49 protein-coding genes, 1 tRNA gene and 3 pseudogenes (1 of these 53 only partly in view) are annotated in these 53,056 nt (G+C 68.2%); 29 read left to right on the top strand and 24 right to left on the bottom strand.

Annotated elements, in window-relative coordinates:
- Window positions 1-177, bottom strand: a pseudogene (locus tag O6P37_RS20855) (hypothetical protein); the annotation flags it as partial.
- Window positions 178-263: 86 nt separating this feature from the next.
- Window positions 264-1,559: a serine/threonine-protein kinase gene (locus O6P37_RS20850; protein ID WP_269895864.1), complete on the bottom strand. Its 1,296-nt coding sequence runs from the start codon at window positions 1,557-1,559 to the stop codon at window positions 264-266.
- Window positions 1,560-1,733: 174 nt separating this feature from the next.
- Here O6P37_RS20850 and O6P37_RS28495 point away from each other — a divergent pair.
- Window positions 1,734-2,255: pseudogene (locus O6P37_RS28495) on the top strand (peroxiredoxin); the annotation flags it as partial.
- Window positions 2,241-2,612 (top strand): DUF742 domain-containing protein, encoded by a 372-nt coding sequence (locus O6P37_RS28490; protein ID WP_332909808.1) that lies wholly within the window; start codon window positions 2,241-2,243, stop codon window positions 2,610-2,612. The pseudogene O6P37_RS28495 and the gene O6P37_RS28490, both read left to right, overlap by 15 nt.
- Before the next feature lie 117 nt (window positions 2,613-2,729).
- Here O6P37_RS28490 and O6P37_RS20840 read toward each other — a convergent pair whose 3' ends face one another.
- The 4 genes from O6P37_RS20840 to pgm form a co-directional block, all read right to left on the bottom strand.
- Window positions 2,730-3,425, bottom strand: coding sequence for a hypothetical protein (locus O6P37_RS20840; RefSeq protein ID WP_269895885.1), 696 nt, complete (start codon window positions 3,423-3,425; stop codon window positions 2,730-2,732).
- Window positions 3,426-3,804: 379 nt separating this feature from the next.
- Window positions 3,805-3,877: transfer RNA gene (locus tag O6P37_RS20835), tRNA-Ala, on the bottom strand.
- Between the two features lie 55 nt (window positions 3,878-3,932).
- Entirely contained in the window at window positions 3,933-5,201 is a 1,269-nt protein-coding gene (locus O6P37_RS20830; RefSeq protein ID WP_269895862.1) for an MFS transporter, read from the bottom strand.
- Entirely contained in the window at window positions 5,198-6,844 is a 1,647-nt protein-coding gene (pgm, locus tag O6P37_RS20825) for a phosphoglucomutase (alpha-D-glucose-1,6-bisphosphate-dependent) (RefSeq protein WP_269895861.1), read from the bottom strand. Before pgm ends, O6P37_RS20830 begins: the two co-directional genes overlap by 4 nt.
- 70 nt (window positions 6,845-6,914) lie before the next feature.
- Here pgm and crcB (O6P37_RS20820) point away from each other — a divergent pair, with 70 nt between their 5' ends.
- Genes crcB (O6P37_RS20820) through mbtN form a run of 6 tightly spaced genes read left to right on the top strand, consistent with a single transcriptional unit; the run spans window position 6,915 to window position 11,774 of the window.
- The gene (gene crcB, locus O6P37_RS20820; protein WP_264012132.1) at window positions 6,915-7,310 is read left to right on the top strand and encodes a fluoride efflux transporter CrcB; all 396 of its coding nucleotides are present in this window, start codon (window positions 6,915-6,917) and stop codon (window positions 7,308-7,310) included.
- Complete coding sequence (gene crcB / locus O6P37_RS20815; protein ID WP_269895860.1) at window positions 7,307-7,675, top strand: fluoride efflux transporter CrcB; 369 nt, start codon at window positions 7,307-7,309, stop codon at window positions 7,673-7,675. Before crcB (O6P37_RS20820) ends, crcB (O6P37_RS20815) begins: the two co-directional genes overlap by 4 nt.
- Window positions 7,672-8,718, top strand: coding sequence for a DUF190 domain-containing protein (locus O6P37_RS20810; protein ID WP_269895859.1), 1,047 nt, complete (start codon window positions 7,672-7,674; stop codon window positions 8,716-8,718). Before crcB (O6P37_RS20815) ends, O6P37_RS20810 begins: the two co-directional genes overlap by 4 nt.
- Before the next feature lie 40 nt (window positions 8,719-8,758).
- Window positions 8,759-9,028, top strand: a complete 270-nt coding sequence (locus tag O6P37_RS20805) for an acyl carrier protein (protein ID WP_269895858.1) — start codon at window positions 8,759-8,761, stop codon at window positions 9,026-9,028.
- Window positions 9,029-9,033: 5 nt separating this feature from the next.
- Window positions 9,034-10,608 carry a long-chain-fatty acid--ACP ligase MbtM gene (gene mbtM / locus O6P37_RS20800; protein ID WP_269895884.1) on the top strand — a complete coding sequence of 525 codons (1,575 nt, stop codon included), beginning with the start codon at window positions 9,034-9,036 and terminating at the stop codon, window positions 10,606-10,608.
- Window positions 10,605-11,774, top strand: a complete 1,170-nt coding sequence (mbtN, locus tag O6P37_RS20795; protein ID WP_269895857.1) for a mycobactin biosynthesis acyl-ACP dehydrogenase MbtN — start codon at window positions 10,605-10,607, stop codon at window positions 11,772-11,774. Before mbtM ends, mbtN begins: the two co-directional genes overlap by 4 nt.
- Here the strand turns inward: mbtN and O6P37_RS20790 are convergent.
- Together O6P37_RS20790 and O6P37_RS20785 are read right to left on the bottom strand one after the other, a co-directional pair.
- On the bottom strand, window positions 11,768-12,397 hold the full coding sequence (locus O6P37_RS20790) for a GNAT family N-acetyltransferase (RefSeq protein ID WP_269895856.1): 630 nt from the start codon (window positions 12,395-12,397) through the stop codon (window positions 11,768-11,770). The genes mbtN and O6P37_RS20790 overlap by 7 nt on opposite strands.
- Window positions 12,398-12,458: 61 nt before the next feature.
- Entirely contained in the window at window positions 12,459-12,830 is a 372-nt protein-coding gene (locus O6P37_RS20785; RefSeq protein WP_408633218.1) for a hypothetical protein, read from the bottom strand.
- Window positions 12,831-12,916: 86 nt separating this feature from the next.
- Here O6P37_RS20785 and O6P37_RS20780 point away from each other — a divergent pair, with 86 nt between their 5' ends.
- Window positions 12,917-13,132: a hypothetical protein gene (locus O6P37_RS20780; RefSeq protein WP_269895854.1), complete on the top strand. Its 216-nt coding sequence runs from the start codon at window positions 12,917-12,919 to the stop codon at window positions 13,130-13,132.
- A gap of 3 nt (window positions 13,133-13,135) precedes the next feature.
- Here O6P37_RS20780 and O6P37_RS20775 read toward each other — a convergent pair whose 3' ends face one another.
- From O6P37_RS20775 to O6P37_RS20760, 4 genes are all read right to left on the bottom strand, one after another.
- Window positions 13,136-13,831, bottom strand: coding sequence for an Ntn hydrolase family protein (locus tag O6P37_RS20775; RefSeq protein WP_269895853.1), 696 nt, complete (start codon window positions 13,829-13,831; stop codon window positions 13,136-13,138).
- A gap of 17 nt (window positions 13,832-13,848) precedes the next feature.
- Entirely contained in the window at window positions 13,849-14,514 is a 666-nt protein-coding gene (locus O6P37_RS20770) for a TetR family transcriptional regulator (RefSeq protein WP_269895852.1), read from the bottom strand.
- 45 nt (window positions 14,515-14,559) lie between these two features.
- Window positions 14,560-16,074, bottom strand: a complete 1,515-nt coding sequence (locus O6P37_RS20765; protein WP_332909805.1) for an FAD-dependent oxidoreductase — start codon at window positions 16,072-16,074, stop codon at window positions 14,560-14,562.
- Between the two features lie 109 nt (window positions 16,075-16,183).
- A complete protein-coding gene (locus O6P37_RS20760; RefSeq protein WP_269895850.1) occupies window positions 16,184-17,161 on the bottom strand; it encodes a LacI family DNA-binding transcriptional regulator in 978 nt (325 codons plus the stop codon).
- Window positions 17,162-17,268: 107 nt separating this feature from the next.
- On the opposite strand from O6P37_RS20760, the pseudogene O6P37_RS20755 reads away from it, so the two are divergent.
- A pseudogene (locus O6P37_RS20755) lies at window positions 17,269-17,832 on the top strand (TIM barrel protein); the annotation flags it as partial.
- A gap of 17 nt (window positions 17,833-17,849) precedes the next feature.
- On the opposite strand, the gene O6P37_RS20750 reads toward O6P37_RS20755, so the two are convergent.
- From O6P37_RS20750 to O6P37_RS20740, 3 genes are all read right to left on the bottom strand, one after another.
- Complete coding sequence (locus tag O6P37_RS20750) at window positions 17,850-20,684, bottom strand: MMPL/RND family transporter (RefSeq protein ID WP_269895849.1); 2,835 nt, start codon at window positions 20,682-20,684, stop codon at window positions 17,850-17,852.
- A gap of 143 nt (window positions 20,685-20,827) precedes the next feature.
- Window positions 20,828-22,066, bottom strand: a complete 1,239-nt coding sequence (locus tag O6P37_RS20745; RefSeq protein WP_269895848.1) for a M23 family metallopeptidase — start codon at window positions 22,064-22,066, stop codon at window positions 20,828-20,830.
- A 71-nt stretch (window positions 22,067-22,137) separates the two neighbouring features.
- Window positions 22,138-23,319 (bottom strand): acyl-CoA dehydrogenase family protein, encoded by a 1,182-nt coding sequence (locus O6P37_RS20740; protein WP_269895847.1) that lies wholly within the window; start codon window positions 23,317-23,319, stop codon window positions 22,138-22,140.
- 91 nt (window positions 23,320-23,410) lie between these two features.
- Between O6P37_RS20740 and O6P37_RS20735 the strand changes: the two genes are divergently transcribed.
- Window positions 23,411-24,217, top strand: coding sequence for an SDR family NAD(P)-dependent oxidoreductase (locus O6P37_RS20735; RefSeq protein ID WP_269895846.1), 807 nt, complete (start codon window positions 23,411-23,413; stop codon window positions 24,215-24,217).
- A gap of 13 nt (window positions 24,218-24,230) precedes the next feature.
- On the opposite strand, the gene O6P37_RS20730 is transcribed toward O6P37_RS20735, so the two are convergent.
- Both O6P37_RS20730 and O6P37_RS20725 read right to left on the bottom strand, forming a co-directional pair.
- A complete protein-coding gene (locus O6P37_RS20730) occupies window positions 24,231-25,013 on the bottom strand; it encodes an SDR family oxidoreductase (RefSeq protein WP_269895845.1) in 783 nt (260 codons plus the stop codon).
- Window positions 25,014-25,040: 27 nt separating this feature from the next.
- Entirely contained in the window at window positions 25,041-26,801 is a 1,761-nt protein-coding gene (locus O6P37_RS20725; RefSeq protein WP_269895844.1) for an N-acyl-D-amino-acid deacylase family protein, read from the bottom strand.
- Window positions 26,802-26,877: 76 nt separating this feature from the next.
- Between O6P37_RS20725 and O6P37_RS20720 the strand changes: the two genes are divergently transcribed.
- Complete coding sequence (locus tag O6P37_RS20720; RefSeq protein WP_269895843.1) at window positions 26,878-27,516, top strand: TetR/AcrR family transcriptional regulator; 639 nt, start codon at window positions 26,878-26,880, stop codon at window positions 27,514-27,516.
- Between the two features lie 6 nt (window positions 27,517-27,522).
- Here the strand turns inward: O6P37_RS20720 and O6P37_RS20715 are convergent, their stop codons facing one another.
- Window positions 27,523-28,281, bottom strand: a complete 759-nt coding sequence (locus O6P37_RS20715) for an alpha/beta fold hydrolase (protein ID WP_269895842.1) — start codon at window positions 28,279-28,281, stop codon at window positions 27,523-27,525.
- Between the two features lie 204 nt (window positions 28,282-28,485).
- Here O6P37_RS20715 and O6P37_RS20710 point away from each other — a divergent pair, with 204 nt between their 5' ends.
- From O6P37_RS20710 to O6P37_RS20665, 10 genes are all read left to right on the top strand, one after another.
- Window positions 28,486-29,946 carry a DUF4185 domain-containing protein gene (locus tag O6P37_RS20710; RefSeq protein ID WP_269895841.1) on the top strand — a complete coding sequence of 487 codons (1,461 nt, stop codon included), beginning with the start codon at window positions 28,486-28,488 and terminating at the stop codon, window positions 29,944-29,946.
- Between the two features lie 217 nt (window positions 29,947-30,163).
- Window positions 30,164-31,135, top strand: coding sequence for a GGDEF domain-containing protein (locus tag O6P37_RS20705; RefSeq protein ID WP_269895840.1), 972 nt, complete (start codon window positions 30,164-30,166; stop codon window positions 31,133-31,135).
- Window positions 31,136-31,157: 22 nt separating this feature from the next.
- Window positions 31,158-31,607: a universal stress protein gene (locus O6P37_RS20700; RefSeq protein WP_269895839.1), complete on the top strand. Its 450-nt coding sequence runs from the start codon at window positions 31,158-31,160 to the stop codon at window positions 31,605-31,607.
- A 203-nt stretch (window positions 31,608-31,810) separates the two neighbouring features.
- Window positions 31,811-32,251 (top strand): hypothetical protein, encoded by a 441-nt coding sequence (locus O6P37_RS20695; RefSeq protein WP_269895838.1) that lies wholly within the window; start codon window positions 31,811-31,813, stop codon window positions 32,249-32,251.
- Between the two features lie 162 nt (window positions 32,252-32,413).
- Window positions 32,414-33,163, top strand: coding sequence for a CDP-alcohol phosphatidyltransferase family protein (locus tag O6P37_RS20690; RefSeq protein ID WP_269895837.1), 750 nt, complete (start codon window positions 32,414-32,416; stop codon window positions 33,161-33,163).
- A 135-nt stretch (window positions 33,164-33,298) separates the two neighbouring features.
- The gene (locus O6P37_RS20685; protein ID WP_269895836.1) at window positions 33,299-33,973 is read left to right on the top strand and encodes a lysophospholipid acyltransferase family protein; all 675 of its coding nucleotides are present in this window, start codon (window positions 33,299-33,301) and stop codon (window positions 33,971-33,973) included.
- Window positions 33,974-33,986: 13 nt separating this feature from the next.
- The gene (locus O6P37_RS20680; RefSeq protein ID WP_269895835.1) at window positions 33,987-34,895 is read left to right on the top strand and encodes a phosphatidate cytidylyltransferase; all 909 of its coding nucleotides are present in this window, start codon (window positions 33,987-33,989) and stop codon (window positions 34,893-34,895) included.
- 8 nt (window positions 34,896-34,903) lie between these two features.
- On the top strand, window positions 34,904-37,201 hold the full coding sequence (locus tag O6P37_RS20675; RefSeq protein ID WP_408633216.1) for an ATP-binding cassette domain-containing protein: 2,298 nt from the start codon (window positions 34,904-34,906) through the stop codon (window positions 37,199-37,201).
- 168 nt (window positions 37,202-37,369) lie between these two features.
- The gene (locus O6P37_RS20670; RefSeq protein ID WP_269895834.1) at window positions 37,370-38,725 is read left to right on the top strand and encodes an NAD-dependent epimerase/dehydratase family protein; all 1,356 of its coding nucleotides are present in this window, start codon (window positions 37,370-37,372) and stop codon (window positions 38,723-38,725) included.
- Complete coding sequence (locus O6P37_RS20665) at window positions 38,722-39,555, top strand: SDR family NAD(P)-dependent oxidoreductase (RefSeq protein ID WP_269895833.1); 834 nt, start codon at window positions 38,722-38,724, stop codon at window positions 39,553-39,555. Before O6P37_RS20670 ends, O6P37_RS20665 begins: the two co-directional genes overlap by 4 nt.
- A gap of 45 nt (window positions 39,556-39,600) precedes the next feature.
- Here O6P37_RS20665 and O6P37_RS20660 read toward each other — a convergent pair whose 3' ends face one another.
- From O6P37_RS20660 to O6P37_RS20640, 5 genes are all read right to left on the bottom strand, one after another.
- Window positions 39,601-41,133, bottom strand: a complete 1,533-nt coding sequence (locus O6P37_RS20660; RefSeq protein WP_269895832.1) for an adenylate/guanylate cyclase domain-containing protein — start codon at window positions 41,131-41,133, stop codon at window positions 39,601-39,603.
- Window positions 41,134-41,239: 106 nt separating this feature from the next.
- Entirely contained in the window at window positions 41,240-41,959 is a 720-nt protein-coding gene (locus tag O6P37_RS20655) for a DUF4189 domain-containing protein (RefSeq protein WP_269895831.1), read from the bottom strand.
- Between the two features lie 154 nt (window positions 41,960-42,113).
- The gene (locus O6P37_RS20650) at window positions 42,114-42,947 is read right to left on the bottom strand and encodes an SDR family oxidoreductase (RefSeq protein WP_269895830.1); all 834 of its coding nucleotides are present in this window, start codon (window positions 42,945-42,947) and stop codon (window positions 42,114-42,116) included.
- Window positions 42,944-44,449, bottom strand: a complete 1,506-nt coding sequence (locus tag O6P37_RS20645) for an AMP-binding protein (RefSeq protein ID WP_269895829.1) — start codon at window positions 44,447-44,449, stop codon at window positions 42,944-42,946. Before O6P37_RS20645 ends, O6P37_RS20650 begins: the two co-directional genes overlap by 4 nt.
- A gap of 111 nt (window positions 44,450-44,560) precedes the next feature.
- Window positions 44,561-45,571 carry an AraC family transcriptional regulator gene (locus O6P37_RS20640; protein WP_269895828.1) on the bottom strand — a complete coding sequence of 337 codons (1,011 nt, stop codon included), beginning with the start codon at window positions 45,569-45,571 and terminating at the stop codon, window positions 44,561-44,563.
- A gap of 149 nt (window positions 45,572-45,720) precedes the next feature.
- Here O6P37_RS20640 and O6P37_RS20635 point away from each other — a divergent pair, with 149 nt between their 5' ends.
- Genes O6P37_RS20635 through O6P37_RS20605 form a run of 7 tightly spaced genes read left to right on the top strand, consistent with a single transcriptional unit; the run spans window position 45,721 to window position 52,341 of the window.
- The gene (locus tag O6P37_RS20635) at window positions 45,721-46,572 is read left to right on the top strand and encodes a MaoC/PaaZ C-terminal domain-containing protein (RefSeq protein WP_269895827.1); all 852 of its coding nucleotides are present in this window, start codon (window positions 45,721-45,723) and stop codon (window positions 46,570-46,572) included.
- Window positions 46,573-46,574: 2 nt separating this feature from the next.
- On the top strand, window positions 46,575-47,789 hold the full coding sequence (locus O6P37_RS20630; protein WP_269895826.1) for a lipid-transfer protein: 1,215 nt from the start codon (window positions 46,575-46,577) through the stop codon (window positions 47,787-47,789).
- 21 nt (window positions 47,790-47,810) lie between these two features.
- Complete coding sequence (locus tag O6P37_RS20625) at window positions 47,811-48,242, top strand: type II toxin-antitoxin system Rv0910 family toxin (protein WP_269895825.1); 432 nt, start codon at window positions 47,811-47,813, stop codon at window positions 48,240-48,242.
- Window positions 48,243-48,282: 40 nt separating this feature from the next.
- Complete coding sequence (locus O6P37_RS20620) at window positions 48,283-49,161, top strand: SDR family oxidoreductase (RefSeq protein WP_269895824.1); 879 nt, start codon at window positions 48,283-48,285, stop codon at window positions 49,159-49,161.
- Window positions 49,161-50,030 carry an alpha/beta fold hydrolase gene (locus O6P37_RS20615; RefSeq protein WP_269895823.1) on the top strand — a complete coding sequence of 290 codons (870 nt, stop codon included), beginning with the start codon at window positions 49,161-49,163 and terminating at the stop codon, window positions 50,028-50,030. Before O6P37_RS20620 ends, O6P37_RS20615 begins: the two co-directional genes overlap by 1 nt.
- Complete coding sequence (locus O6P37_RS20610) at window positions 50,027-51,175, top strand: acyl-CoA dehydrogenase family protein (RefSeq protein WP_269895822.1); 1,149 nt, start codon at window positions 50,027-50,029, stop codon at window positions 51,173-51,175. Before O6P37_RS20615 ends, O6P37_RS20610 begins: the two co-directional genes overlap by 4 nt.
- Before the next feature lie 35 nt (window positions 51,176-51,210).
- Window positions 51,211-52,341: a CaiB/BaiF CoA transferase family protein gene (locus O6P37_RS20605; RefSeq protein WP_269895821.1), complete on the top strand. Its 1,131-nt coding sequence runs from the start codon at window positions 51,211-51,213 to the stop codon at window positions 52,339-52,341.
- A 28-nt stretch (window positions 52,342-52,369) separates the two neighbouring features.
- Here the strand turns inward: O6P37_RS20605 and O6P37_RS20600 are convergent, their stop codons facing one another.
- Window positions 52,370-53,056, bottom strand: the 3' portion of a protein-coding gene (locus O6P37_RS20600; RefSeq protein WP_269895820.1) for an SDR family NAD(P)-dependent oxidoreductase. Its footprint extends 732 nt past the window's final position; 687 of the gene's 1,419 nt are visible here — the last part of the coding sequence; its start codon lies off the right edge, out of view; its stop codon occupies window positions 52,370-52,372.

Raw genomic sequence — 53,056 nt, 5'->3', positions numbered from 1 at the left:
CGACCGCGCGCCCGTCATGCCCCACAACCCGTCGCGGTCGATCTCGGCGACGATCTCCACCAGGCGCCCGTCGATCGCATTGCGCTGACCGCACAACTCCGCGATCTCATCGAACAACACCGCCAGCCGGTCCTTCGGCCTCACCGAAGGAGCGAAAGACGATGCCGTCGAGGACATGACCCCATCATTGCAGAGGGGTCCGACATGTCTGGACTGCTCGGAACGGGTCTACGTGCTCAAGCCATTGCCGGCGCCGCCACAGCTCATTTCGGCTTCTTGTTGCCGTTCCCGTTGCCTCGGCCGTTGCCATTACCCTTGGGGCGCTGCTGTTCCTGCGTCGCCTGCTCGATCACCGGCGCCGGTGCCGGCTCGGGTACGACGATCGGCGCCTGCTCGATCACCGGCGCCTGCTCGACCACGGGGATCTGCTCGGCCACCGGGGCCGGCTGGATCACCGGGGACGGTGCGACCGTCGCGCTGATCGGGGCGATGTTCGGCGTGCTGATGCTCACCGGATCGGGCTGGGCCGGCACCGGCGTGGACGGCGAATCCAAGGTGAACACCACCGCGATCGCCAGTGCCCCCATCGCAGCTGCAGCACCGACCGCCTGCCGAGACCGGTTGTGGGAACGGCGATGTCCGGTTGACGCTAGGACCACGGTGTCCAGCGATGGGTCGGGGCGGGCGACCGGCGGTTCGATGGGCGGGATCACGCGCGCTCGATGCGGGATGGTGGTGACGGGCAGCGGCACTGCCCTGCCGCTCAACGCGTCCAGCATCGCTTCCGCGCTGGCGAAGCGCTGCCCGGGGTCCCGCGACATCGCGCGCTCGACCACCTGAGCCAGCCCCGGATCGAGATCGGGGCGCAGGTGCGCCAGAGGCGTCGGCTGCTCCTCGACGATCGCGCGCGCCAACGGCGCGATGTCCTCCTGGTCGAAGGGCTTGCGACCGGCCAACGCCTCGTAGCCGACCACTCCGGCCGCATAGAGGTCGTCGGCGACCGACGCGGGCTCGCCGGCCAGCCGTTCGGGGCTGAGGTAAGCCAGCGTCCCGACCAACTGACCCGTCGTCGTGTGCGCGGCGCCCGGTGTCTTCGCGATCCCGAAATCCGCGACCTTCACCGCGCCCGACTCGGTCAGCAGGATGTTGCTCGGCTTGATGTCCCGATGCAGCACGCCCTCGCCGTGGGCGGCCGACAGCGCGGAGAGCACACTGCGCATCACCGTCGACACCTGGCTCTGAGGCAACGGACCGCACTCGATCTGATCACCGAGGGTGTCTCCGGGCAGTCGCTCCATCACGATGAACGGCGTCTCGTCCCCGTCGCCGAAGTCGTACACCCCGACGATGTGAGGATGGTTGAGTGCCGCAGCGGCGCACGCTTCGATCTTGAATCGCTCGCGAATCTCCGCCTGCGAGCTCAGGTAGGAGTGCAGGATCTTGACCGCGACCTGTCGGTTCAGGCGGGTATCCCAGCCGTCACGCACTTCGGCCATCCCGCCGTATCCGAGGACGCCTCTCAGTTCGTAGCGGTCGCCCAGAAGCCCACGACCCTCCATGCCGAGCCGATTTCCCGCGCTGACGCCTGAGTAAACCCTCAGAGAAAACTTAGAAGTCGGCCATTGGTGCGACAATGCCGTCGCTCGGCCCTTCAGGCCCGGCCGGCAGCCGTTCGGCGACCCAGATTGCTGAGTCGCAAGTCATGGGGCGCATCCCCGCGTTAGTCTCTGCCGATGATTGCGGGCGAGAAGGCGCCTGACTTCACTCTCTATGACCACACCGGCCGGGCGGGGTCACTGTCCGCGTTCCTTCAGGACGGCCCGGTCGTGCTGTTCTTCTTCCCGATCGCGTCCTCGCCGATCTGCACAGCTCAGGCCTGTCATTTCCGCGATCTGAGCGACGAGTTCGCCGCGGTCGGCGCCCAGCGGGTGGGCATCAGCACCGACACCGTCGACCGGCAGGCTCACTTCGCCCAGCAGCGCTCGTTCGACTACCCGCTGCTCTCCGACGTGGACGGCGTGGTGTCCGAGCTGTTCGGGGTGCGTCGCGGCAGGCTCGCCAGGCTGCGTGGTTCCGTCATGCCGCGTGAGACGGTGTGGCGTGGCCGCCACACCCGCCGTCGTGGCCTACTGGGCCGATTCATGCCGGTCAGACGGACCACGTTCGTCATCGACACCGACCGCACCGTGCTCAAGGTCATCTCCAACGAGGTGCGCGCATCGGTGCACGCCGACCACGCCTTGCGTTTCCTGCAGAACCACGACGTACTCCAGCGGCGCGAGGTCCCGCCGTCCACGCTCACGCCAGACCTTGCCGACGCTGGCCTCGAACTGCCGCTCGAAGCTTTCGTCGGAGCGGCCACCACGACGGAGCCGCCGGGCTGGCCGAGACATGACGTGCGGGGGCAGGTCTTGATGTGTTGCGGGCAGAGCCGCTCGGTCGCAGAGATCGCCGCCCACCTGTCCCTACCGCTCGGCGCGACGCGGTACCTGGTGGGTGAGCTGGTGACGCAGGGTTATCTGCGGGTGCAGGCCGTCCCTGGTGACTCGATGACGATCGCTGAACGACGTGAACTGATCGAGAGGACGCTGCAGGGTCTGAGGGCGCTCTGAGACCATGCCTGCACGCTGAATTGCACAGGCGGGTGTCCCCCGCCGCACGAGTACGGCGCTGATGACTGCGGCTTGGGCGATGCGCCGCCGGTCGTCAGCCGAGACTGCCGTGGTACATCAAGTGCCGGCGTATCCCAGCGCCTGTCGGACGCGCTGGATGTGGTCGAGGCTCGGCTGCTCGGGTGTTCCCGGGACCCGGATGTAATGGCCGCCGTCGGCCGCGGCGACGTCGATCTCGTCGCCGAGGGCACTCGTGTTCAACGGCGTGCCGCCCCGAATATAGGTAAGACGCCCAACCACGACCTCAGGCGGCCGATGCCCTTGCTCCCTCTTCACGCGGCGGCTGACGGCACCAAGGTTGTCGGGGTTCCACGATTGCACGAGCGCGCTCATGTAACCCATCAGCGTTCTCTCGTCAGTCTCACTTCGGAGGTCCGCGAAGATGTGATTGTAGGGCCGCGGCATGTCGGTGAAACCAGCGCGAACCGTGTACTTGAACGTTGTCGCGCTCGTCTCGGAAGCCGGCGACACACTGTCTCGCACCAGATCGATGTAGTGACCGGGGCCCGTTCGCGGTCCGGCACTGCCTGCTTCCGTGGTCGACACGATGATCCGCTCGAGGGCAGCGATGTCATCGACGTCGATGGGAACGATTCTGAGATCTTCGCCGGTTCGGGAGTCGGGTTGTTGCGGCTGCAGCACTCCCCAGTGCCCGTAGAGGTCCGGCTCTGAGGGGGCCAGCCGAATCGATCGTTGCAAGCGCAAAGCGCACGACTGCAGCTCGTCCTGGCGGTTGCCCCAGCCACCCATCATCCGGATCACTGGCGTCCTCTCTTAAGCAGGCGGAACCACCGTAACGGTGATCATGTCGTCGTAGCTGTTCTGCTCGATGATCGCTTCGATTGCGCTTGCGGTCTTCGCGTCAGCGACCCGCCACTCGACGGGGACGGAAGTAAACACGGCTGCCCTCGACCGTCGACGCCGACGGCGTCTGGACGGGCTGAGGCGCTGCTCGACGACGGACACCGGGGCGTCGGCCGGGACCAGGCAGGAGGGAGACCGCCGGACAATGCCGTAGAAGGCGTGGCCGACGGCGACGGACGGGGACCGATATGGCGGCGCCGAATGCGAACCGTTCGACGTGACGGGGTCGAACGCCGGACACCTAGGTCCGCGACCTACTCGTTCTGGGTGGAGCTAAGGGGATTCGAACCCCTGACCCCCACACTGCCAGTGTGGTGCGCTACCAACTGCGCCATAGCCCCTGAAGTTGTGCCCACCGAAGTTACACCACGCTCGGCAGCCGCTCAAAATCGCAGGTCACGGCACCTCGCCGCCGGCTTCCGGGCCGAGCGGCCTTGCCGGTCCGTGTTCCCTCGCCGGCCGTGGCCGGGTCTCCGGGGCGAACGTCCAACTCACTGCCGCCACCACCAGGATCGCGCCCGACACCACGAATGCCCAGCCGAACGAGAAATACTGCGCGATCAGTCCCACCAGCAGCGACCCGCCGATCGAACCCACGTCGGCCATCATCTGGAACGTCGCCACCGCCGTCCCGCCACGCGCTTTGTTGCCGATGATGTCGGCCACCGCGGCCTGCTGCGGCGACGTGAAGATGCCGGTGGCGAAGCCCGCCACGACCGCGCTGACCAGGAACAGCGGCAGCCCGTCGGTGAAACCGACGAGCGCGGTCGCGACCCCCGCCGCCGCGAGGCCGACGATCAGCAGCATCTTGCGGCCCACCCGGTCGGACAGGTAGCCGCTCGGGATCACGGCAGCGACGTTGCCGATCGCGAAGGTCGCCAGCGCCAGCCCGGCGACACCCGCCCCGCGGTGCAGCACGTCGGTGACGAACAGCGGCACCAGCGCGATACGCAGCCCGAATGCTGACCACCCGGTGGCGAAGTTGGACAGCAGCGCGGCGCGGTAGGCGCGATTGCGCCAGGCGATCCGGACCGTCACCGTCTCCGTCGCCTCGGCTTCGGGGGCGGCCAGCGAGGAGTTGCGCAGGCTGATGAACACGACCGCCGCGGCGATAAGGAGCGCGCCGCCGTAGATGAGAAAGGGTGCGCTCAGCCCCAGGCCTGCGGTCAGGCTGCCCAGCACCGGCCCGCCGACCGAACCGACGAGGAACGCCGAGGAGAACATGCCCGCCACCCGGCCGCGGGCGTTCTCCGGGCTGATCCGAATCATCAGGCCCAGCGCGGAGACGAAGAACATCGTGGACCCGATGCCGCCGAGCGACCGGAAGATCAACAGCTGCCAGTACGTCTGGGCGAACGCGCACGCAGCGGTGCTGAGCGCGACGATCACCAGGCCGCTGGTGTAGATCCGCCGCTCCCCCAGCCGCTGGATCAGCAGCCCGGCCGGCCACGCGAAGGCCAACCGCATCAACGCGAAGGCGGTGATGACGAACGTCGCGGCGCTGATGCTCACCCCGAAGTGGCGGGCGTAGGCCGGCAGCACCGGTGCGACGACGCCGTAACCCAGTGCGATCACCGCGTTCGAGACGATGAGCACCCAGACTTCGCCCGGCAATTTCTCCTTGGCGACGGCTTGCGAACAGTCGCCCTCCGCAGAGGCACTCACGAGATGACTGTATTCACCACCTCGCGCGCGGCCTCCTGCACCTCCGCCAGATGCTCGGGCCCCTTGAACGACTCGGCGTAGATCTTGTAGACGTCCTCGGTGCCCGACGGCCGCGCGGCGAACCAGGCGTTCTCGGTGGTCACCTTGAGGCCACCGAGCGCGGCGCCATTCCCGGGAGCAGACGTCAGCTTCGCCGTGATCGGCTCCCCCGCCAGTTCGGTGGCGGTCACCTGTTCGGCCGACAACTTCGCCAGTCGGGCCTTCTGCTCGCGGTCGGCGGGCGCGTCGATGCGGGCGTAGGTCGGGGCGCCGTACTTCTCGGCCAGCGCCTGGTAGCGCTGCGACGGTGACAACCCGGTCTTGGCGAGGATCTCCGATGCCAGCAGCGCCAGGATGATGCCGTCCTTGTCGGTGGACCACACCGTGCCGTCGTGCCGCAGGAAAGACGCACCGGCGCTCTCCTCGCCACCGAATCCGATTGTCCCGCCAAGCAACCCGTCGACGAACCACTTGAACCCGACCGGGACCTCGAGCAGCTCGCGACCAAGCCCGGCCACCACCCGGTCGATGATCGACGAGCTGACAGCGGTCTTGCCGACGGCCGTCGAACCGGGCCAGTCCGGGCGGTTGGTGTAGAGGTACTCGATGGCCACCGCGAGGTAGTGGTTCGGGTTGAGCAGGCCGCCGTCGGGGGTGACGACGCCGTGCCGATCGGAGTCGGCGTCGTTGCCGGTGGCGATCTGGTAGTCGCCGTTCGCGGAATTGAGCTTGCGGATCAAACTAGCCATCGCGTTGGGCGAGCTGCAGTCCATCCGGATCTTGCCGTCGGTGTCGAGCGTCATGAACCGCCACGTCGCGTCGACGAGTGGATTGACCACCGTCAGGTTCAGGTCGTGACGTTCGGCGATCGCCGCCCAGTAGTCGACGCTGGCGCCGCCGAGCGGGTCGGCGCCGATCCGGATGCCCTCGGCGCGGATGGCGTGCAGGTCGACGACGTTGGGCAGGTCGCTGACGTAAGCGTCGAGGTAGTCGTGGCGCTGCGCGGTCTGCAGGGCCCGGGTCAACGGGATCCTCTTCACCGCCCGCAGGCCGTCGCGCAGGATCTCGTTCGCGCGCTTGGCGATCGCCCCGGTGGCGTCGGTGTCGGCGGGGCCGCCGTTGGGCGGGTTGTACTTGAAGCCGCCGTCGCGCGGCGGATTGTGCGACGGCGTGACGACGATGCCGTCGGCAAGGTCAGCGTCTCGGCCGCGGTTGAACCCCAGGATCGCGTGGCTGACGGCGGGGGTCGGGGTGTAGCGGTCGGCCGAGTCGATCATCGCGACGACCTCGTTGGCGGCGAGCACCTCGATCGCCGACGCCCACGCCGGTTCGGAGAGCGCATGGGTGTCACGGCCGATGAACAGCGGTCCGGTGGTGCCCTGGGCGGCGCGATACTCGACGATGGCCTGCGTGGTGGCCAGGATGTGCGCCTCGTTGAAGGCCGTGTCCAGGCTCGACCCGCGGTGCCCGGAGGTGCCGAACACCACCTGCTGGGCCACGTCGTCGGGATCGGGTTGCTTCGTGTAGTACGCCGTGACCACCTGGGCCACGTCGATGAGATCTTCGGGTTGCGCCGGTTGACCGGCACGAGGGTTGGCCGCCATGGGTCGATTCTGCTCCCGGTGCGCGCGGCGTTGACGGGCGGCCGGGTGAACAGCCGCGATACTTTGCATCGTGCCCGGATTCGACCGTCGCGAACTGGTCGCCGTGTTCGTCGGCGGCGCGCTGGGCACGCTGGCCCGCGCGGGGCTGGAGACCCTCGCGCCCGCCGATCCGGGCCGGTGGCCGTGGCCGACGTTCACCGTCAACATCGTCGGCGCGTTCCTGCTCGGCTACTTCACCACCCGGCTCCTCGAACGCCTTCCGGTCTCGGCCTACCGTCGCCCACTGCTGGGCACCGGCCTGTGCGGCGGCCTGACGACGTTCTCGACCATGCAGCTCGAGACGTTGCGGATGCTCGAACACGGTCATTTCGTCCTGGCCGCCGGCTACCTGGCCGTCAGCATCGCCGCTGGGCTGGTGGCGGTGTACGTCGCCACAGCGCTGGTCCGCCGGGCGCGGCTGCGGTGACGACCGTCGCGCTGTGGGCGGGCGTGATGCTGCTGGGCGGCATGGGCGCGGTGCTGCGCTTCACGCTGGACCGCACGGTCTCGGCCCGGGTCGGACGCCCGTTCCCGTACGGCACCCTGGCGGTCAACCTGACCGGCGCCTTCCTGCTGGGCCTTCTCGGCGGGCTGGCACTGGCCCCCCATCACGCCCTGCTCGCGGGCACCGCGTTCGTCGGCTCGTACACCACGTTCTCCACGTGGATGCTCGAGACGCAGCGACTCGGCGAGGAACGGCGAGGGTGGCCCGCGGTCGCCAACATCGTCCTCAGTCTGGTGCTGGGCCTCGCCGCGGTGTGGTCCGGACACTGGCTCGGGGGGCGGCTGTGACCGAGCTGCACAGGCTGACCGCCTACTTCGGTGAACGCGCCCGCCACCACGGCCGGTTCGTCGCCGACGCCCTGCTCGAGACCGGCGACGCAGAAGCCGTGGTCATCCTGCGCGGAGCCGCTGGATTCGGTCCGCGCCACGACATCCGGACCGATCTGACCCTGAGCCAGTCCGAGGATCTGCCCATCGCGCTCGTGGCCGTTGACACCGCCGAACGCATCGCCGCGTTCGCCGCACAGGCGACCGAGGCGCTGTCGCGGGGCACCCTCGCCGTGGAGCGGGTGGGGCACGCCGATGACACCGTGACGGCGGAACATGTGGAGCTGAGAGTTCTCACCGGGCGTGCGGACCGCCTGCACGGGCGGCCCGCCCACGTCGCGGTGTGCAACACACTGCACCGACTCGGATTCTATTCGGCGGCAGCATTTCTCGGTGTCGACGGCATCACCGCGGGGCAGCGTCACCGCGCCGCCTTCTTCGGCCGAAACTCCGCCGTTCCGGTGATGACGGTCGCCGTCGGAAGCGCACCGGCCGCCGAAGAGGCGATTCGGCTGCTCCGGCCGCTGCTGCCGTCCGCCCCGATGACGGTCGCACCGATCCAGCTGTGCAAGGGGTGCGGTGCGCCGGTGAACCGTCCGGCGCCTGTCCCGCCGACCGACGACCGCGGACCGGCGCACTGGCTGAAGGTGACGGTGCACACCTGCGAGGCGGATCTGCACCGGGGCCTTCCCGTGCACCGGACTCTCGTGCGCCGTCTGCGGGAGTCGCCGACGACGGCCGGGGTGACCGTCCTTCGTGGCGTGTGGGGGTTCGCCGGCGACGCAGAGCCCGGTGGGGACAGGATGTTTCAGATCGGTCGCCATGTGCCGGTGACGACGGAGTACATCGACACACCGGACCGGATCGCGGCCTGCTTCGACCTCGTCGACGAGGTCACCGAAGGACATGGCGTGGTGACCTGTGCGGCGATTTCCGCGGTCGTCTCGATCGACGGCGGCAGACACCGCGGCAGCATCCCACCGGCCTCCGCACCCGAGATGTAAGCCTAGCCTAAGTATAGTAGGCCGTGTACCGTCCCACGTCATGCAGTCGACTAGCCCTGACGCGGTGAGCGCCGCTCTGACCGAGATCCTGCGTGACGACATGAACGTCGATATCCGTCGTGTCACCCGCGATTCACGCCTCATCGACGACGTCGGTCTCGACTCCGTGGCGTTCGCGGTCGGGATGGTGGCGATCGAGGACAAGCTCGGGGTCGCGCTGACCGAAGAGGACCTGCTGAGCTGCGACACCGTGGGTGACCTGGAAGCCGCGATCCTGGCGAAAGTCCCGGCGGCACAGAGCAACCAGTGAACCCTCTGGCGGCGGCCCTCTCCGAAGTCCTGACCTCCGCCGGGCACCGACTGGTCGTCTTCGACCATCCCAGCCAGACCTGGAGCCCGCATCCGTGGGCCGAGGTCCATGCCCGTGCGGAGAACATCGCGACCCGCATCGTCGACGACGACGCCGCGGCCGTCGGCCTCGTCGGTGACCCCACCGTCGAGCTCATCGCCGCCGTCTTCGGCGGGGTGATCTCCGGCGCCGCCGTGTCCCTTCTGCCGGGCCCGGTCCGCGGCGCCGACACCGCGCAGTGGGCGCAGGCCACGCTGCGACGGTTCACCGCCATCGGCGTGAGCACGGTGTTCAGCCATGGCGAACAGCTGGAACTGCTGCGCGCGGTGGACAGTACGGTCACCGTCCACGACGTTGCCACCGTCGGCCACCCCCGTCGTTCCGTCACGTTCGTCGCACCGGGCGACCGCGGTGAGGTGGCGGTGCTGCAGGGCACGGCCGGATCGACCGGTTCGCCGCGGACGGCACAACTGTCGCCGCAGGCGGTGCTGGCGAACCTGCGCGGCCTGGTCACCCGGGTCGGCGTCACCCGTGCCGACGTCGGCTGCTCGTGGCTGCCGCTCTACCACGACATGGGACTGACGTTCCTGTTCACGATGGCCCTCGGCGGCGGCGATCTCTGGCAGGCGCCGACCACCTCGTTCTCGGCGTCGCCGTTCAGCTGGGTGCAGTGGCTCAGCGAGAGCCGTTCGCCGATGACCGCGGCGCCCAACATGGCCTTCAACCTCGTGGGCAAGTACGCCCGGCTGATCGACGGCGTCGACCTGGGGACACTGCGGTTCGCGCTCAACGGCGGTGAACCCGTCGACTGCGACGGCACGCGGCGGTTCGCCGAAGAGATGGCCCGCTTCGGCTTCGACAGCGCGGCGCTGTGCCCCTCGTACGGCCTGGCCGAATCCAACTGTGCGGTCTCGGTTCCGGTGCCCGGGACTGGGCTGCTCGTCGACGAGATCCACGTCCGGACCGAGGACAACACGGTCGTGCGCAAACAGGCCGTGCTGGGTGATGCCATCCCGGGCGTGCAGATCCGGATCACCCCGCGCGAGCAGCGCGGCGACGGCATCGAGGGCCGTGAGGTCGGCGAGATCGAGGTCCGCGGTTCGTCGATGATGAACGGCTACCTGGGTGAAACGCCCCTGGCGGCCGACAGCTGGTTCCCCACCGGTGATCTCGGCTACTTCGTCGACGGTGGCCTCGTGGTCTGCGGTCGCGCCAAGGAGCTCATCACCGTCGCCGGGCGAAACATCTTCCCCACCGAGATCGAGCGGGTGGCCGCCCAGGTCGACGGCGTACGCGAAGGTGCCGTCGTGGCAGTGGGCACCGACGAGAAGTCCGTCCGGCCCGGTCTGGTCATCGCGGCGGAGTACAAGGGAACCGACGAAGCGGATGCCCGCAGCGCCCTGGTGCAGCGGGTGGCCACCGAGTGCGGCGTCGTGCCGTCCGACGTCGTGTTCATGGCGCCGGGCTCGCTACCGAGGACCTCGTCGGGCAAGCTGCGCCGCCTGGAAGTCAAACGGAATCTGGAAGCGGTGACACCATGACCCTGTCCCTGACGACCGTCGAGGACTACCGCACGCTGCTCGACCGCGTCTTCGACGACCAGGTCACGGCGTGGACGGCCGAGGCGGAGGAGACCGAGCGCTTCCCGCGTCAGCTCATCGAGCACCTCGGCCGTTCCGGAGTGTTCGCCGAGAAATGGGGCGACGCAGCGCAACCCGACGTCGCCAAGCTGGTCGCACTGGCGACCGCACTCGGTGGGCTCGGCTCGGCCGGTATCGGCGTGGGGGTCAGCCTGCACGACTCGGCCATCGCTCTGCTGCGCCGGTTCGGCCGTTCGGACTACCTGCGTGCCATCTGCGAGCAGGCCATCCGCGGCGAAGCGGTGCTCTGCATCGGCGCGTCAGAAGAGTCCGGCGGTTCCGACCTGCAGATCGTGCAGACCGAAGTGCGTTCCGCCCGCGATGGTTTCGAGGTCCGCGGCGTCAAGAAGTTCGTGTCGCTGTCCCCCATCGCCGACCACATCATGGTGGTGGCGCGCAGCATGGATCAGGATTCGACCAGCAGGCACGGCAATGTCGTGGTGATCGCCGTACCCACCAGCCAGGTCGAAGTTCAGGCGCCCTACCGGAAGGTCGGTGCCGGCCCGCTGGACACCGCCGCCGTCCACATCGACACCTGGGTGCCCGCCGATGCGCTGGTGGCCAGGGCAGGCACCGGACTGGCGGCCATCTCCTGGGGACTGGCGCACGAGCGGTTGTCGATCGCCGGCCAGGTCGCCGCCGGATGCCAGCGCATCATCGGGATCACGCTGGCCCGCATGATGAAACGGCGCCAGTTCGGGCAGACGCTCTACCAGCACCAGGCACTGCGGATGCGGATCGCCGACCTGCAGGCCCGCGTCGACATGCTGCGCTACTCGCTCGCCGGGATCGCCGCGGAAGGACGACTCGACCTGCGCGCTGCCGCCGCGATCAAGGTGAGCGCCGCCCGCCTCGGTGAAGAGGTGTTCTCCGAGTGCATGCACATCTTCGGCGGCGCAGGCTATCTCGTCGACGAGACGCCGCTGGGGCGGTGGTGGCGGGACATGAAGCTGGCCCGGGTCGGCGGCGGCACCGACGAGGTGCTGTGGGAGCTCGTCGCCGCCGCGATGAAGCCCGACTACGACGGCTACGCCGAGCTGATCAACTCGCCCGACTGGGACTACTGACCCGGCGCGTCTTCGGGCGTGCGGGGCAGGGCGTAGAGCGCCATCCGGCGGTTCGACATCTGGTGCTCACCGAGGAAGGCGCAGCCGGCGAATTCGCACAGCCGCCGGGCGCCGGAGTTGCGGTGGTCCGGGTCGAACATGATGCGCCGGCATCGGGGCTCGATCTCGAAGATGCTGGCGACCAGGCGCGGCAGCAGGATCGGGGCGAAACCGCGGTTGACGAAGCGCAGGTCGGCGATCGCCGCATGCAGTCCGAGGTCGTAGGGATCGGCGGCGTACCGCGGCGCGATGGAGTCCTTGGCCGCGCGGTACACCTCGACGTAGGCGAGTTCGGTGCCACGGAAGCTGCCGATCAGCGGTCGGGAGTATTCACCGTCCAGCTGCGCCTGCAGGTAGCGCCGCCACCGCTCGGGCGGCCACGGGTACTCCCAGGCCTCGACCAGATGCGGCCGGTTCATCCACTCCGAGATCAGCTCGGCGTCCCGGTCGGCGTCCACGGGGCGGATGGAATACGGCTCGGCGAGCGTCGGCATCGGTGGCGCGGGCACCGCGCGGACCTCGTCGGCGATCGACGTCAGCTCGCGGGGCAGGACGGGCTTGATCGCCTCATCGGTGTCGGTCATCGAGCGACGAGCCTACCGCAGCAGATGAGGGTAGATTACCTACCTAACCTGTCCGGCGGATTCACGCCAGCAGTGTCACGCCCGCGGTGAGCAGCGCCGCGACCTTGCCGATCTCCAGGCCGACGTAGAACCAGTGCGCCCGCGAACGAGGTCCGTCCCGGCCCGCCAGCACGGCGTCGGAGCGCCGGGTCAGCGCAGGCCGGATCACCAGCACCTGTGCCAGCAGGGCCACCACCGCCAGCGCGACCGCGAAGGCCGGGACGATCGGCGGGCGGTCGAACGCGAACGACGCCGTGACGACCGCGGCGAGCGCGAGTTCGCAGACGTTGAGCGCCCGGAACACCAGCCGGCCGATGCCGAGCCCGACCTGCAGTGTGACGCCGGGCGCGCGGAACTTCAGCGGCGCCTCGAGGAACGAGATCGCCAGGACCATGCCGAGCCACACGAAGACCGCGGCCGCCGCGACCGCTTGCGCTGCTCCCACGACAGCACACTATGACAGCGTGTCATCGTGGAGAGATGGCCCGCACATCCGACGACCGTGACCGCGTCGCAGAACTTCAGCGGTGGCAGGAGTCCGGCGCGGTGTGGCGGGTCGACTCCCGAGCCCCGGACGCGGTGACGATCGCGTTGTTGCGGTGCGACGGTGGTGAAGAGGTCGAGCGGTTCCGGTCCGATGACCCGAAGCTCCTCGCGTTCATCGGAAACCGCCGTAGCAGCGACGAGGAGACTTGACCGTCATCCGAACAGGTCGTCGAGCGCGTTGCGCTCCAACTCCTGCCACCGGCCGACATGACGGCGTACCTCGACGACCTCGTCCGCGTCGAGATGGTGGGCGCCGTCGGGGGTGATACGGCACAGGTCCATCGGGCCGCCCACGCTGGGAGAGGACAGGTCGAGCGCGTCGAGTACGCGCAACGCGGCCACCACCCCGTAGTCGACGCCCCGTTCGGTCATCCGGAAGTTGGCCAGTAGCGCGTATGCCTGCTGGGCCATCGGTGCGCCGCTGCCGACCGCCTGGAATCCGATGTCCTCGTAGTGGCCGACGAGCCCGTGCGGGTCGACGTCGACGATGAACGGCACCTCACCGGCATACCCCGCCGCCAGGACATAGGTGGCCGGGGTCGCGCCGGGTTTGGCCTCGGGGACGTCGGAGATGAAGTTGGCATAGTGATGCTTGAAGATCGGCAGCACCCGTTCCTGCACGGCCCGACCGACGTCCTGCGCCTCGACGACCGCGTCGGGTTCGGCGTCGAACAGCCGCTGGATGTCGTGCAGCACCGCTCGCGAGCCGCTGCCGCCCCAGGCGGCATGCGAACCGAGCGGGTGGAGCTTCTGTGCCGGGTAGGACAGTCCGCGGCCGGGATCGGTGATCTGGGAGTCGGAAGCGAGCACCAGCCCGTCGGCGCAGCGCAGGGCGAGGACGACGGTCATCGCACCACGATAGAGACTCAGCCGAGCCGTACGGGCTCGTCGCGGCGATCTCCACTGGGGCCGGTGAAGAGATCGCCGCTGACCAGCGCCATCAGGGCATCGGTCTGCGCGCGGCGGCGACCGTCGGCGACGGCACCGCCGCGGAATGCCATGCCGCTCAGCACCGCGTGCAGCGCGTCGACCACCGACGGGAGGTCGACGCCGGCGTGCAGTTCGCCGGTCTCCCGCGCGGCGGCCACTGACGTGTGCAGGAAATCACGCAGCGCCGAGGCGACGTCCCAGCCGTCCGCCCGCAGTTCGGGATGCCGCTGGCAGTCCAGTTCGGCGACGGTGAGAAACCCTGTGGCGGCGCGCACCTCGGGGTCGGTGTCGGCGGCGAGCATGAGCGCCCGCAGCCGGTCGCGCAGGGTCACCTGGTCGGCTGCCGCGCCGATGGCCTGGGCGAGTATCGCGAGGTTGGCTTCCACGACGGTGCGGAACAGTTCCCGCTTGCTGGTGAAGTGGTAGTTGATCGCCGGGCGGGTGAGGCCCGCGTGCGTCGCGATCTTCATGTTCGTGGTGCCCTCGTAGCCCAGCTCGCGGAAGACCTCGCGTGCCGAACGCAGAATGCCCGCGCGGGTGTCGGTGTTCTCCGAGGCCCGGGGCCGGCCGCGGAGACGTGGCGGTCTCGCTTCGGTGTACACATCGGTTCTTCGTCACCGGATGGGCGCCAGATGTTGTGATCTGCATCACATGATCGCCTGGCCGTCGACTTCGGCCGGCTCGCCATGTCGCAGCGGTCCGCATCGGACGTCGAAGCGTTCGCGGATGGTGTCGAGGGTCCGCCGCTGATGCTCGCGCGCCCGGCGGTGCGTCATGACGAACTTGGCCATCGCGAACGTGCGGCGCGGAAGCGGATACCACCGGTCGAAGTCGAGCCCGCACTGGGTGAACACCTTCGTCGGCAGCGCGTCGTACATCAGGCTGAGGTTGTACTGCGCGACGGTGAGCAGCGCGTAGGGGAATGCGCCCCGCGACGCACGGAACATCTCCTGGAGGTCGAATTCGTAGAGCAGCGTGTCCCGGAGTTTTCCGAGCATCAGCATGTGGGTCATGAAGTAACCCATGAATGTGCTCAGATGCATTGTTGCCGAACGCGTCTGGATCGACAGCACCTTCCCGCCCGGAGAGAGGTACGGCTCGTAGGGAACGTCGTCCTTGCCGACGTAGCCCGTGCAGTTCACGATCCAGCTTCCGGACGGGATCGTCATCGCGTCGCCGCTGCGGAATTGCAGATCCACGGCGCCGTCCCGGTCGACCGCGTCGACCAGATAGTCCATCACCACCGAATGCAGGCCGCGCTTGATCGTGCGGACCTCATCGTCCGACAGCACACCCAGCAGGAAATTGGCGGTCCGTGGGGTGACCGCGGTACCGACCACTTCGCATTGCCACTCCCGCACGGCCGCCTCGTTGGTGCCGTCGAACCTGCGCGCCGCCTCGGCGCCGAACGAACTGGTCACCATCCCCGAATACCACCGGCGCAGTCCGCCGGGGAATGCCCGGTCGCGGCGCGAGAACAGGGTCCCCGCTCCGGCCACCATGTTGACCTCACGCCCGGGACAGCCGGTGATCAGCGCGTGGGCGGTGTCCATCGCCGTCTTGCCGCCACCGATGATCCACACCGGCCGGTCGTCGGCCGCGATGTCCCCCGTCCGTACGTCGCAGGAGTCCGGCGACACCGACTGCACCTGGCTGCTCGACAACAAGAGCGGATCGTTCGGCGTGATGCGGAACCCATAGGCCTTGATCACGGTGTCGGCGTCGATGGTGAGGAGTTCACCGGTCGCCGATCGGCACGTCACGCGGCACCGTTCGGAACCTTCGTCGACCGCCTCCAGGGTGTGGCCGAAGAAGGTGTCGACGCGGACCGATCGGCGAATCTCTTCGAGGCAGTGCTGGAGGTGATCGAGCACCTCGTCCTTGGTCGCCAGATACGAACGCTCGCGGCCGAGTGTCCATGAGATGTCACCTGCGGTGAACAACCCGTGCGGCTGGTGCAATCGGACGTAGGGATAGGTGTCGACCCACATGCCGCCGGCCCGTTCGCGCCGGTCGACGAGGATGATCCGCTGGTCGTGGGACATGTGCCGGCTGGCCGCGAACGCGGCGTTGAGCCCGGCGACCCCCGCGCCGACGATGCAGACGTCGCAGCGCTGCATCGATGTCGCGTCCGCCGGTCCGGTCACTTCTGAAGCGGTCATGCGCATCCCCTCGAACCGTCCCATTATCGGCCGGGGATCGACCAAGATCACGCTTTTTCGCGCTACGCCGCGACCGGCGGTTGCAGCCGCAAGAATCCGGCCGGCGAGTTCAGCGTGGCGGCGCCGTCGTGCCGCGGACGACCAGCCGTGGCGGACACACGTCGTCGGTGACATCCGGTTGCTCGGCGTCCAGTCGCCCGACCAGTCGAGTCACCGCGAGGTCCGCGAGCCGGGCCGTGTCCTGACCGACCGTGGTCAGATCGACGTGCGCGAGACCGGCCAGCGGGCTGTCGTCGAATCCGACGACGGAGACGTCCGCGGGCACCGCGACGCCCGCCCGGATGAGCACGTCGAGCACCCCCAGCGCGCAGCGGTCGTTGAACGCGAAGACCGCTGTGGGCAGCGTTCCCGAGGCCAGGAGCGCCGAAGCGGCTGCCGCGCCCTCGCGCTCGGTCAGCCCACCCGGCAGCACGGTCGCCGACATGTTCCGACGCCGCGCGGCCCTGCCGAATCCCCTTCGCCGCTCGGCAGCTCCCGGCGCCCGGCCGCCGTCGACGTGGACGGAGCCCGTGTGCCCGAGATCGGCGAGATGGTCCACGGCGATCTGGGCTCCCCCGGCGTCGTCGCTGCGGACCGAGGCGACGCCGCGCACCCGGCGAGCGATCGACACCACGGGGGTGTCGAGTGCGGTGAGCGCCGACGCGGTCATCCCGGTGCCGATGAGCAGCAGACCCTCACAGCGGTCGTCGAGCAGCGTCTGCACGGCCCGCGTCTCGTCGCGGTGCGGCGTCACACAGCTGAGCACCACGTCGTACCCGTGCTGCTCGGCGGCCCGGTACACACCGTCGACGAGGCCGGCGTGGAACTCCTGGCCGACGGTGAAGACGACGCCGAGCAGCCTGGTGCGCTGCGAACGCAGCAGTCGCGCGCGGGAATCGGGCCGGTAGCCGATGTCTTCGGCCGCCTTGCGTACTCGCGCCCGCGTGGCCTCACTCGCACCCGGCACGTCGCGCATGACGATCGAGACGAGCGCCCGTGACACCCCGGCACGGTCGGCGACGTCCTGCAGTGTCGTTCTGCGCTGCATGTCGGACAGCCTAGAACGTTCTAGCTCTGCTCTTGACCGGCGCGCGGGAGAAGCGCTTTACTGGTGCCGCCTAGAACGTTCTAGTAAGGAGCCAGATGACCAGGCCGGTGGTGCGCACCGCCGAGCACGCCGTGAAAGCCGCAGCGGTGCTGGGTGTCCCGCGCCTGGTGGTCCACCCCGGCCAGCTCGTCGACGGTCGGGCCGCCCGTCCGCGGTACCGCGCCGACGGCGCGATGTGGACGTCTGCGCTGCGCGGCCTCGAGGACCTCGGCGAACTCGGTGCCGCCGCCGGTGTGACCTTCTGCCTGGAGAACCTGAACACGATCGTCGACCACCCGGGAGTGCCGCTGGCACGCGCGAAGGACACGCTGGCCCTGGTCGAGGCCGTCGGCCATCCGAACGTGAAGATGATGCTCGACCTCTACCATGCGCAGATCGGCGAGGGGAATCTCATCGAACTGGTGCGCCGGTGCGGCGATGCCATCGGCGAGATCCAGGTGGCCGACGTGCCCGGTCGCTGTGAACCGGGGACGGGTGAGATCAACTACCGTGCCGTCGCGAAGGCGTTGCGCGACAGCGGGTATCACGGACCCGTCGGCATGGAGGCGTACGCCGCAGGCGACAGTGTCGCCGCCCTCGAGTCGTTCCGCGCGGCGTTCACGCTCGACTAGGCCGCCGGACTCCCTTGTCAGACGCCGGAGGTCTGGCGCCGCATCGCCTCGAGCCGTCGCCTCGACGCGGGCGTCTGCACCAGCTGGGGCCACCAGAACCACCGGCCGAGCAGCGCGGCGATGGACGGTGTCATGAACGACCGCACGATCAGCGTATCGAACAGCAGTCCGAGCGCGATGGTGCTGCCGACCTGTGCGATGCTGAGCAGGTCTCCGAACACGAACGACGCCATGGTCGCGGCGAAGACCAACCCCGCCGACGTCACCACCGATCCGGAACCTGCCATCGCCCGGATGATCGCGACGTTGAATCCGTGGTGCAACTCTTCCTTGAAACGGGAGACGAGTAACAGGTTGTAGTCAGAACCCACCGCCAACAACAGGATCACCGACATCACCAGCACGATCCAGTGCAGGTGGATACCGAGGATGTGCTGCCACACCAGGACGGACAGCCCGAACGAGGTGCCGAGCGAGAGCAGCACCGTGCCCACGATGACGGCCGACGCGACCACGCTGCGAGTGATGATCAGCATGATGATGAAGATCAGTGCGACAGCGGACAATCCGGCGATGAGCAGGTCGTAGTTCGAGCCGTCGCGCATGTCTTTATAGGTGGCAGCGGTGCCGCCGAGGTAGACCCGGGAACCCTCCAGCGGGGTGCCCTTGATGGCCTCCTTGGCCGCCAGCTTGATGGCGTCGATGTGCGCGATGCCCTCCGGCGTGGCCGGATCGCCCTCGTGCTCGATGGTGAAGCGCACCGACTTTCCGTCGGGCGAGATGAAGTTCTCCATCCCCTTCTTGAAGTCGGCGTTCTCGAAAACCTCTGGCGGCAGGTAGAACGAGTCGTCGTTGCGCGACTTGTCGAACGCATCGCCCATCGCGTTCGACTTGTCCTGCATCGCCGACTGCTGGTCCTGCTGACCCTTCTGCGACGCATGCATGGTCAGCATCATCGTCTTCATCGACTTCATGGTCTCGATCTGCTGGGGCATCAGCGAGATGAGCTGAGGCATCAGCGAATCGAGCCGCTCCAGCTCGGGCACCAGCTCCTGGATGTCGTCGGTCAACGTGTCTATGCCGTCGAGGGTGTCGAAGATCGACCGCATCGACCAGCACAGCGGAATGTCGTAGCAGTGCGGTTCCCAGTACAGGTAATTGCGCAACGGCCGGAAGAAGTCGTCGAAATCGGCGATGTGATCGCGGAGTTCGGCGACATCGACGGCCATGTTCTTGGTCTTGGCCACCATCGAGTGGGTGACCTCGGACATCTGACCCATCAGAGCCGACATCCGCTCCATGGTGTCGATCGTGCTCTGCATCTCGTCGGCCTGCACCAGCATGTCGGACATCCGGTCCTGCATGTACTTCTCGTTCATCTGCTGGTTCGTGCCCTGCATGCTGAGCAGGAACGGGATCGTCGAGTGCTCGATCGGCTTCCCGTCGGGGCGGGTGATGGCCTGCACCCGGGCAACGCCCGGCACGCGGAAGATGCCCTTGGCGATCTTGTCGATGACGAGGAAGTCGGCGGAGTTCCGCAGATCGTGGTCGGTCTCGACCATCAGCAGTTCCGGATTCATCCGGGCGGCGTCGAAATGCCGGTCGGCGACGTCGTAGCCGATGTTGGCGGGCGTGTCGGCCGGCAGGAAATGGCGTCCGTCGTAGTCGACCTTGTAGCCGCCCAGTGCCAGCAGCCCGATCAGCGACAGGGCGATCGTCGCGGCCAGAACCGGTTTCGGCCAGCGCACCACCACGACGCCCACCCGGCGCCAGCCGCGGGAGTTGATCGCGCGTTTCGGTTCGAACAGTCCGAACCGGCTGCCCACCACGATCACCGCGGGCCCCAGCGTCAGCGCGGCGATGACGGCCACCATGATGCCGACCGCGCACGGCACCGCCATCGTCTGGAACCACGGCAGTCGGGTGAACCTCAGGCACAGCAGGGCACCGGCGATGGTGAGACCCGAGCCGAGCACCACGTGGGCGGTGCCGTGGAACATCGTGTAGTACGCGGTCTCCCGGTCTTCGCCGTCTCCCCGGGCCTCCTGATAGCGGCCGATCAGGAAGATCGCATAGTCCGTGCCCGCGGCGATGGCGATCAGCGTCAGCAGGCTCGTGGCGAACGTCGACAGGCCGATGACTCCGGTGTTGCCGAGGAAGGCGACGATCCCGCGGGAGGCGCCGAGTTCGACGAACACCATGAACAGGATGAGCACCATGGTGGCGATCGACCGGTAGACGATGAGCAGCATCACGGCGATGACCACGAGCGTGACCACCGTCGCCTTCATCGCACCCTTGTCGCCCGCGACGCGCTGGTCGGCGTTGAGCGCCGCCCCACCTGTGGCGTAGGCCTTCACACCAGGCGGAGCGGGTGTCTCGGCGATGATGTCGCGCACCGCGGTGACCGACTCGTTGGACAGTGTCTCGCCCATGTTGCCGCGCAGGTAGAGCTGGACGTACGCGGATTTGCCGTCGGCGCTCTGCGCGCCCGAGGCGGTCAGCGGATCGCTCCAGAAGTCCGCGACGTGTTCGATGTGCGCAGGGTCGGACCGGAACTTCTCGACCAGTTCGTCGTAGTAGTGATGCGCGTCGGCGCCGAGAGGCTGCTCGCCCTCGAGGATCACCATCGCGTTGCTGTCGGAGTCGAACTCCTCGAAGTTCGCCCCGACCCGCTGCATGGCGATGAATGCCGGCGCGTCGTGGGCGTTCATCGAGACGGTGTGGGCCTCACCCACCTTCTCCAGCGACGGCACGAAGACGTTGGTGACGACGGTGAGCGCGATCCAGCCCAGCAGGATCGGCACCGCAAGGACCCGGATCACGTGGGCGATCTTGGATCGTCGCTGCATCCCCGCCCCCTCGACCAGGCCACACCCGGCCCGCCTTCACGTGACACAGACCGTCACGCGTGTCATATATCTAGCCCGTCAAACTGATCGCTGTCAATCTGAGAGTTTCCAGCATTTCCACAGGTAGACGGCCGCGAGGATTCTCAGGAACCGAAGTCAACGATGTTCTGGTCGAGGATCAGCTGGTCGGTGTGCTCGCCGCGGTCCACGCCCGGCGCGGTGACCAGGGGAACGCCCTCACCTTCGGAGGCGTCGAAGTCGGCTGTGCTGGCCACCTGCCCGGTCATGGTGAACCGGTCGTAGAGATAGGGCAGGCCCTGCGCCGCGAGCGGCGACGGCCCGTCCATGACGTGCAGATGCAGGTGCGGCGCGACCGAGTTGCCGGTGTTCCCGACGAGCCCGATGACGTCGCCGCGGGTAACCCTGTCCCCGACCTTCGGCCGGACGCTGCCCGGTTGCATGTGCGCGTAGTTCACGAAGAAGCCCTCGCCGATGTCGAGCACCACGAAGTTGCCGTCGGCCTCGTCGATCGGGATGCCGGCGGGATACACGCCGGGCGTCTGTTCCGGAAGGTCGCTGCGCGCGCCGACCACTGTGCCGTCCGCGACAGCCAGCACCTCTTCGCCGTAGATCTCATATCCGGCGGCATCGCGTGGGTTCCCCGTGAAGATCCGGTTCTGCGCGTCGGCCTGTTCGAAGTCGATCGCGTAACGCTGCGCGAGGAACGGCCGCCCGTTGACGGGCAGGACTGCACGGGTGTGCCGAACCGCGTCGCAGCAGGCGTCGGCGGCGATGTAGCGCTCGCCGCGCAACGGCGCGGACACCACCGGCAGCGTCCGCTCGTCGACCTTCGTCGTCGCGATCCGCTCGGTGAGCCGGTTCCGCTCGGTCGGTATCGCGGCGCCGGTGACCGCCACCTCGTGCACGAGGGTGCTGTGGTCGGCGGCGCCATCGAGGATCAGGTGGATGAAGATGGTCGCGGCCTGACCGGGTTCGAGCTGCTCGGCGCCCTCGCGGCTGCCCGCCGGTTGCATCCGGTCCCGCAGTGCCGCGGCGTCGAGTTCGCCCAGCACCGCGCTCGTGCTGTCGTCGAGCACCTTCAGCTCGTCCACCGTCAGCGGCGCGCCGGTGAAGTTCGTGACGGCCAGCTCGTAGACCATGTGCGTCCTGCCATCCGACCCGGCGAAGGGAACGGGCGCGAAGGGTACCGATCCCACCAACGGCGTGATCGCATCAGGACGCGGTGCCGCAGCCGTGGTCTCTAGGCTCTGCGACTCGGCGGCAGGGGTATCGCTATCGGCACACCCGGCGGCGGCCACGATCAGGACGGCGCCCACCGCAGGCGCCAGCGACCGGCGGATGAGACTGCGCACGCTGTCCATGCAGACACCCTTGCAGACGCCGGCCGGACGTGATGCGGAACGCGAGGAGCGTCAGGCGATTTCGTCAGCCGTCACAACGAGAAGTGGTCCTCGATGACGCCGAGCCACACCTGGGCCGCGTCGATCGCCACCTTCTCGCTGATGAAGGCGTGCTGCGTGCCGGTGTAGATGTCGCGGAACCCGCGTTCCAGCCGGCTGCCCTCCCGGATCGACGTGGTGCCCGCGGCGAGGTGCGCCCACTCCGCGGCGGCCCTGGCCACTCCGGTGGCGTACACCGCCGCCACCCGCATGTCCGCGCGATGGGTCGGTGTCAACTCCCCGCCCGCGTCGACGGCGGCCTCCGCCGCGCCGAAGGTGTCGAGTACGAGGAGACGGGCGGCCCGCCACGCCGCGACGTGGTGGGCAAGGTCCTTCTGGAAGGTGGGGCGGCTGGCCAGCGACGCCATGTCCGACATCCGGAACTTGGTGGCGGCCAGCGACTCGACGTCGTCCAGCGTGCTCTTCGCGACACCGAGCGCCCACGCCGCATGGCCGGCCGCCGTCACCGGCATCATCCCCATCCGGCCTGCGGCGTAACCGCCCCGCAACGGTTCCCGGGTGAACAGCCGGAATGTCCGCGACGACGGCACGAACAGGTCGGTCACGTTGTAGTCGTAGGAGCCGGTGCCCTTGAGGCCCTGCACGTGCCACCCGTCGGTGAACGTCACCTCGTCGCGGGGCACGACGGCCACCATGAGTTCGGGCTCGCCCTCGCGGATCCACCGCATCTCGCCGTCCTCCATCGGGATGAAGCCCGCGGCGATGTAGGCGGAATGCCCGGTGCCGGAACCGAAGTTCCACGATCCGGTCAGCCGGAAACCACCTTCGGTGACGATGCCCTGGCCGTTGGGCGCGAACTGCCCGCCCATCGTGACGCGGTTGGCGTTCGCCGTGAAGACCTCGGCGAAGCCCTCGTCGGGCAGATAGGCCGCGGCGGCGAATGACGACGGCAGGTTGGCGATCCCGATCCAGCCGAACGATCCGTCCTGCCAGGCCATCTCGATCCAGGTCTCGATCATCTCGGCGATCGACGGCTCGGCGCCGCCCGCGGCCGCCGGATTGAACGCCGTCATCAACCCGCTGTCCCACATCGCCTCGACGACGGGTGGCGACAGCGTGCGTCCCCGCTCGGAGGCGGCGGCTTCCCCGGCGACGAGGTCTCTCATGCCCCTGGCCAGATCCACGGGGCTGACCCGCACAGGTGTGGTCGTCATCGGAACTCCTCTACCTCGTCAGCGATCGCGAGCGCACGGTTGTCGTACGCGTCCGTCGGGAAACTGCGCGAACAAGCGTGCGCTCGCCGCTATGTTGGCCGGTGTGAACAGATTCGAGTCCAAGGGTGTCCTCGTCACCGGCGCAGCATCGGGCATCGGGAGGGCGACCGTCGAACGACTGCTCGCCGAGGGCGCCACCGTCGTCGGTGTCGACGTCGCCGAGCGGACCGATGTCGCGAACGACCGGTACGCCTACCGGCAAGCCGATGTGCGTGACGGCGATGCGATCGGTGCGGCGGTGAGCGCGGTGGTGGGCGCGGCCGGCCGCCTCGACGGCGTAGTGCACGCGGCGGGCGTGGCCGGAGGCGGCCCGGTCCATCTGCTGTCCGACGAGGAGTGGGACCGGGTGGTCGACGTCAACCTCAAGGGCACGTTCGTCGTCACCCGCGCCGCGCTGCTGCAGATGATCGAGCAGGACCGGGTCGGCGGCGAACGCGGTGCACTCGTGCACCTGTCCAGCGTCGAGGGGCTCGAGGGCACCGCGGGTGGCAGCTCGTACAACGCCGCCAAGGGTGGAGTCGTGCTGCTCACCAAGAACGTCGCGATCGACTACGGGCCCAGCGGGATCCGGGCCAACGCCATCTGCCCCGGGTTCATCGAGACGCCGCTGTTCGACTCGGTGGTGGGGATGCCCGGCATGGAGCAGGCCCGCGACGGGCTTCGCCATGAGCACAAGCTGCGCCGTTTCGGACAGCCCGGCGAGATCGCCTCGGTGGCAGCGTTTCTGCTGTCGCCCGATGCGAGTTTCGTGAGCGGACAGGCGATCGCCGTGGACGGCGGCTACACGGCGGGGCGTGACCACGGCGTCACCGACCTGATGGGGCTGGGAGAGCATTAGCGCGCGACGTGCCTCACCTGATCCACTCGGGCTGCGGCTCGGTCTCCACCGTCGAGAAGTCCTTGTGGCCCAGGCCCGCAATGCATCCCCCGTCGACGACGAATTCCGAGCCGGTCGAGTAACTCGACTCGTCGCTGGCGAGATAGACGACGAGGTTGGACACCTCCACGGGCTCCGCGGCGCGCCCCAGTGCCGTCTGGAAGATGTCGTCGGGCACCCAGTCGGTCATCGGCGTCTTGATCAGCCCGGGATGGATCGAGTTCACCCGGATCCCGCTGGGCCCCAGTTCCAGTGCGCACGACTTGGTCAGCCCACGGACCGCGAACTTCGTGGCGGTGTACCCGTGGCATGCGCTGGTGCCCGCCATCCCCTCGATGGACGAGATGTTGATGATCGAGCCCCGGCCCGCACGCTTCATCGCCGGGGTGACGGCGCGGATCCCGAGGAACACGCCGGTCAGGTTCACGTCGATGATCCGCTGCCATTCCGACAGCGGATAGTCCTCGATGAGTCCGATGTTCAGGATGCCCGCGTTGTTGACCAGGATGTCGACCGAGCCGAAGCGCTCGAGCGCGGCGGCCACGACGGCGTCCCAGTCCTCGGGCCGGGTGACGTCGAGGTGGACGTAGCGGGCGTCGTCGCCGACATCGCGGGCGACCAGTTCGCCTTCGTCGTCGAGGATGTCGCCGAACACCACCTTGGCGCCCTCGGCCACCAGCGCCCGCACGTGGGAGGCACCCATCCCGCGGGCTCCCCCACTGACCACCGCTACCTTGCCGGCCAGACGTCCTGCCATTTATTCCTCCTGTTTCTCCAGTGGTTCTCAGCGAGCTCCGCGTACCAGCCGGCCCGGGCGGGCGCCGGTGTCGACACCGTCCCGGCGGGTCACCACGCCACTGACGACGGTGGCGCGGTAACCGGACGCGCCCTGCACGAGCCGGTGCCCACCGGCGGGCAGGTCGTAGGCCATCCGCGGCGCGTGCAACGTGAGCGCGTCCATGTCGATCACGTTCAGGTCGGCTTTCTTGCCCACCTCGATGACGCCGCGGTCGGTGAGCCCGAAAAGCGCTGCGGTGTCGTGTGACTGCTTGCGCACGACGTACTCCAGCGGCAGCTTGTCCCCGCGGTGCCGATCACGCGCCCAGTGGGTCAGCAGGAAGGTCGGATACGACGCATCGCAGATCATGCTGCAGTGCGCACCGCCGTCGGACAGTCCCAGGACCCCTGCCGGGTGCGTCATCATCTCGCGGATCGCGTCGTGGTTGCCGTCGGAGTAGTTGAACATCGGCAGCATCAGCATCGTGGCGGCGTCACCGTCGAGCATGAGGTCGTACATCGTCGTCAGGACGTCCTCACCGCGCTCGCGGGCGATCGCGGCGACCGTCCGGTCGGCGGTGGGCTCGTAGTCGGGTGGCTCGCCGATGGCGTACAGCCGGTCCGCCGAGTACTGCGCCAGGGCGAACATGCCGTCGAACAACACGTCCGGGTTGATCGGCAGGTCCTCTTCGGCAAGGATCGTCGCCCGCACAGCGGGTTCGGCCAGCCGGGCCGCCAGCTCGTCGCGTGTGCACTGAGACTTGAGCCGCCGGTAGGTCGGCCGGTGGGTGAAGGCGTGGTGGCCGGGGAAGCCGAGCAGCATGCCGAACGGCCGGGCGGCGACCTGGGGGTGCAGCCTGCTGCCCGCCTCGTGCGCGGCCGCCGAGATGTCGAGTTGCTCGCGCCACAGGTTGGGGTCGGCGTCGACCTGGATGAGCGCGAAGCTCAGTGCGCAGTCGATCTCGCCGCCAAGGCGCCGCATCCACTCGAGTTCCTTCTTGGGTGCGACGATGTCCTCGCCCGCAGCTCCCTGCGGCGCCAGTTCGAACACCGCCCCGCCGCCTGCGGCCATCGCCCGGCCGAGCGCGAAGAGTTCGTCTTCGGCCGCGAACGTGCCGGGCACCGGTTCACCGTCCATCGCGCGGTGCGCCAGCGTCCGCGACGACGAGAAGCCGAGCGCACCCGCCTCGGCCGCCTCGCGCACCAACCGGCTCATCGCCTCGATGTCCTCAGGAGTGGCGGCCTCGTTGCGGGCGCCGCGCTCGCCCATCGCGTAGGCACGCACGGTGCCGTGCGCGACCTGGCTGCCCACATCGACGGCCAGTTCACGCCTGCCGATGACGTCGAGGTACTCGGCGTAGCTCTCCCAGCCCCAGGTGATGCCCTCGGTGAGGGCGGTGCCCGGAATGTCCTCGACGCCCTCCATCAGTTCGATGAGCCACTGCTCCTGGCCGGGTCGCACCGGTGCGAACCCGACGCCGCAGTTGCCGGTGACCACCGTGGTCACGCCGTGATTGCTCGAGGGCTCCAGCAGGCTGTCCCAGCTGACCTGGCCGTCGTAGTGGGTGTGGATGTCGACGAACCCGGGGGCGACGACGGTTCCCGTGGCGTCGATGGTCTCGGCCGCCTCGCCCGCCAGCGTCGGGTCATTGGGCCCACGGCGGCGGACCTCGACGATCCTGCCGTCGCGGACGGCCACATCGGCCAGATAGCGGTCGGCGCCCGTGCCGTCCACGACGGTTCCACCGGTGATCTCGAGGTCGAACACGAATCACTCCCTCACGAGGCTGCCAACCGTTACCGTGGCGAATGTAACACCGTTACAGAGACCGGAGAGGCGAATCGTGGCGGACGGAAAACGGGAATCGGTCAACGCCGACACGATCCTCGACGCCGCCGCGCACCTCATCGAATTGCACGGCGTCGGGGCGTTCACGATGCGCAGCCTCGCCGAGGCGCTTGGGGTCGCGGTGACCTCGATCTACTGGCACGTCGGCGGCCGGGACAAGGTGTTCGACAGCTTGGTGGAGGGACTGCTCGGCCAGATGGCGAACCTGCCCACCGAGGGCGGGGGTCCGGTCGATCGCATTGCCTCCCTTGCCCGTTCCCAACGCAGGGTGCTCATCGAGCGCCAGCACCTGCTGAGCATCGCCCACGAGCGCGACCGCACGCCCGCACTGTTCCTGCCGGTGCAGCAGACGCTCGCGGCGCAGTTGGCCGAACTGGGCGTGACCGGCGATGAGGCCGCCCTGGTGCTGCGTGCCATACAGGTGCACGTCATCTCCTCGGCGGTCATGCAGTTCTCCGCGGTGCGCGGGGCCAAGCACGACGAGGAGGACCCGTCGCTGTGGACCGACGACTGGCCGGACCGGGCGCTGGTCGAGGCGCTGCAGTCGCCGACCGACTACGACGCGGTGTTCGAGTACGGGCTCGATGCGCTGCTGGCACCGCTGCGCGCAGGCGCCGCGGCCACCGGTCGGTGAGCCGGCTCAGTTCGGGATCAGCGGTCCGACGGGTCGCGTGTCGGTGGCCGCCACCAGGAGTTGCGCCAGGTCGCCGGGCCTGCTGAGGTACGGTGAGTGCGACGCGTCGATGGTCAGCGGTTCGACGCCGAGGCGGTGCACGACGCTGTCGGCCAGCCACCGCGGCATCGCCCGATCCTGTTCGCAGCGAATGAAACTGCGGGGCAGATTCGCCGCCCAGAAGCCGGGCACCGACACCGGGGCGACCGTCGTCTCACCGAACCGCTCGGGGCCCAGCCGGTCGAAGGCCCAGCGCGCCGTCGGCTCGTCGCAGTCGTGGTAGAAGTACTTCCAGGCACCCTCGAAGTCCGCGAACGTCATCGCGCCGTCCTCGTCGAAGTGCAGATAGCTCAACATCTCTCCGACGTCGCCGTCGAGATCGCCGTCCTCGGCGTTGGTCATCGTCATGGCCTCGGTGTAACTGCGGCCCTCGCGCGGCAGGGCCGCAGCGAGATAGATGACGTGGCTGACCATGTGAGGCGCCGAGTCGACACCCAACGTGGCGTCGAATCCTCCGCCGGAGTGGCCGACCACGACGTCGCCGCTCTCGATGACCGTCGCGACCGCCTCGCGGCGATTCGCCAGGGTGGACTCCTCGTCGACCCGCGAGCCGTGGCCGGGCAGATCCACGGCCACCGCGTCATGGCCGAGGGCCCGGAGTTCGTCGATCGTGCGGGTCCAGCACCACGCGGCGTGAAATCCCCCGTGTACGAGTACGAAACGCACGTCGTCCTCCTTGCGTGCAGTGCGGCGGGGCCGAAGGTACGCGACGACGTCGGCCGGTGCTGAGCTTTCGGGTCAGGTCGCGACACGGTCACGGAAACGCATCCATTGACGCATGGATGACAGCAGTAGTCACTCCAGTCACTATCGTCACAGCTGTCTACTGCTGACGTCACCGCGGCGTCCCGCCCCTCCGAGAGGTGTGACATGTCGCTGCGTCGTCGATTGTCCACGGTGTCAACCGCTTCCATGGCCTCGGCGGTCGTCGTCGGGATGACGCTGGCGACGGGCATCGCACCGGTGGCGTCCGCCGAACCCTGCACCGGCGCTGCGGCGGCAGCCAAACCCCCTCCGACCCCGAGCGGCGGTGCTGCGCCCACCCTGCCCGGCAGCGAGATACCACCCCGTGGACACCGGCCCGCAGGCACGAACGAGAACGCCCCGCTGCCCAGGACGGGTCAACTTTCGGAAGCGATGCTCGGCGCGCTGTCGCCCCAGCCCGCCCGGCTCGATCAGCAGGCGAGAGCGGTGCCTGCGCCCGCACCCGCACCAGGCGCTGCCAATTCGCCGTCGGCTCAGACAGACACACCGGCCCAGGCAGCTGCTCCCCAGGCACCACCGCCGGCGCCGCCAGGGACGTCACTCGTGGGGTGGGTGACCGGACCGGACAGCCCGAACCAGACGATCAACAGGTTCGCCATCACCGGCACCGACCTCGGCATCATGTGGGACAACGGTGATTCCTCGAACCGCCAGGTGTTGATGGCGTTCGGCGACACCTACGGGTACTGCGGTGTCCGCGGTCAGCAGTGGCGGTACAACACCCTGTTCCGCAGCCAGGACGGCGCTTTGTCGAAGACGGTCGCCGTGCCCAACGCCGGCCTGTCCAACCGGTATTCGGGCGCACCGATCTGGCCGTCGGGCATGGCCAAGCAGGTCGTCAACAGCCCGAAGTGGGCGGCCACCGAGCGCGGCATCATCCCCACCGCCGGGGTCGCGATCGGCAACACCCAGGTGATGAACCTCATGTCGATCCGGAGCTGGGACAGCGACGGCCGCTGGACCACGAACTTCTCGGCGATCGCGGCGTCCTCGGACAACGGTGAGAACTGGACGGTGCACCCCGCGACGGTGAGAGCAGCGCGAGCGGACGGCGTGCCCGGCGCCCGATTCGCGCCGGGCAATGAGAACTTCCAGCAGGGCGCATTCCTCAAGCCCGGGCCCGGTGACCCGTACCTCTACTCCTTCGGCACCCCGGCCGGCCGCGGCGGTGCGGCATACATCTCCCGGGTCGGCCAGAACCAGGTGCTCGACCTCACCAAGTACGAGTACTTCAACGCCGGGCAGAACGCCTGGGTCCCGGGCAACCCGGCGGCCGCCACGCCGGTCATCCCCGGCCCGGTCTCGGAGATGTCGGCGCAGTACAACACCTACCTCAAGCAGTACCTGGTGCTGTACGGCAACGGCGCCGACGACATCGTGGCGCGGACGGCGCCGGCGCCGCAGGGCCCCTGGGGACCCGAACAGCTGCTCGTCCGGTCCGCCGACATCCCCGGCGGCATCTACGCCCCCTATCTGCATCCATGGTCGGTCGGCAAGGAGTTGTACTTCACCCTGTCGCTGTGGTCGGCGTACAACGTGATGTTGATGCGCACCGTCCTGCCGTAACCGCGTCTCGAGGTCGCCAGCAATTTCTGCGACCTTCCGCCTACCGCGCGCTTATGCAGCTACAGTCGTTCCAAACGATGAGCTGCACCGGGCTGAGCAACGTCGCCGGAGGGTACGAGTGTCACGACTGAGGACGTGGTGGACCCAACCCGACCCGTTCGACTGGATCACCAGTTTCCTTCGGCAGCGCCGACTCCTACGATCGGCTCAGCTCATCATGGGCGTGGTCACCACGTCCTCGGCACTGGTGCCGCTCAGTGTGCTCGCCAGCAGCCAGCGAACGATCAACGAGTCGCTCGTCTGGGGCGCCGTCACGGCCGTGTTCACCGCTGGGGTCACGGCGTTGTGGTTGACGCGCTGGCCGACCCGCAGGCAGTCCGAACTCGTCTGTGTGGTGGGCGCCCTGTCGACAGCCGCCTGGAGCCTGACGCAACCGAACCCCACCCTGACCGCCCTCGGCGGGGCGGGGATGGCCGTCATCGCGGGCTACATCGCTTTCTTCCACACCACGAGGCTGTTGCTCGTCAACTTCGTGCTGGCACTCGCGATCGCCGTCACCGCAGCAGTGCGCCTCGGCCGGGACGACGGCCTCGTCACCGCGATGGGAGCGTTCTGGCTGATCTGGTTCCTCAACGTCTCGGTGTCGATCGGCGTGTGGGCGATGTCGCGGGCGCTCGTCCGGTACGCGGCCCGTTCCGACGAGGACCCCCTGACCGGGCTGCTTAACAGGCGTGGGTTCATAGACACCCTCGACCGCCAGCTCGCCACGACGCAGGCCACCGGCGACCATCTGTCGTTGCTGATGATCGACCTCGACGACTTCAAGCGCATCAACGACACCGACGGCCATGCGGCGGGCGACACCGTCCTGATCGCCGTCTCGGACCTGCTGCGCTCGCATGCTCCGCCCGGCGCCGCCATCTGCCGGGCCGGTGGCGAAGAATTCCTGATCGCCGACATCTCCAGCCGCAGCGACGTCTCGACGCTGGCCGCGGACCTGTGCGCCGCCATCGCCGCACTGCCGCAGCGGATCACGGCCAGCATCGGTTCCACCACCGCTGAGATCACCGACGCGGACGCCTCGACGCGGCACATCGAGCACCTCATCGCCGTGGCGGACGCGGCGATGTACGCCGCCAAACGCGACGGTGGGAACCGGCCGAGGCACACCTACGCGACCATCGGCTGACCGGCGGACAACAGGAGGAATCATGAGCGACTACAAGATCGTCGTCGTCGGCACCGACGGCTCGGAATCGTCACTGCGTGCAGTGGACAAAGCCGCGGCCATCGCCGCCGAGTCCGGCGCGAAACTCATCGTCGCCACCGCGTATCTACCTGAGCAGGAACATCATTCCGGCGAACCCGATCAGCCGACCGGCGAGGGCTACCGGACGCATGGCGGTGCACCGACCTACGCGATGCTGCGCGAGGCCAGCAATCGAGCGCGGGAGGCGGGGGTCAAGGACGTCGACGAACGGGCCATCGTCGGTGCGCCGATCGACGTGCTCGTCGACCTGGTCGCCGACGTGAACGCCGACCTGCTGGTGGTCGGCAGCGTCGGGCTCAAGTCGATCGCCGGCCGCCTGCTCGGATCCGTTCCGAGCGCGGTGCGCCGTCGCGCGAAGACCGAGGTCCTGGTCGTCGAGACCACGGACTGACCGAAGCCACTTCACGTTTGGGCCGCCGACGAGAATGACGAAGTTGGGATCGGTAGGCACCGGACAGGTCTTCACTGATCGCAGGTGAGCCCGTCAGGGCGACAACCCTCCGCCCCCGTATCCCTGGCAGGCACCGAACACGTGCTGGAGCCTGTTCATCCCGCATCCGTGCCGATCCGCCACCCACCCCGAGGAGAAACATGATGAGAACTGTCGTCCGTGCCGCAGCGACGGCCGTCGCGATGGCGGGTGCCGCGATCGCACTCGCGAACCCCGCACATGCCGACGATCTCAGCGGCACCTACACCCTGATCAGCGACCAGAGTCAACGGATGGTCAATGGCGCGCCGAATCCGTATCCCAATTCGTCGGCCACCTGGATCATCACGCCCTGTGGTTCCGGCTGTGCCCGGGTGGCGTCCACGACCGGGTGGACGGCCGACGCCCGGCTCGTCAACGGCCGATGGGAGTTCACCCGCGAGGCCACATGGTCGTGCCCCGACGGCAGGCAGCTGCCGAACACCATCGGGTACTCGTTCGACCCGGCGACCCTGACGGGCACGTCGACCGGCCGGATCCCCACCGGCTGCGAAGGATTCCCCGTGTCGGTGGACGGCATCCGGGTCTCGTTGACCCGCAGGTAGACGGCGCCGAGCACGAACGGCCGGCTCGGTGACGAGCCGGCCGTTGCCGTTGTCGCGCGGCCGACGATTCTTGGGATCGGTAGCCCCTCGCGCCCGCTTGACTCATCGCATCGACGACGCCACCGAGGCGCGTACGAGCAAGCGACACGAAAGGAGCCGGCCATGAAGACGTCCGCCCCCACCCACACCCCCGCCGCGTCGACGCCCCGCCGGGCCCGCATGTCCGGCCTCTACGCGCTCAAGCCATGGTTCACCCGGCAGCTGACGCCGATCCTCGACGCCGCGGTCGCTCGGCGGATCTCGCCCGACGCGTTCACCGCCGCAGGGGTGGCGGCCGCAGCGGCCGGCGGAATCGCCGTCGCCTACGGCTGCTGGCCGCTGGCGGCGCTGTTCATGGTGCTGCGGCTGGCCGGGGCGAACCTCGACGGCGCGGTGGCCCGAGCCCGCGGTGTGAGCCGGCCGTGGGGCTTCGTCGTCAACGAGATCGGCGACCGCGCCGCTGATCTGCTTGCCTTCGCCGGCCTGGCGGTGTGGGCGGCCCGTCAGGGCGGCCCCGGACTGGACTGGTTGTCCTGGCCGGTGCTCCAAGTGCTGCTGGCCGCACTCGCCGCGACGCTGCCGACGTTCGCGTCGCTGGCGGCGGCCGCAGCGGGCGGCACGCGCCGCAACGGCGGCCCCCTCGGCAAGACAGAACGGTGCCTGCTCGTGGTGCTGGCCACCGCATTCCCGGTCATCATGCCCGTGCTGCTGGCTCAGCTGGTGAACGGTTCGCTCATCACCACGGTGCTGCGGCTGCGGGCAGCGCACCGCGAACTGAAGGCGCAGCGCAACTCTGAGCGGGAGCCGGTGGCCGACGTCCTGCCGATCACCCGGCCCCTCACCGTGCCGCTGGGGGTGCTGACTGCGGCCTGACATCCGGGACCGGCCCCTGCAGCTGCTCGTACGGCGGCGACGAACCTCTCGGCGAGGTCGTCGCCGCCAGTCGGCGTTGCGGGATCGGCGGTTTTCTTGGGATCGGTAGCCCCCGAGCCCCGATGTACTCACACCATGAACTTCCACCGCACCACTCGGCCCCTCTCCCCGTCGAGCACTCCGCGACGCGCGGGCAGTGTCCTGCGGCACTGGCTCTGGCGGACCGTGTGCGGCGCCTCGGGCGGGCTGACCGTGACCGGCCGCTGGGAGACCCGCGGCGGCTGCGTGGTCGTCGCCAACCATGCCTCACACGCCGACACCGCGGCACTGCTCGCGGCGCTTCCACCGACGGCCCGCCCGGTCTTCGGTGCGGCTGCGGACTATTGGTTCGACGTCCCGGTGCGGCGCTTCGTCGCCACCTCGCTGGCCGGCATCCTCCCGGTCCGGCGAACCGGTGACGGCGGCTACGCCGCACTGCTTGCGGCGGCCGAGCCGGCGCTGCGGGCCGGCCGCACCGTCGTCCTCTACCCCGAGGGGACGCGGTCGACCGACGGCAGCATCGGCGAGTTCCGCTCCGGCGCCCTGCGATTGGCTCGCGAATGCGGCGTGCCGATCATCCCGGTCGCGATCGCCGGCACGGCTGACGTGCTGCCCAAGGACGGCCGCTACTCCCCCGCCCCGATGAGGGTCCGTCTCGGCGCCCCGCTGGATCCCCACGACACGTCGGCGGCGCAACTGCGGGCGCATGTGTCGGTCCTGCGGGAGGATTTCGAAGGCCGGGCCGGTGACCGATACGCGCTCGCATCCTGAGACAGGCGCCGCAATGACTATCTTCGACCAGTACCTCGCGTTCCTCCACCTCGACCGGCGGATGGCGCTCGACATCGACCTGGGTCCGCTGCAGCTGCATCTCTTCGGCCGGTCGGTGTTCCTGATGTGGATCACGGTGGCCATCCTGGCGGTTGCCGGCATCGCCGTCCTGGTCTCCCGCAGGCCGGAGTTGATCCAGAAATGGCGCACCTGGGTGCTGATCGCCCCCGCCGTCGGCCTGCCGGTGTGGATCGGCCACGGCACCACCGCCGTGCTGGCCGCGGCGCTGGCCGTCGTCGCGGTCACCGAGTACGCCCGGCTGGTCCGGCTCGAGCGGGCAGACACGTGGGTGCTCCTGGCCCTCGCCGTGCTGTATCCCCTCGCCGCGTGGCTGCGGCCGTCACTGCTGCAATTCGCGCCCGTCCTCCTGCTGCTGTGCGCGCTGCCCTCGGTCCTCGGCGGCGACGTCGAGAACGGCGCCAGGCGAACCGCATTCACCGCCTTCGGTTCGGTGTGGATCTGCTGGTCCCTGTCACACCTCGTGATGGTGCTGCCGGACACCTACCTGCTGTGCTTCGCCGTCGCGGCCACCGACGTCGCCGCCTGGTGCGGCGGAAAGGGACTGCGCCGCATGGCCTGGGCGCGTCGACCGCTGTCGCCGTTGAGCCCCAACAAGACGGTCGGCGGCCTCGTCGGCGCGATCATCGGCGCCTTCGTCATCCTCACCCTGCTCGGCAGCATGTCGGTCGGCCTACTCATCGCCGTCTCGATCGGCGGTGTCTTCGGCGACCTCCTCGAGTCGATGCTCAAGCGGCAGGCTCAGGTCAAGGACGCCGGCGACTGGCTGCCCGGGTTCGGCGGCCTGCTCGACCGCATCGATTCGCTGTTACTCGTCCTCCCACTCGCGTACTTCCTAGGATGAACGAACACATGAGCCACTCTTCGGTTCCCACGATGACGCCCACGATCACCGTCTGCTCGGCACGCGGGCGACACACGTTCGCGCCGGGTCGCGATGTCGTCGTCGGACGCGACGTTCGCGCCGACGTCCGCATCCCGCACCCGAAGGTGTCGCGTTCGCACGTGATACTGCGCCATCTCGACGAGGGCTGGATCGCGGTCGACGACACGAGCCTGCATGGCATGTACGTCGATGGGCAACGGGTGCCTTCGGTCGATGTGCATGGCGGACTGACGATTCACCTCGTCGCACCCGACGGTCCGCAGCTCAGATTCGAACTCGGCACCGCGCCTCCTGCGGCCGACGCGGTGACCAAGCGGATGTCGCGGCAACGGGGCCGGGAGGATTCACTCACGATCGGACGCGCCGCCGACAACGACATCGTCGTGCCGGACGTGCTCGCCTCGCGCCACCACGCCACCCTCGTCACCACGGACCGGGGCGTACAGCTGTCGAGCACCGACGCCCGCAACGGCACGTTCGTCAACGGGGTGCCCGTCACCGACGCCCCCCTCGCCGACGACGACGTCGTGACGATCGGCAACGTCGACTTCGTCTTCACCGCAGGTGCGCTGGTGCGCCGTACTCAGCCCGCCGTCACCACCGGCGGCCTCGAGGTGAACGAGGTGAGCCTGGCGATCGAGCGTGACATCGTTCTGCTGGACCGGGTCTCGCTCACCGCCCGCCCGGGCACGTTGACGGCGGTGATCGGGCCGTCGGGCTCGGGCAAGTCCACGCTGGCGAGGATGATCGTCGGCGCCGGACGGCCGACCAGTGGTGCGGTCTCGTTCGAAGGGCGCGACCTCCACACCGGGTACGCCGCATTGCGCAGCCGGATCGGCATGGTGCCGCAGGACGACATCGTGCACGGCCGGCTCACCGTCGCCCAGGCGCTGGACTTCGCCGCCGAGCTTCGGATGCCCGCCGACACCGCCGCCGAGGACCGCAGGCAGGTGATCGCCGCGGTGCTCGAGGAACTGGAACTGAGCGGCCACGCCCAGACCCGCATCGACAAGCTGTCGGGCGGTCAGCGCAAGCGCGTCTCGGTCGCGCTCGAACTGCTGACCGGTCCCTCGCTGCTGGTGCTCGACGAGCCGACCACCGGGCTGGACCCGGCGCTGGACCGCGCGGTGATGGGGATGCTGCGCAGGCTCGCCGACGCGGGCCGGGTGATCGTGGTGGTGACCCACTCGCTGACGTTCCTGGATGTGTGCGATCAGGTGTTGCTGCTGGCGCCGGGTGGCAAGACCGCCTTCTGCGGCCCGCCCGGCGCGCTCGGCTCGGCGATGGGATCCACCGACTGGGCGGACATCTTCACCAGCGTCAGCGCCGACCCCGACGGTGTCCAACGCCGGTTCCTGGCGGGCAGAGAGCCATCGGCCGCACACAGCGTCGTCGACGACGCATCCGCGCAGCCCGCGAGAGCGGCCGCACCGTCGTTCACCGGGCTGCGCCGTCAGGTCAGCACGATCGCCCGTCGTCAGGTTCGGCTGCTGATGGCCAACCGCGGCTATCTCGTGTTCCTCGCGGTGCTTCCGTTCATCGTCGGTCTGCTGCCGCTGACGGTGGCCGGCGACGCCGGTCTGGGCGGACCCCCGCTGGACGGTGCGCCACCCTTCGAGGCGAAACACGTCATCGCGCTGACAAGCTTCGCCGCCATCCTGATGGGCGTCACGCTCACCGTGCGCGACCTGGTCGGTGAACGTGCCATCTTTCAGCGCGAGCAGGCGGCCGGGATGTCCGCCTCGGCGTACCTGCTGGCGAAGATCGCGGTGTTCGGCGCGGTGGCGGTGATCCAGTCGGCGATCCTCGTCCTCGTCGTCACGGCGGCCGGGTTCGGCAAGTCCGGGCCCTCACGCGCGGTGGTGCTGGGCAGCCCGATGCTGGAGTTCTTCGCCGGCATCGCGGCGACGGCCGTCGCAGGCGCGGTGCTGGGACTGGCGGTGTCGGCCTTGGCACGGACCGGCGATCAGGTGATCGTGCTGCTGGCGGCGACGTTGATGGCGCAGCTGGTGCTCGCCGGCGGCTTCATCCCGGTGACGGGCAGGCCACTGTTCGAGACGCTGGCATGGCTCACCCCCGGGCGATGGGGATTCGCCGCGACCGCGTCGACGGCCGACCTGACCTCGCTGGTCGCCGGGGTCGCCGACGACAAGCACTGGCGACACTCCCCGTCGGCATGGCTGTTCGACATGGCCATGCTGGCGGTGCTCACCGTGCTGTTCGCCGGCATCGCCCGCTGGCGGATCCGGTTCAGGGCTTCCTGAGCGCCGCGGCGCGACGTTTGCGGCCCACATCCCCGGGTATGGCTCGGGTGCCGGACGCTTTCTGCAACGTGTGAGCCCCTCGGCATCATCGTCCGCCGCACCTTGCGCCATTCGGCTCCGAATACAGGGCATCCGCTGTCGACACCGGAGCTTGTTCAGGAGGCATCCATGCGCGTCGTCGTCACCGGTGCATCGGGCAACGTCGGTGCCGGAGTGCTGCGCGCACTCGCCGGTCAGGCGCCCGACGCCGAGGTGGTGGGCGTCTGCCGGCGTCCGCCGGCGTCCGGGCGCAAGTACGAGAGGGTGCGCTGGCACGCCGTTGACCTGGCCTCGCCGAGCGCGGCCGCCCGACTCGGGCCGGCGCTGCACGGCGCCGACGTGGTGATCCATCTCGCCCTGGCCGTTCAGCCGGTGCGCGATGAGGACTATCTCTACCGGGCCAATGTGGTTGGCACACAAGTGCTTCTGTCGGCCATGGAGGCCGCCGGCATCCGGCACCTGGTGTACGCCTCGAGCCTCGGCATCTATGCGCCCGGCGCGAGAGAGCCGGTCACCGAGTCGTGGCCCGACTCGGGGCAACCGACCTCGGTCTACAGCCGGCACAAGGTGATGGCGGAACGGATACTCGACCGCTTCGAGCAGGAACATCCGCAGACGGTGGTGGCGCGTTTCCGTCCCACCGTGGTGGTGCAACGCGAAGCGGCGTGGCTCATCCACTCGCTCTATCTCGGCCCGCTCGTTCCCCGCGCCGCCCTGGAACTGCTCCGGCGCGGCGCGCTGCGGATCCTTCCGCTGCCGAGAGGTCTTGCGCTGCAATTCGTCCACGCCGACGACGTCGGGGACGCGGTGATCAGGATGATGCAGCGCCGCTCCCGCGGATCGTTCAACATCGCGGCCGACGTGTTGGACACTCGCGCACTGGCGGCCGTGGTCGGTGCCCGCGCGATCGGCGTCGACCCCGGACTGATGCGCGCGGTCATCACCGCGCTCAGCGCGTGCCGGGTGATCGCCCTGACCCCGGGTTGGTACGACGTGGCCACCAACTCACCTGTCATGGACACGACGAAGGCACGCCGCGAACTCGGCTGGGCGCCGTCGCGGACGTCCGCCGCGAGTGCACTCGAACTTCTCGAGGGCATGGCCGAAGGTGCCGCGGGAACGAGCGCGGCGATGGGCTGGAGATCCGAGGAGCGACGAATGACACCACAGACGATCCGGCGGATACACGACGGCTCCCTGTTGCTGTGGACCACTCTGGCCGTCGCCCGTGCGCTCGGCGTCGGCCCTGCCACAGTCCCCCAGGCCGCGGCCGTCGCCGTCAACCTGGCGTCCGGCACCCCGATGGCGCTCGACAGGGTGCTCGAGCGACGCCGCGACCCCGTCGCGATACTGGCGCCACTCGCGGTGGTCGCAGCGCTGACGACCACCGTCCGCGGCGGATGGGCGTCGGTCGCCGCCACCACATGCCTCGGTGTGCTCGCCGCGGCCGAACGCCGCCGGGCCCGGCGAATCGGACAGACATGAGCGCGCCGCTGCACCCACAGGTGGTCGTGATCACCGGCGCTTCCAGCGGAATCGGCCGGGAGACCGCGCTGCACTACGCCCGCAGGCACGCGTGCCTTGCGCTGGCCTCACGCTCGGAGGACACCCTGCGGGAGGTCGCCGAGGAATGTCGAGCGAACGGCGCCACAGCCGTGCTGGTGCAGGCCACGGACATCGCCGATGCCGGTGCGGTACAGGAGTTGTTCGACGTCACCGTGACGCAGTTCAACCGGGTGGACATCGCGGTGCAGTGCGCGGCGATCACCGCCTTCGGCCGGTTCGAGGACGTTCCGGTCGACGTCTTCGACGCTGTCATCAAGACGAATCTCATCGGCGCCTCGAACGTGGCGCGTTCGGCACTTCGCCACTTCCAGGAAAGGGGCTCGGGGCACCTGGTGCTGGTGGGGTCGCTCCTGGGAGTGGTCGCGGTGCCGTATCAATCGGCTTATGTCTTGAGCAAATTCGCGTTGAGCGCACTGGTTCGGGTGCTGCGTCAGGAGAACCGTCACCTGCCCGACGTCCGCATTCACGGGATCTATCCGGGCCCGGTCGACACCCCGGTGTACGGCACGGCGGGAAACTATTCCGGCTTGACCCCGCGGGTGCCGCCGACTGCAGACGCCGCGGGCGTCGTCGCCGCGGCGATCGTGCGCGCCACCGAGCGGCGTCGCTCGAGCGAGCGTCAGGTGGGGCTGTTGAACTGGCCGGCGATCATCACCTTCCGGCTGCTACCCAGCGTCTTCGATGCCGTGATCGGCCCGTTCATCCGTGCCACTGCGTTCGAATCGGGGCGCAGCACCTCTGACACGTGAAAATCTGCGTGAGACGTCGTCGACCGGTGCGTCGTGTCGAGAAGGCTATCGATCCGGGGGAAGACCGCTGTCCCCGGCGGCGAGGCCGAACACCTGTACGGCTGCCGACTTGCCCTTCAAGACGTGGACTCCTCGGTCGGTGAGGTCACCGGGCCGTGAAGTCAACGCGTCCACCGTCGCCCGAGTCAGCAGGATCGCATCGCCGGTCGTCTTCGTGAGTTGCTCGACCCTGGCGGCGACGTTGACGGTGTCGCCGATGAGGGTGAACTCCAGCTTGCCTCCACCACCGATGGTGCCGGCGATCACCACACCGCTGTTGATCCCGATGCCGATTCGCAGCGCGCTGCCGAACGTCTGGGCGACCCGCTGATGAATGCGCAGTGCCGCTGCGACGGCGGCGGCAGCATGGTCTTCGATGTCGTTCGGGGCGCCGAAGACGGCCAGCGCGCCGTCGCCGAGGAACTTGTTCACATGTCCGCCGGTATCCACGACGGCCGGCACCACGATCTCGAACAAGGCGTTGAGGCGAGCGACGGTGTCTTCAGCGGTATGCGTCTCGGCGAACGGGGTGAAGTCACGGATGTCGACGAACATCACGCTCACCTCGCGCCGCTCACCGGTGAAGACGTCGTCGCCCTGCTGGAGCAGACGTGCTGCGAGCGCTGGGTCGACGTATGTTCCGAATGCGCCTTGAAGTCGTTGCCGCTCAGCCAACCCGGCCTGCATGCGGTTGAACGATGCGGCCAATGCGCCTAGGTCATCGTCCTGAACGACCGGCAGCCGTCGGCCGTAATCGCCGGCCGCAACGCGTTCGGCTCCCGAGGCCAGGTCGCGGATCGGTTGTAGCGATGGCGAGAACCCGAGGGCGACGGACGTCGGCACCGCGAAGATCAGCGCGAAGGCACACGCGATCACGACGCACAGGACGGGCATCTCAGCGGCCCGCGGGATGACTAACGCCAGAAAGGCTCCTGCGCAGGAGTACGCCACCGCGACTGCGACCATGGCCACATTCGATCGCGCGGCGAATGTAGGACGAGAGCGCGGCATCTCGTCACCGATCTCCGTGCCCGCGGTGAGTGCGATCCTGGCCGGCCTCAGTGATGACTCGACGATGCTGTGGAAGGCGATCAGTTGGACCGCAGGTCCGAAGACGGCGCCGATGATCGCGTACTGGACCAGCCGTGGGCCCGTCGCCTCGGCCATCGCGCCGATGACAACCGCCAGCGTTGCGGCCCAGAGACCGGAACTCCACAGCGTCACCGATGACGTCGTGCGCGAGTAGGTATAGGTACCCTTCAGGGCAGATTCGCGGTCGACGTCGTGGCCGGCCGCCCAGCGTTCGGCGGGGCGCATCGACCGGTGGCCCGGCATGATCATCAGGCATTCGAGCACCAGGACGGCGACGATGGTAACGGCTGCCGCTTCGACGTAGCGATCGGACTGTTCGAAGGCGACGATCGGCAGTGACAGCAGCAAGAGGTAGATGGGCAGCGCGACCGGAAACGCGACAACGCTCGTGGCCCACGCGTACCTCGCCCCATACCGATCCCACGTCCACTGCCATATGCGATCCATGGCAGGAGACTAGAACCCCCGGCGTGACCGCGCGGCGGGTGACACAGAACAACCGATTCCGCCCGGACCGTGGTGCCACGGTCCGGGCGGATCAGTGTCGAACGACTCAGAAGTACGTCGTCGTCGTGGTGCTGGTGCCGTTGTCGCAGGCGATGGTCACCGTCCAGTTCCGGAACCGCGGAACGGCAGGCACGACCCTGAGGTCGTACTGCGCATTGGCGGGCAGTGCGAAGGCGCGGTTGAAGTTCTCCGCGGTGTAGGTGCACTGCGACGAGACGCCGCTGCGGTCGGTGATGTGAGCCACGAAGCCGCCCAGAACCGGGTCGAACGACACCGTCGGCCCCAGCTTCGGCGCGGGCGGCGGAGGCGGCGGATCGTTGGGCGGCGGCGGGGTGGATCCATTTGCGCAACCGGACACGATGACCTTGGCGCCCTGCTGATTCTGCAGCTTGGCCCTGGCCTTGCTCTGCGCGGCGGCAAGCGACGGATCAGATGCCCCGGTCATCTCGCCGTAGTCGTTGGAGGCCGCCGCCGCACACTCGTTCGTCGCGATCACCTGTGCGACGCAGTGGCTGCCGCCGTTGCTCACACAGTTCGACAGCGCACCCTGGGCGGCCTGTTCCTGACTGGCACCGATGGCCGAACCGCCGGCCATCGTGACGGGCGGATTCTCGCTGACGAAGCCGATGGCGAGCGCGATGTGCTGGTCGGCGGCGCTCGCCGGAGCGGCGGCGCTGACCATGCCGACACCAGATGCGAAGGCAGCCAGGAAGATCATCGCTGCGGTACGGGTGCGGTGGCCGGCTGCGTCTCTTGAGATGGTCATGTTGTCCTCCGATGGAAGTGAGCCGATGTTCGGACCCTCTTGGGCTACTCGAATACTCGGCTTCACGAAGCGGCCGGGTAATCGCCGGGAGGGCAGACTTCACCGAAGGATGGGAAGGGTTTCCTGTCCGCTGGGCAAGGGGCGGGGCGGCCCCCTAGCTGTGTCGAGCGCGGTCTTCGTAGCCCTTGCGTTCGTCCGCGTCGATGCCGTCGAGGAAGACGTTCTCACCGCCGAGAGCGCGGGTCAGTCCTTCGGCGACTGTCCGCGGCATGAACTTCTGGGCTGCCGCGAGCGCTCCGGCGAACTTCGTGACGCGCACCCGTGCTCTGGGTTTACGGATCAGGCCGACGATCGCAGCGGCGATGTCGTGCGGTTCGGCATTTCTGACACCGCGGACACCGTGTGTACCCGCAGTGAGTTCGGTGTTCACGAACGATGGCATCATGAGCGAGAAATCGACCCCGCTGCCACGGTGTTCAACGCGTGCCGCGTCGGTGAACCCGACGACCGCGTACTTGCTCGCACAGTAAGTGGCGAGCCCAGGGGTGTAGATCTCTCCGGCGAGGGACGCGACGTTGATGACGTGTCCGCTGCCGCGAGGCACCATGCGTTGCGCGGCCAGCTTCGCGCCGTTGATCACACCGAGGACGTTGATGTCGATGATGCGCTTTGTCACGTTGTCGGATTCGTCGACGAGTCGGCCCGCGGGCATGATTCCGGCGTTGTTGATCAGCACGTCGATCGGGCCGAGCTGTTCTTCCACGTGGTCGAGGAACGCCGCGAACGACTCGACGTCGGTCACGTCGAGCCTGCAGTACGTGGAAAGGTTCAGTCGGGTGGCGGATTCCGTCAACGCCACCTGGTCGATGTCTCCGATCGCCACCCTCGCGCCGAGCCCCGTCAGAGCCGCAGCCGTGGCCAGTCCGATACCGCGGGCGCCACCGGTGATCGCGACGACCTTGCCGTGTACGTCAGCGTTCGAGGTCATATCTTGTTGTCCGATCCCTGCCAGTAACTCTCGCGGATGATGCGTTTGAACAACTTGCCGGATTCCTCACGCGGCAGTGCGTCGTCGAAGACGATCAGCTTCGGAACTTTGTAGCCGGCGAGCCTGCTGCGCAGGAAGCTGCGGACGTCGTCCTCCGTCAAGCCGGCGGCTCTGTCGGTTTCGATGTGGGCGGCGAGCGACTCGCCGTACTCCTCGTCCGGAACCCCGAACACCGCGCAGTCCCTGACCCCTGGCAGTTCGGACAGTGCGGCCTCGGTCTCGGCCGGATAGATGTTGACTCCGCCCGAGATCACCATGTCGCTGGACCGGTCGGTCAGAAAGAGGTACCCGTCCTCATTCAGCAAGCCCATGTCTCCGACCGTGACGAACCCATCGAGTTCCATGTTGCGACGCTTCTCGTCGTCGCCGAGGTAGGTGAACCCGGGCCAGTAATCGGCCGGCTTCACGTAGACCATCCCGACCTCGCCAACCGCCGCCTCGGTGCCGTCGTCACGAACGATGCGAACGGCGGCGCCGTCGGTGGGGGCGCCGACGGTGCCGGGATGCGCCAGCCATTCCTCGGCGGTGCACCACACGATCGGCCCGGTCTCCGAGCCACCGTAGTACTCGGTGATGATCGGGCCGAGCCAGTCGATCATCTGTTGTTTGACGTGTTTCGGGCACGGGGCGGCCGAGTGCACCACCGACCGCAGCGACGAGAGGTCGTACGAATTCCGCACGTCCACAGGAAGCCGCAGCAATCGGGTGAACATGGTCGGCACCATCTGGACCTGCTCGATGCGGTGCCGTTCGACCGCCGCGAGGAATTCCTCGGGGTCGAACCGGGCGAGGATCGTCGTGTCCATCATCAGCCGAACGGCGAAGGTGGCCATCGTATTCGGCGCCGTGTGGTACATCGGGGCCGGGATCATCGTCCGCCCTCCCGGGGCGAGACCCATCCTGGTCATCATGGTCATCGCCATCGCCATCATGGACTCCGCACTCACCGGTTCGCGCACAATGCCTTTCGGCCTGCCAGTCGTGCCGGAGGTGTAGATGGTGCCGAGTCCGGCGGACACAGCGGCGGAGTCACTGACCGGCTCGCTCTCGGCCAGCCATTCCTCGTACTCGCGATGGCGACCTGACGCAGCCGAGGAGTCGGTGCCGATCTCGATGACGTCGACGCCGATCGGGGCCGCCTGCTCGACGGCGCAGACGTAGTCGGCGTGGGCGAAGACGACGGCGCTGCCGCTGTTGTCCAGCAAGTAGCCGATCTCATCGGATTTCCAGTGCCAGTTCACCGGCACAGGGCTTGCACCTGCCGCAGCGATACCGGCACTCACCTCCAGGAATTCGACCGAGTTCGCCATGACCAGCGCGACGTTGTCGCCCGCTGAGACTCCGATGGCAGCCAGTCCGGCGGCGACGCGGGCGACCCGCTGCGTGAGTTCGTCATGTGTGCGTTCGACCGTGCCGCATCGAACCATCGGTGCCTCGGACATGGAGTGCTCTCCTCGCTGCGTTGCCGTACGAGGTCGACGCTAAGCGCCAAGCGGCCCGCACCCCAGTACCCGGGCGCGCAGTCTTCGTGACCCAACCGCGCAGGGGAACAGCTACGCCGACGGCCCAGGTTCGGCTGAGTCAATACGGTAGGAACCCGGCGAGCTGCCGGTCCAACGGCGAAATGCTCGTCGGAATGCGCTGGGCTCGGAGAAGCCGAGTCGCTCGGACAAGCTGTCGATGGTCTCGGTGCCGCGAACCAGACTCGTGATCGCGGCGTCTCTCAGGATGTCTTCCCTGATCTGCCGGAAGGAGGTCCCGTCCTCGCGAAGCAGCCGCCGCAGATGTTGCGGGCTGATGGCGAGCCGGCGGGCCACCTGCTCGGCGCTGGCACCGTCGCCGCGTTCGAGGATCCTGCGGACCCGGCTCGCCATGGTCGGGTGGTAGTCACGGCGGAACAGCAGGTCCGCGGGCGAGTTTCTGATGAACTCGAAGAGCTCGTCCTCCCCACGGATGACGGGAGCGTCGAGATAGGTGCTGTCGAAACTGATGGCCGCGTTCGCCGAGTCGAACACCGGAGCGATCCCGTAGATGAGGCGGTAGTCCTCGCTGTGCGGCGGGCAGGGGTACGGCATCTGCACGGCAGTGAGCGGGATCTGTTCACCGATCAGCCATCCGGCGAATCTGTGACTGACCGCGACGAGAACGTCGATCAGCAACTGGTCGGTCAGGGTCTGACCGGTCGGATCCAGTGTGAGGCGGGTGGTGTGACCGTCGTCGGTGACATCAGTCGCGACGAATCCCATGGAAAGACTCGCGAACTCGGCGAAGCGGCGTAGCGCGGTCCGTAGGTCAGGCGAGTGGATGAGGCCCAGAGAGATCATCCGGAAGGTGCCTCGGGCGACGGGCTTGGGCCCGACGCCGAGCAGTTCGTCATCCGTGGAGGCCCACAGCGCCTGCACGACGCGGGTGGCCTGCGCAGGCGTCACGCGGCTGCTGTCGCGTTCGATCAGCTCGGGGGCGATCCCGGCACTGAGCAGGGCGTCGCGAACGTCAAGGCCGTACCGCTGCGCCGAGGTCAATGCCGACCGCACGAATGCAATCGCCACTGTATGGCTCGCCACGGCCTGAAACTACCAGGACACCGGCGAGCGCTTCGGTCATTGATCCCGGTCGGTGAGGTCATGGGATCGGGCGTTCTCGCTGCATAGCGTGGAAACGAGCACCAGGTCCGACATCGCGGACCCGGCGACCCCCATAGGAGACACATTCCATGCCCGAGCACGTGTTCGACACCGACGGAATCGGCCGGTGGAGCGACGAGATCACGTTCCCGGTGGACGTCGAGCGGTCGATCGCCTATGCAATGGCCACCAATGACCCGATCGCCAAGCACCTCGCGGGTACCGTCGCGCCTCCGGTCTTCGCCGTGGTGCCGGCACTCTCCGAGTTGGCCGAAACCACCATGCTCGCAGTCCCCGACGAACTCATGTTGCGAATTCTGCACGGCGAGCATGACTTTCGCTTCTACCGTGCGATCGTTCCTGGCGAGACACTGAGCGTCCGCTGCAAGGTCGTCGGAATCCACGGGAAATCTTCGGGCGTCGTCGTCACCACGATGGCCGAGACTCGCGACGGGAGTCTCGGCCTGGTCAACGAGCAGTACTTCTCCGGATTCTTTCGCGGCGGCGACTGGCCGCACGCGTCGGGCACCCCGGCGCGAGACCATGCGTTCGACGAGAATCTTCGGGGCAGGGCGGCCGACTTCGTCGTCGAGCAGAAGTTCGACACCGACCAGACGTTCCGTTACGCCGAACCGGCGGGCGACCCGATGCCGATCCACCTCGACGACGAGATCGCCAGGAGCATGGGTCTGCCGGGAATCATCCTGCACGGCCTGTGCACGATGGCTTTCAGCTCGCACGCGTTGATGTCCCATGTCGCGCCGGACAAGCCAGAGCTGCTCAAACGGCTCGCCGTGCGCTTCGCCACGCCTGGTCGCCCGGGCCAGGTGATGACGACGTCCGTCTGGAAATCCGGCGACGGGACCTACAGGTTCGAAGGTGTCAACGACGACGGCCAGGTCCTGATCAAGGACGGGCTCGCAGAATTCGAGGGAGCGTGACCGTGGCGAAAAACCGAGTCTTCATCGTCGGCGTCGGGATGACCAGGTTCGAGAAGCCGGGCGCCCGAGCGGACTGGGACTACCCCGACATGGTCAAGGAATCCGGCACCAAAGCGCTCGAGGACGCCGGCATCGGCTTCGATCTGATCGACGAGGCGCACGTCGGATTCATGTACGGCGAGTCGACGTCGGGACAGCGGGCCGTGTACGGGCTCGGGATGACGGGGATCCCGATCACCAACGTCAACAACAACTGCGCGACCGGGTCGACCGCACTGTTCCTGGCGGCCCGCGCGATCCGTGGCGGACTCGCCGATTGCGCCCTCGCCGTGGGCTTCGAGAAGATGCAGCCGGGGTCGCTGTCGACCAGTTACACCGACCGCGAACAGCCGTTGATGCGGCACATTCAGGCCGAGGCCGAGCTCTTCGACTTCGCGTTCCCGCCCGCGCCCTGGATGTTCGGCGCAGCAGGCGTCGAACACATGCAGCGCTACGGCACCACCACCGACCAGTTCGCGAGGATCGGCGAGAAGAACCACCGGCACTCGGTGAACAACCCCTACGCCCAATTCCAATCGGAGTACACCCTCGAGGAGATCAAGTCGGCGAAGATGATCTATGAACCGGCGCAGCTGACCCGGCTGCAGTGCTCGCCGACCTCCGATGGCTCAGGCGCAGTGATCGTCGCGGGCGAGGCATTCGTCGACGCTCACGGACTGGCCGGCCAAGCGGTCGAAATCGTCGGGCAGGCCATGGTCACCGACCTCGAGTCGACCTTCACCGACAACAGTGCGATCAGCATCGTCGGCGCAGACATGACCCGCCACGCCGCATTCGAGGTGTACGACCAGGCCGACATCGGTCCCGAGGACATCGACGTGATCGAATTGCACGACTGTTTCTCGGTCAACGAGTTGCTGACCTACGAAGCGCTCGGTCTGTGCGCGCAGGGCGAGGGCGGCAAGCTCATCGACACCGGCGACACCACCTACGGCGGACGATGGGTCGTCAACCCGTCCGGCGGGCTGATCTCCAAGGGCCATCCACTCGGCGCGACGGGTCTCGCCCAAGCCAGTGAGCTCACCTGGCAGTTGCGGGGCACCGCAGGCAAGCGCCAGGTCGCCGACGCGTGCCAGAAATCGGGAGTCGCTCTGCAACACAACATCGGGCTCGGCGGCGCCGTCGTCGTGACCGCCTACCGCCCAGCTGAACGCTGAAACCGACAAAGGAGACATCACATGGCAAAGGTCGACGTGACAAAGGACATCGCCGCCCCACAGGAGCAGGTGTGGGCAAAGCTGTCGAATCCCAGCAGCTATCCCGACTGGCTGACCATCCACGACGGATGGCGGGGCGACGTGCCCACCGAGGTGAGCCAGGGAAGCACCTTCACCGAGATGTGCACCGTCATGGGGATGACCAACAAGATCGACTGGACCGTCAGCGAGTACGCGGCGCCATCGGCGCTGAAGATCTCGGGTACCGGCCTCGCCGGAGCCAAGATCTCTTTCACGATGACCGTCGAGGCCGACGGTGACCACTCGAAAGCCAACATCGACGCCGAATTCGAAGGCCAGATGGTCGTCGGCGCAATCGGCAAGGCCATCGAGCGCAGCGCCCGAAAAGAGGTCGAGGCCTCACTGGAAAGGCTCGGCGCACTCGTCGCCTGAGCACCTTCACCGACTCCACATCCCTGAAAGGACTCCTACTGTGGGCACATTGGACGACAAAGTCGCCGTCATCACCGGCGCCGGCCGAGGAATCGGCCGCTCGCACGCACTGCTCTTCGCCAGGGAAGGCGCCGCGGTCGTCGTCAACGACCTCGGCGGCGGCAACGACGGCAGCGGCTCCGACGCCGGTCCGGCCCAGGATGTCGTGGACGAGATCAGGGCCACCGGGGGACGCGCGGTGGCCAACACCGACAACGTCGCCACGTGGGACGGCGCGCAGGCTCTCGTCGATCAGGCCGTGGCCGAGTTCGGCAGGCTGGACGTCGTCGTGAACAACGCAGGCATTCTCCGGGATTCGTTCGTCGCTTCGATCACAGAATCGGAATGGGACTCGGTGGTGGCGGTGCACCTCAAGGGACACGCCGCCGTGTTGCACCACGCCGCCGCGTATTGGAAGGCACAGTTCAAAGCCGGGCAGCCGGTGAAGGCATCGGTGATCAACACCGCCTCCGCATCCGGCACCTTCGTGGTGAACGCCGGGCAGGCCAACTACGGTGCCGCCAAAGCCGGCATCGCCGCACTCACCCAGGTCGCCGCGCAGGAACTGGAACGTTACGGCGTTCGGGTCAACGCGATCGCGCCGGTGGCCCGCACCCGCTTGACACTGGCGACTCCCGGTATGGGTGCCATCTTCGCCGCCGAGGTACCCGAGGGCGAGTTCGATCTCTTCCACCCGGACAACATCGCCCCGATCGTCGCCTACCTTGCCGGCGACGAATGCTCGCTGAGCGGAGAGGTATTCGCCGTCCAGGGTGGTGCCATCTCGAGGCTCGCGCCGATGCGGATCGGCGAGACCACCGAGACCGACGGAGCGTGGGAGATCGACGATATCCACAAACGTCTGAGTGCCTGGTCCTGATGCCGGCGTCGTTCATCGACGAGCGGCGCGCGACGTATGCCGGGTTCGAAACGCGCGAACTGGCGGTCACGGGGACCGGGTGCACTGTCATCCTCGTGCACGGATTCGCCCACAGTGCCGATGCCTGGCTCTCGGTGCTGGAAGTGCTTCACGACGCCGGACAGGCGGCGGTCGCTGTCGATCTGCCCGGCTTCGGGGACGCCGATGCTCTGCGTCCAGGGGCATTGCTGCCGCAACTCGACGCGTTCCTCGCCGAGGTGGTTCACCGGTACGGGGCGAACGATCCGGCTGTCCTGGTGGGAAATTCGCTCGGCGCCGCGGTGGCGGCGCGAGCAGCCCGCAACCCGGGCCTCCCGATCCGCGCGGTGATGCCCCTCGACATCGCCGGGGTGCGCTGGACATTGCTCCTCGCTCGCGGGTTACCCCCGATCGTGGCATCGACGCGGCGCCTGTCCAGCGTTCGGGTTCCGCCCCGCGCACACCGCGCGTTGGTCCACAATGCCGTGGCCCGGCTGCTGTACGGCCAGCCCTCTGCCATCGATCCCGCGGTGGTGGCGCTTGTCGTCGCCGGTATCCCCGACCTGGCAGCAGCGTCGCGGCTTCTCCAGCAGGGCGCGCAGTTCAAGGCCGAACTCGACCGCACGCGCCACCACGGCGGGATCGGCATCCCGATGACCGTGATACACGGCCTCCGCGACCGCCTGGTGCCGTCGACGGCCAGCCGTGTCCTGCACCAGGCGAACCCGGGGAGCCGACTGGTTCTCCTGAAGCGCGCCGGCCACTGCCCACAGCTGGATGCACCGAACGACATAGCCCACCACGCGTGCGAATTAGCACGCATCACAACCGATATGGAGGAGATCTCGTGACCAGGCACCGTTCCGGTTGGATGGACAAAGACCTCGATCAAGTATCCGAACTGGCCCGAAACTTCTTCACCAAGGTCTGCGCTCCCCATGAGGAACGTTGGAGCAAGCAGCAGCACGTCGACCGGGACGTCTGGTTCCGCGCCGGCGAAGTCGGTCTGCTGTGCGCCAGCATTCCGGAGGAGTACGGCGGAGGCGGCGGCACATTCGCCCACGAGTGCGCCATCGGCATCGAACAGGTACGAGCACTCGCGCCGAGTTTCGGTGGGGCGGTGCACAGCGCGATCATCGCGCACTACATCAATGCCTACGGTACGGAGGAACAGAAGCAACGGTGGCTGCCGAAGATGGCCGGCGGCGAGATGATCGCAGCGATCGCGATGACCGAACCCGGCACCGGGTCCGATCTGCAGGGCATCAAGACCAGGGCCGACAAGGACGGCGATGACTACGTCATCAACGGTTCCAAGACGTTCATCTCGAACGGTTTCCTCTGCGACCTGGTGATCGTGGTGGCCAAGACGGCGCACGCCGGTGGTATCGGCGATGTGTCGCTGATCGTGGTGGAGACCGAGGACCTGCCCGGCTTCAGCCGCGGTCGGAACCTCGAGAAGGTTGGTCAGCACGGGCAGGACACCGTCGAGCTGAACTTCACCGACGTCCGGGTTCCGCTGACCAACCTGCTCGGCACCGTTGAGGGGCAGGGGTTCATCCAGCTGATGCAGCAGCTTCCCCAGGAGCGGCTGATCCTCGCCGTCTCCGCGGCGGCGGCCGTCGAGGCCGCCGTCGAGGTGACCGTCGCGTACGCCAAGGAGCGCACCGCGTTCGGGAAACCGCTCTTCGGATTCCAGAACACGAAATTCGTGCTGGCCGAATGCGACACGGTCGCCACGGTGTCCTGGGCCTTTCTCGACGACTGCGTCGAGAAGCACCTCGCCGGCGAACTGGACATAGCCGGGGCGGCCAAAGCCAAGTGGTGGCTGACCGAACAGCAGTGCATCGTCGTCGACCGCTGCGTTCAGGTGTTCGGCGGCTACGGCTACATGGTCGAGTACCCCATCGCGCGGATGTACGCGGATGCCCGCATACAGAAGATCTACGGCGGCACCAGCGAGATCATGAAAGACCTCATCGCGCGAAGCCTCTGACGGACAGAATTCTCCGACAACGAAAGTGACACGCCGTGGGCCCTCTGACCGGAGTGAAAGTCATCGAGATCGCCAGCCTCGCGCCGGCACCGTTCGGTTGTACGATCCTGGCCGACCTGGGCGCAGACGTACTACGCGTCGACCGGGCGGGCGGCGGCGGCCTCGCCATGCCACCCGGGGTCCTCGATCGAGGTCGTCGCAGCATCGCGGTGAACCTGAAGTCGCCCGAGGGCGTGCAGGTGGTCCGCGACCTCGCCGCGGTCGCCGACGTCTTCGTCGAGGGATTTCGGCCCGGAGTCGCCGAACGTCTCGGGATCGGGCCGGCTCCCCTGCTCGGGATCAACCCGCGGCTGGTGTACGGGCGAATGACGGGCTGGGGCCAGGACGGGCCGCTGGCCCAACGGGCCGGCCACGACATCAACTACATTGCGGTCGCGGGCGCGCTGGAGCCCGTCGGCCGAGCGGGACAGCGTCCACACGCGCCGCAGAACCTGCTGGCCGACTTCGCAGGAGGAGGACTGATGCTGGCCCTCGGCGTCGTCTCGGCTCTCTACGAGCGCGACAGATCCGGAGAAGGCCAGATCGTCGATGCGGCAATGGTGGACGGCGCGGCCCTGCTCACCACGTTCTTGCACGGCATGCACGCCAACGGCTTGTGGGAAGGCGAACGCGGCACCAATGCGCTGGACGGCGCCGCATCCTTCTACGACACCTACGAGACGTCGGACGGAAAGTTCGTGGCCGTCGGTTGCGTGGAACCGCAGTTCTACGCCGAACTGATGAGCCGATTGGGTCTCGACGAGCACGAGCAGCCATACCAACTCGACGCCGCCGCGTGGCCGCGGATGAAGAAGCTCATCGGCGACACCTTCCGGCGGAAGACACGCGCGGAGTGGACCGAGATCTTCGCCGACTCGGATGCCTGCGTATCACCGGTGCTTTCGCCGTGGGAGGCGCACGAGCATCCGCACAACCGCGCCAGGGGCGCGTTCGTGGAAGTCGGCGGCGTGCTGCAGCCTGCGCCGGCGCCTCGGTTCAGCCGCACCACCGCAGGGCACCCCGTCCCGATCGACCACGGCGGCCGTCACCCGGCTCGCACTCTCACCAGTTGGGGCATCAATGAGGCGGAAGCCGTGCGCCTTCATGAAACGCAAGTGGTGTCCTGACGAGCGACGGCCTCGACTGGCGTGGCAGCTACCAGTTGCTCGGCGAGTAGTCCTTCAGGAAGCAGCCGTGCAGATCTTCGCCGGCCTCACCGCGGACGATGGGGTCGTATACACGGGCGGCGCCGTCGACGAGGTCGAGCGGGGCGTGAAAGCCCTCCTCGGCGAGCCGCAGTTTCGTCGGATGTGGCCGCTCGTCGGTGATCCAGCCCGTGTCGACGGCGGTCATGAGAATGCCGTCCTGCTCCAGCATTTCGGCGGCGCTGGTGCGGGTGAGCATGTTCAGCGCGGCCTTCGCCATGTTGGTGTGCGGATGCCCCGGCCCCTTGTACGCGCGGCTGAACTGCCCCTCCATCGCGGACACGTTGACGACGTACGTACGGCGGGCGGGTGAGGCGGCCATCGCCGGGCGTAGGCGGCTCACCAGGATGAACGGCGCGGTCTGGTTGCACAGCTGGACCTCGAGCAGTTCCATCGCGTCGACCTCGTGCACGCGCTGGGTCCAGCTGTTGACCGACGCTGTGTCGGGCAGCAGCCCACCCGCGTCGATGGCGGTGCCCGCGGCGATCCGCTCCGGGGACGCGCTGCGGGCGGCGAGAGCGAGTTCCGTCACCGCGTGGGGGGCCGGGTGCTCGGAGAGGCTCCCTGCGAGTGCAGCCGGATGGGCGTCGCTGACGCGGTCGAACGTGATGACGTCGACCAGTGAAGGCGCCGGGGT

This window comes from Mycobacterium hippophais, from assembly GCF_027529605.1.
Classification (GTDB): Bacteria; Actinomycetota; Actinomycetes; order Mycobacteriales; family Mycobacteriaceae; genus Mycobacterium; species Mycobacterium arseniciresistens.
This window is presented reverse-complemented; position numbering and strand designations above follow the sequence as displayed.

What these genes read in the sequence shown, in the direction of transcription:
- O6P37_RS20665 (WP_269895833.1), top strand. Translation starts at nt 38,722, where the DNA reads ATGAGCGCGCCGCTGCACCCACAGGTGGTCGTGATCACCGGCGCTTCC.
- O6P37_RS20675 (WP_408633216.1), top strand. Translation starts at nt 34,904, where the DNA reads ATGAGCCACTCTTCGGTTCCCACGATGACGCCCACGATCACCGTCTGC.
- O6P37_RS20740 (WP_269895847.1), bottom strand. Translation starts at nt 23,319, where the DNA reads ATGACGACCACACCTGTGCGGGTCAGCCCCGTGGATCTGGCCAGGGGC.
- mbtN (WP_269895857.1), top strand. Translation starts at nt 10,605, where the DNA reads ATGACCCTGTCCCTGACGACCGTCGAGGACTACCGCACGCTGCTCGAC.
- O6P37_RS20765 (WP_332909805.1), bottom strand. Translation starts at nt 16,074, where the DNA reads ATGACCGCTTCAGAAGTGACCGGACCGGCGGACGCGACATCGATGCAG.
- O6P37_RS20670 (WP_269895834.1), top strand. Translation starts at nt 37,370, where the DNA reads ATGCGCGTCGTCGTCACCGGTGCATCGGGCAACGTCGGTGCCGGAGTG.
- O6P37_RS20775 (WP_269895853.1), bottom strand. Translation starts at nt 13,831, where the DNA reads ATGACCGTCGTCCTCGCCCTGCGCTGCGCCGACGGGCTGGTGCTCGCT.
- O6P37_RS20650 (WP_269895830.1), bottom strand. Translation starts at nt 42,947, where the DNA reads ATGACCTCGAACGCTGACGTACACGGCAAGGTCGTCGCGATCACCGGT.
- O6P37_RS20760 (WP_269895850.1), bottom strand. Translation starts at nt 17,161, where the DNA reads ATGCAGCGCAGAACGACACTGCAGGACGTCGCCGACCGTGCCGGGGTG.
- O6P37_RS20680 (WP_269895835.1), top strand. Translation starts at nt 33,987, where the DNA reads ATGACTATCTTCGACCAGTACCTCGCGTTCCTCCACCTCGACCGGCGG.
- O6P37_RS20685 (WP_269895836.1), top strand. Translation starts at nt 33,299, where the DNA reads ATGAACTTCCACCGCACCACTCGGCCCCTCTCCCCGTCGAGCACTCCG.
- O6P37_RS20710 (WP_269895841.1), top strand. Translation starts at nt 28,486, where the DNA reads ATGTCGCTGCGTCGTCGATTGTCCACGGTGTCAACCGCTTCCATGGCC.
- O6P37_RS20840 (WP_269895885.1), bottom strand. Translation starts at nt 3,425, where the DNA reads ATGATGGGTGGCTGGGGCAACCGCCAGGACGAGCTGCAGTCGTGCGCT.
- pgm (WP_269895861.1), bottom strand. Translation starts at nt 6,844, where the DNA reads ATGGCGGCCAACCCTCGTGCCGGTCAACCGGCGCAACCCGAAGATCTC.
- O6P37_RS20790 (WP_269895856.1), bottom strand. Translation starts at nt 12,397, where the DNA reads ATGACCGACACCGATGAGGCGATCAAGCCCGTCCTGCCCCGCGAGCTG.
- O6P37_RS20805 (WP_269895858.1), top strand. Translation starts at nt 8,759, where the DNA reads ATGCAGTCGACTAGCCCTGACGCGGTGAGCGCCGCTCTGACCGAGATC.
- O6P37_RS20625 (WP_269895825.1), top strand. Translation starts at nt 47,811, where the DNA reads ATGGCAAAGGTCGACGTGACAAAGGACATCGCCGCCCCACAGGAGCAG.
- O6P37_RS20730 (WP_269895845.1), bottom strand. Translation starts at nt 25,013, where the DNA reads ATGGCAGGACGTCTGGCCGGCAAGGTAGCGGTGGTCAGTGGGGGAGCC.
- O6P37_RS20645 (WP_269895829.1), bottom strand. Translation starts at nt 44,449, where the DNA reads ATGTCCGAGGCACCGATGGTTCGATGCGGCACGGTCGAACGCACACAT.
- O6P37_RS20735 (WP_269895846.1), top strand. Translation starts at nt 23,411, where the DNA reads ATGTTGGCCGGTGTGAACAGATTCGAGTCCAAGGGTGTCCTCGTCACC.
- O6P37_RS20695 (WP_269895838.1), top strand. Translation starts at nt 31,811, where the DNA reads ATGAGAACTGTCGTCCGTGCCGCAGCGACGGCCGTCGCGATGGCGGGT.
- O6P37_RS20850 (WP_269895864.1), bottom strand. Translation starts at nt 1,559, where the DNA reads ATGGAGGGTCGTGGGCTTCTGGGCGACCGCTACGAACTGAGAGGCGTC.
- O6P37_RS20780 (WP_269895854.1), top strand. Translation starts at nt 12,917, where the DNA reads ATGGCCCGCACATCCGACGACCGTGACCGCGTCGCAGAACTTCAGCGG.
- O6P37_RS20655 (WP_269895831.1), bottom strand. Translation starts at nt 41,959, where the DNA reads ATGACCATCTCAAGAGACGCAGCCGGCCACCGCACCCGTACCGCAGCG.
- O6P37_RS20750 (WP_269895849.1), bottom strand. Translation starts at nt 20,684, where the DNA reads ATGCAGCGACGATCCAAGATCGCCCACGTGATCCGGGTCCTTGCGGTG.
- O6P37_RS20615 (WP_269895823.1), top strand. Translation starts at nt 49,161, where the DNA reads ATGCCGGCGTCGTTCATCGACGAGCGGCGCGCGACGTATGCCGGGTTC.
- O6P37_RS20700 (WP_269895839.1), top strand. Translation starts at nt 31,158, where the DNA reads ATGAGCGACTACAAGATCGTCGTCGTCGGCACCGACGGCTCGGAATCG.
- O6P37_RS20690 (WP_269895837.1), top strand. Translation starts at nt 32,414, where the DNA reads ATGAAGACGTCCGCCCCCACCCACACCCCCGCCGCGTCGACGCCCCGC.
- O6P37_RS20785 (WP_408633218.1), bottom strand. Translation starts at nt 12,830, where the DNA reads ATGGTCCTGGCGATCTCGTTCCTCGAGGCGCCGCTGAAGTTCCGCGCG.
- O6P37_RS20705 (WP_269895840.1), top strand. Translation starts at nt 30,164, where the DNA reads ATGGGCGTGGTCACCACGTCCTCGGCACTGGTGCCGCTCAGTGTGCTC.
- O6P37_RS20660 (WP_269895832.1), bottom strand. Translation starts at nt 41,133, where the DNA reads ATGGATCGCATATGGCAGTGGACGTGGGATCGGTATGGGGCGAGGTAC.
- O6P37_RS20635 (WP_269895827.1), top strand. Translation starts at nt 45,721, where the DNA reads ATGCCCGAGCACGTGTTCGACACCGACGGAATCGGCCGGTGGAGCGAC.
- O6P37_RS20745 (WP_269895848.1), bottom strand. Translation starts at nt 22,066, where the DNA reads ATGGACAGCGTGCGCAGTCTCATCCGCCGGTCGCTGGCGCCTGCGGTG.